General features: G+C 69.2%; 51 protein-coding genes, 2 tRNA genes and 2 riboswitches (2 of these 55 cut by a window edge). Of the genes, 28 read left to right on the top strand and 25 right to left on the bottom strand.

The window, feature by feature from the left end; genetic code table 11:
* On the bottom strand, window positions 1-877 hold the 5' end (the start) of the coding sequence (locus ASF43_RS11065; RefSeq protein ID WP_082497781.1) for a tannase/feruloyl esterase family alpha/beta hydrolase. The gene continues 905 nt to the left of window position 1, outside the view; 877 of the gene's 1,782 nt are visible here — the first part of the coding sequence; its start codon is at window positions 875-877; the stop codon falls past the left edge of the window.
* 92 nt (window positions 878-969) lie between these two features.
* Entirely contained in the window at window positions 970-2,148 is a 1,179-nt protein-coding gene (gene pobA, locus ASF43_RS11060; RefSeq protein ID WP_056180424.1) for a 4-hydroxybenzoate 3-monooxygenase, read from the bottom strand.
* 153 nt (window positions 2,149-2,301) lie between these two features.
* On the opposite strand from pobA, the gene ASF43_RS11055 reads away from it, so the two are divergent.
* The 3 genes from ASF43_RS11055 to dinG all read left to right on the top strand — a co-directional run bounded on the left by ASF43_RS11055 (window position 2,302) and on the right by dinG (window position 6,971).
* Window positions 2,302-3,060, top strand: a complete 759-nt coding sequence (locus ASF43_RS11055) for an IclR family transcriptional regulator C-terminal domain-containing protein (RefSeq protein WP_056180421.1) — start codon at window positions 2,302-2,304, stop codon at window positions 3,058-3,060.
* A gap of 47 nt (window positions 3,061-3,107) precedes the next feature.
* Window positions 3,108-4,679, top strand: a complete 1,572-nt coding sequence (locus ASF43_RS11050; protein WP_056180417.1) for a phospholipase D family protein — start codon at window positions 3,108-3,110, stop codon at window positions 4,677-4,679.
* 96 nt (window positions 4,680-4,775) lie between these two features.
* Complete coding sequence (dinG, locus tag ASF43_RS11045) at window positions 4,776-6,971, top strand: ATP-dependent DNA helicase DinG (protein ID WP_369803256.1); 2,196 nt, start codon at window positions 4,776-4,778, stop codon at window positions 6,969-6,971.
* 3 nt (window positions 6,972-6,974) lie between these two features.
* On the opposite strand, the gene ASF43_RS11040 is transcribed toward dinG, so the two are convergent.
* From ASF43_RS11040 to ASF43_RS11000, 9 genes are all read right to left on the bottom strand, one after another.
* A complete protein-coding gene (locus ASF43_RS11040) occupies window positions 6,975-7,718 on the bottom strand; it encodes an ABC transporter ATP-binding protein (RefSeq protein ID WP_056180411.1) in 744 nt (247 codons plus the stop codon).
* Complete coding sequence (locus tag ASF43_RS11035; protein ID WP_056180408.1) at window positions 7,708-8,478, bottom strand: ABC transporter ATP-binding protein; 771 nt, start codon at window positions 8,476-8,478, stop codon at window positions 7,708-7,710. The genes ASF43_RS11040 and ASF43_RS11035 overlap by 11 nt, the downstream gene beginning before the upstream one ends.
* On the bottom strand, window positions 8,475-9,485 hold the full coding sequence (locus tag ASF43_RS11030; protein WP_056180405.1) for a branched-chain amino acid ABC transporter permease: 1,011 nt from the start codon (window positions 9,483-9,485) through the stop codon (window positions 8,475-8,477). Before ASF43_RS11030 ends, ASF43_RS11035 begins: the two co-directional genes overlap by 4 nt.
* Window positions 9,482-10,345, bottom strand: coding sequence for a branched-chain amino acid ABC transporter permease (locus ASF43_RS11025; RefSeq protein WP_056180403.1), 864 nt, complete (start codon window positions 10,343-10,345; stop codon window positions 9,482-9,484). Before ASF43_RS11025 ends, ASF43_RS11030 begins: the two co-directional genes overlap by 4 nt.
* 10 nt (window positions 10,346-10,355) lie before the next feature.
* Complete coding sequence (locus tag ASF43_RS11020) at window positions 10,356-10,982, bottom strand: LysE family translocator (protein ID WP_056180400.1); 627 nt, start codon at window positions 10,980-10,982, stop codon at window positions 10,356-10,358.
* Between the two features lie 3 nt (window positions 10,983-10,985).
* Window positions 10,986-12,179, bottom strand: coding sequence for an ABC transporter substrate-binding protein (locus ASF43_RS11015; RefSeq protein WP_056180397.1), 1,194 nt, complete (start codon window positions 12,177-12,179; stop codon window positions 10,986-10,988).
* An 83-nt stretch (window positions 12,180-12,262) separates the two neighbouring features.
* Complete coding sequence (locus tag ASF43_RS11010; RefSeq protein WP_056180394.1) at window positions 12,263-12,730, bottom strand: flavodoxin domain-containing protein; 468 nt, start codon at window positions 12,728-12,730, stop codon at window positions 12,263-12,265.
* 120 nt (window positions 12,731-12,850) lie between these two features.
* Window positions 12,851-13,993 (bottom strand): HPP family protein, encoded by a 1,143-nt coding sequence (locus ASF43_RS11005; protein WP_056180391.1) that lies wholly within the window; start codon window positions 13,991-13,993, stop codon window positions 12,851-12,853.
* A 34-nt stretch (window positions 13,994-14,027) separates the two neighbouring features.
* A complete protein-coding gene (locus ASF43_RS11000) occupies window positions 14,028-14,423 on the bottom strand; it encodes a DUF488 domain-containing protein (RefSeq protein WP_056180389.1) in 396 nt (131 codons plus the stop codon).
* A gap of 63 nt (window positions 14,424-14,486) precedes the next feature.
* Here ASF43_RS11000 and ASF43_RS10995 point away from each other — a divergent pair.
* From ASF43_RS10995 to ASF43_RS10980, 4 genes are all read left to right on the top strand, one after another.
* A tRNA-Pro gene (locus ASF43_RS10995) sits at window positions 14,487-14,563 on the top strand.
* Window positions 14,564-14,768: 205 nt separating this feature from the next.
* Complete coding sequence (locus tag ASF43_RS10990; RefSeq protein ID WP_056180384.1) at window positions 14,769-15,341, top strand: spore coat U domain-containing protein; 573 nt, start codon at window positions 14,769-14,771, stop codon at window positions 15,339-15,341.
* Window positions 15,342-15,516: 175 nt separating this feature from the next.
* Window positions 15,517-15,741: a hypothetical protein gene (locus tag ASF43_RS10985; RefSeq protein WP_056180381.1), complete on the top strand. Its 225-nt coding sequence runs from the start codon at window positions 15,517-15,519 to the stop codon at window positions 15,739-15,741.
* A gap of 8 nt (window positions 15,742-15,749) precedes the next feature.
* Entirely contained in the window at window positions 15,750-16,112 is a 363-nt protein-coding gene (locus ASF43_RS10980) for a hypothetical protein (protein ID WP_056180477.1), read from the top strand.
* 114 nt (window positions 16,113-16,226) lie between these two features.
* On the opposite strand, the gene ASF43_RS30695 is transcribed toward ASF43_RS10980, so the two are convergent.
* Both ASF43_RS30695 and ASF43_RS30690 read right to left on the bottom strand, forming a co-directional pair.
* Entirely contained in the window at window positions 16,227-16,946 is a 720-nt protein-coding gene (locus ASF43_RS30695) for an IclR family transcriptional regulator (protein WP_156373278.1), read from the bottom strand.
* A 9-nt stretch (window positions 16,947-16,955) separates the two neighbouring features.
* On the bottom strand, window positions 16,956-17,954 hold the full coding sequence (locus ASF43_RS30690) for a tripartite tricarboxylate transporter substrate binding protein (protein WP_156373277.1): 999 nt from the start codon (window positions 17,952-17,954) through the stop codon (window positions 16,956-16,958).
* A gap of 171 nt (window positions 17,955-18,125) precedes the next feature.
* Between ASF43_RS30690 and ASF43_RS10970 the strand changes: the two genes are divergently transcribed.
* The 8 genes from ASF43_RS10970 to ASF43_RS31670 all read left to right on the top strand — a co-directional run bounded on the left by ASF43_RS10970 (window position 18,126) and on the right by ASF43_RS31670 (window position 25,101).
* Window positions 18,126-18,605: a rhodanese-like domain-containing protein gene (locus ASF43_RS10970; protein WP_056180380.1), complete on the top strand. Its 480-nt coding sequence runs from the start codon at window positions 18,126-18,128 to the stop codon at window positions 18,603-18,605.
* 67 nt (window positions 18,606-18,672) lie between these two features.
* Entirely contained in the window at window positions 18,673-19,590 is a 918-nt protein-coding gene (gene epsC / locus ASF43_RS10965; RefSeq protein WP_056180377.1) for a serine O-acetyltransferase EpsC, read from the top strand.
* A gap of 3 nt (window positions 19,591-19,593) precedes the next feature.
* On the top strand, window positions 19,594-19,866 hold the full coding sequence (locus tag ASF43_RS10960) for a helix-turn-helix transcriptional regulator (RefSeq protein ID WP_056180374.1): 273 nt from the start codon (window positions 19,594-19,596) through the stop codon (window positions 19,864-19,866).
* A 60-nt stretch (window positions 19,867-19,926) separates the two neighbouring features.
* Window positions 19,927-20,865: a family 2A encapsulin nanocompartment shell protein gene (locus tag ASF43_RS10955; RefSeq protein WP_056180372.1), complete on the top strand. Its 939-nt coding sequence runs from the start codon at window positions 19,927-19,929 to the stop codon at window positions 20,863-20,865.
* A gap of 12 nt (window positions 20,866-20,877) precedes the next feature.
* A complete protein-coding gene (locus tag ASF43_RS10950; RefSeq protein ID WP_082497780.1) occupies window positions 20,878-22,872 on the top strand; it encodes a family 2A encapsulin nanocompartment cargo protein cysteine desulfurase in 1,995 nt (664 codons plus the stop codon).
* A 132-nt stretch (window positions 22,873-23,004) separates the two neighbouring features.
* Window positions 23,005-23,526 carry an OmpA family protein gene (locus ASF43_RS10945; protein WP_056180369.1) on the top strand — a complete coding sequence of 174 codons (522 nt, stop codon included), beginning with the start codon at window positions 23,005-23,007 and terminating at the stop codon, window positions 23,524-23,526.
* 141 nt (window positions 23,527-23,667) lie between these two features.
* A tRNA-Arg gene (locus ASF43_RS10940) sits at window positions 23,668-23,744 on the top strand.
* A gap of 487 nt (window positions 23,745-24,231) precedes the next feature.
* Window positions 24,232-25,101 carry a PEP-CTERM sorting domain-containing protein gene (locus ASF43_RS31670; RefSeq protein ID WP_235578215.1) on the top strand — a complete coding sequence of 290 codons (870 nt, stop codon included), beginning with the start codon at window positions 24,232-24,234 and terminating at the stop codon, window positions 25,099-25,101.
* Window positions 25,102-25,954: 853 nt separating this feature from the next.
* Here the strand turns inward: ASF43_RS31670 and ASF43_RS30680 are convergent.
* Complete coding sequence (locus tag ASF43_RS30680) at window positions 25,955-26,158, bottom strand: hypothetical protein (protein ID WP_156373276.1); 204 nt, start codon at window positions 26,156-26,158, stop codon at window positions 25,955-25,957.
* A 184-nt stretch (window positions 26,159-26,342) separates the two neighbouring features.
* Here ASF43_RS30680 and ASF43_RS10925 point away from each other — a divergent pair, with 184 nt between their 5' ends.
* Complete coding sequence (locus ASF43_RS10925) at window positions 26,343-28,334, top strand: acyltransferase family protein (protein ID WP_056180360.1); 1,992 nt, start codon at window positions 26,343-26,345, stop codon at window positions 28,332-28,334.
* Between the two features lie 127 nt (window positions 28,335-28,461).
* Here the strand turns inward: ASF43_RS10925 and ASF43_RS10920 are convergent, their stop codons facing one another.
* Entirely contained in the window at window positions 28,462-28,962 is a 501-nt protein-coding gene (locus tag ASF43_RS10920) for a hypothetical protein (RefSeq protein ID WP_156373274.1), read from the bottom strand.
* Between the two features lie 151 nt (window positions 28,963-29,113).
* Window positions 29,114-29,219, top strand: a riboswitch (TPP riboswitch).
* 73 nt (window positions 29,220-29,292) lie between these two features.
* On the opposite strand from ASF43_RS10920, the gene thiC reads away from it, so the two are divergent.
* From thiC to thiD, 5 genes are read left to right on the top strand one after another with little or no spacing between them, the layout of a single operon-like run.
* A complete protein-coding gene (gene thiC, locus ASF43_RS10915) occupies window positions 29,293-31,179 on the top strand; it encodes a phosphomethylpyrimidine synthase ThiC (RefSeq protein WP_056180354.1) in 1,887 nt (628 codons plus the stop codon).
* Between the two features lie 4 nt (window positions 31,180-31,183).
* The gene (locus tag ASF43_RS10910) at window positions 31,184-32,224 is read left to right on the top strand and encodes an FAD-dependent oxidoreductase (protein ID WP_056180350.1); all 1,041 of its coding nucleotides are present in this window, start codon (window positions 31,184-31,186) and stop codon (window positions 32,222-32,224) included.
* Window positions 32,221-32,433: a sulfur carrier protein ThiS gene (gene thiS, locus ASF43_RS10905; RefSeq protein WP_056180347.1), complete on the top strand. Its 213-nt coding sequence runs from the start codon at window positions 32,221-32,223 to the stop codon at window positions 32,431-32,433. The genes ASF43_RS10910 and thiS overlap by 4 nt, the downstream gene beginning before the upstream one ends.
* A gap of 4 nt (window positions 32,434-32,437) precedes the next feature.
* Window positions 32,438-33,259, top strand: coding sequence for a thiazole synthase (locus ASF43_RS10900; protein WP_056180345.1), 822 nt, complete (start codon window positions 32,438-32,440; stop codon window positions 33,257-33,259).
* On the top strand, window positions 33,256-34,917 hold the full coding sequence (gene thiD, locus ASF43_RS10895; RefSeq protein WP_056180342.1) for a bifunctional hydroxymethylpyrimidine kinase/phosphomethylpyrimidine kinase: 1,662 nt from the start codon (window positions 33,256-33,258) through the stop codon (window positions 34,915-34,917). The genes ASF43_RS10900 and thiD overlap by 4 nt, the downstream gene beginning before the upstream one ends.
* Here thiD and ASF43_RS10890 read toward each other — a convergent pair.
* The gene (locus ASF43_RS10890) at window positions 34,817-36,748 is read right to left on the bottom strand and encodes a bifunctional diguanylate cyclase/phosphodiesterase (protein WP_200932505.1); all 1,932 of its coding nucleotides are present in this window, start codon (window positions 36,746-36,748) and stop codon (window positions 34,817-34,819) included. The genes thiD and ASF43_RS10890 overlap by 101 nt on opposite strands.
* 235 nt (window positions 36,749-36,983) lie before the next feature.
* Window positions 36,984-37,078: riboswitch (cyclic di-GMP riboswitch) on the top strand.
* A 145-nt stretch (window positions 37,079-37,223) separates the two neighbouring features.
* Between ASF43_RS10890 and ASF43_RS10885 the strand changes: the two genes are divergently transcribed.
* Window positions 37,224-38,810, top strand: a complete 1,587-nt coding sequence (locus tag ASF43_RS10885) for a methyl-accepting chemotaxis protein (protein WP_056180336.1) — start codon at window positions 37,224-37,226, stop codon at window positions 38,808-38,810.
* Between the two features lie 2 nt (window positions 38,811-38,812).
* On the opposite strand, the gene ASF43_RS10880 is transcribed toward ASF43_RS10885, so the two are convergent.
* Both ASF43_RS10880 and ASF43_RS10875 read right to left on the bottom strand, forming a co-directional pair.
* Window positions 38,813-39,967 carry a mandelate racemase/muconate lactonizing enzyme family protein gene (locus tag ASF43_RS10880; RefSeq protein ID WP_056180334.1) on the bottom strand — a complete coding sequence of 385 codons (1,155 nt, stop codon included), beginning with the start codon at window positions 39,965-39,967 and terminating at the stop codon, window positions 38,813-38,815.
* Window positions 39,964-40,692, bottom strand: coding sequence for a GntR family transcriptional regulator (locus ASF43_RS10875; protein WP_056180331.1), 729 nt, complete (start codon window positions 40,690-40,692; stop codon window positions 39,964-39,966). Before ASF43_RS10875 ends, ASF43_RS10880 begins: the two co-directional genes overlap by 4 nt.
* A 109-nt stretch (window positions 40,693-40,801) precedes the next feature.
* On the opposite strand from ASF43_RS10875, the gene ASF43_RS10870 reads away from it, so the two are divergent.
* The 4 genes from ASF43_RS10870 to ASF43_RS10855 are packed head-to-tail and all read left to right on the top strand — an operon-like array spanning window position 40,802 to window position 45,022.
* Window positions 40,802-41,569: an ABC transporter permease gene (locus ASF43_RS10870; RefSeq protein ID WP_056180329.1), complete on the top strand. Its 768-nt coding sequence runs from the start codon at window positions 40,802-40,804 to the stop codon at window positions 41,567-41,569.
* The gene (locus tag ASF43_RS10865) at window positions 41,566-42,387 is read left to right on the top strand and encodes an ABC transporter ATP-binding protein (RefSeq protein ID WP_056180326.1); all 822 of its coding nucleotides are present in this window, start codon (window positions 41,566-41,568) and stop codon (window positions 42,385-42,387) included. Before ASF43_RS10870 ends, ASF43_RS10865 begins: the two co-directional genes overlap by 4 nt.
* Before the next feature lie 17 nt (window positions 42,388-42,404).
* The gene (locus ASF43_RS10860; protein ID WP_056180325.1) at window positions 42,405-43,409 is read left to right on the top strand and encodes an ABC transporter substrate-binding protein; all 1,005 of its coding nucleotides are present in this window, start codon (window positions 42,405-42,407) and stop codon (window positions 43,407-43,409) included.
* Window positions 43,406-45,022, top strand: a complete 1,617-nt coding sequence (locus ASF43_RS10855; RefSeq protein WP_056180322.1) for a GMC family oxidoreductase — start codon at window positions 43,406-43,408, stop codon at window positions 45,020-45,022. The genes ASF43_RS10860 and ASF43_RS10855 overlap by 4 nt, the downstream gene beginning before the upstream one ends.
* Window positions 45,023-45,026: 4 nt before the next feature.
* Here the strand turns inward: ASF43_RS10855 and rocF are convergent, their stop codons facing one another.
* Together rocF and ASF43_RS10845 are read right to left on the bottom strand one after the other, a co-directional pair.
* A complete protein-coding gene (gene rocF, locus ASF43_RS10850) occupies window positions 45,027-45,944 on the bottom strand; it encodes an arginase (RefSeq protein ID WP_056180317.1) in 918 nt (305 codons plus the stop codon).
* A gap of 23 nt (window positions 45,945-45,967) precedes the next feature.
* Complete coding sequence (locus tag ASF43_RS10845) at window positions 45,968-46,660, bottom strand: glutathione S-transferase family protein (RefSeq protein ID WP_056180314.1); 693 nt, start codon at window positions 46,658-46,660, stop codon at window positions 45,968-45,970.
* A 60-nt stretch (window positions 46,661-46,720) separates the two neighbouring features.
* Between ASF43_RS10845 and ASF43_RS10840 the strand changes: the two genes are divergently transcribed.
* Entirely contained in the window at window positions 46,721-47,425 is a 705-nt protein-coding gene (locus tag ASF43_RS10840) for a hypothetical protein (protein WP_056180311.1), read from the top strand.
* On the opposite strand, the gene ASF43_RS10835 is transcribed toward ASF43_RS10840, so the two are convergent.
* The 5 genes from ASF43_RS10835 to ASF43_RS10815 form a co-directional block, all read right to left on the bottom strand.
* A complete protein-coding gene (locus ASF43_RS10835) occupies window positions 47,412-48,683 on the bottom strand; it encodes an acyl-CoA dehydrogenase family protein (RefSeq protein ID WP_056180308.1) in 1,272 nt (423 codons plus the stop codon). The two genes, ASF43_RS10840 and ASF43_RS10835, sit on opposite strands and share 14 nt — an antisense overlap.
* A 25-nt stretch (window positions 48,684-48,708) precedes the next feature.
* On the bottom strand, window positions 48,709-49,794 hold the full coding sequence (locus tag ASF43_RS10830; protein WP_056180305.1) for a phosphotransferase: 1,086 nt from the start codon (window positions 49,792-49,794) through the stop codon (window positions 48,709-48,711).
* A 91-nt stretch (window positions 49,795-49,885) separates the two neighbouring features.
* Window positions 49,886-50,605 carry a Crp/Fnr family transcriptional regulator gene (locus ASF43_RS10825; RefSeq protein WP_056180302.1) on the bottom strand — a complete coding sequence of 240 codons (720 nt, stop codon included), beginning with the start codon at window positions 50,603-50,605 and terminating at the stop codon, window positions 49,886-49,888.
* A gap of 77 nt (window positions 50,606-50,682) precedes the next feature.
* Window positions 50,683-51,462, bottom strand: a complete 780-nt coding sequence (locus tag ASF43_RS10820; RefSeq protein WP_056180299.1) for an oxepin-CoA hydrolase, alternative type — start codon at window positions 51,460-51,462, stop codon at window positions 50,683-50,685.
* A gap of 15 nt (window positions 51,463-51,477) precedes the next feature.
* Entirely contained in the window at window positions 51,478-52,998 is a 1,521-nt protein-coding gene (locus tag ASF43_RS10815; RefSeq protein WP_056180296.1) for a 3-hydroxyacyl-CoA dehydrogenase, read from the bottom strand.
* A gap of 158 nt (window positions 52,999-53,156) precedes the next feature.
* Here ASF43_RS10815 and ASF43_RS10810 point away from each other — a divergent pair, with 158 nt between their 5' ends.
* Window positions 53,157-55,285: the 5' portion of a FimV family protein gene (locus ASF43_RS10810; RefSeq protein ID WP_156373273.1), read on the top strand. The gene runs 76 nt beyond the window's last position; 2,129 of the gene's 2,205 nt are visible here — the first part of the coding sequence; its start codon is at window positions 53,157-53,159; its stop codon lies beyond the right edge, outside the window.

Here is a 55,285-nt window from a genome sequence, read left to right as displayed (position 1 = left end):
CGTGCACCAGCTGCGTCTTGCCGACCAGCGCGGCGCCCGGTGCAGCCTGGCGGATGCCGCCGATCCAGTTGCCGAAGGTCTGCAGGCCGGTCCAGTTCATGACCGGATCAATGGAGACGATGCCGTCGTAGTCGTCGGGGTAGCGCTGGGCCATCATCATGGCTTCGCGCCCGCCCTCGGAGCCGCCCATGTAGTAGCTCTTCATGGGGCGCTTGTCGTAGTAGCGCCGGCCCAGCTCGATGGCCACGTCGTGCGTTTTCTTGTAGGAGGCGTAGGCGAAATTGACCAGGGCCTCCTGGTTCAGCGCGAAGGCATAGGCTTCCACGCCCGTCTGGTTCTGGTGGCCCGAGTCCGTGCCCGTGGTCATGTAGCCGCGCGTGATGGGGCGCGGCACGTCGGGCGGCGCATTGCGGCTGGCGTCCAGGCCCGTCACGAGCGCGCCGTTGTAGCCCGAGCCGCCGAACTGCAGCTTCTTGCCGTTCCAGCTGGTGGGCAGGTTCAGCTGCGTGTTGATCAGCGGCGCCGCGGGGTCGACCGGCTTGATCTCGACCAGCACCTCGCAGTACTCGGGCGTGCCCAGCACGGTGGCGGTGCCGGCTGCGTTGGGCGCGTCGGCGACGGCCGGCTTCAGCGTGGCGGACTTGACGGTCGCGCCCGTCGTCGGCTCGCCGATCTTGCCGGCCTCGACGCTCTGGCCGGCCAGCGCCGCGCAGGCCCCCGCCGGATTGGCCACGACCAGAGGTGTGGCGAAGCTGTCGTCACCGTCGCTGCCACCGCAGCCGGCGAGCAGGGCGGCCATGGCCGCGGCGATGAGGGTCTTGTTCGAAACCAAGCCTGTTGCGTGCACGCGGTGCGCGTGCGATGTCAGTGTCTGCATCTTGTCTCCTGTAAAGGTGGTATTCGGAATGGGCGGTCGCAAGGGTCAGGTCGTTGGCGGTCCTTTCTGCAGATGGAAACGAAGCCGAGGCCTCACCACTCGACGGGCAGGCCCACGTAGTTCTCGGCCAGCGACGTCGATGCGGCCTGTGACCGGACGAGGTAGTCGAGCTCGGCCTCCTGGATCTTCTGGCCGAAAGGCCCGTTGTCGGGGAAGCGGTGCATCAGCGAGGTGAACCACCACGAGAAGCGCTCAGCCTTCCAGACGCGGCGCAGGCAGGTGTCCGAGTAACGGTCGATGCCCACGCTGGACTTCTCGCCGTAGTACTCGGCCAGGCCGCGCCACAGGTAGCCCACGTCGGAGGCGGCCAGGTTCAGGCCCTTGGCGCCCGTGGGCGGCACGATGTGGGCCGCGTCGCCGGCCAGGAACAGCCTGCCGAAGCGCATGGGCTCGGCCACGAAGCTGCGCAGCGGCGCGATGCTTTTCTCCAGCGACGGGCCGGTGATCAGGCGCTCGGCGGCCTGCGGGTCCAGCCGCGCGCGCAGCTCGTTCCAGAAGGCCTCGTCGCTCCAGTTCTCGACCTGCTCGTCCATGGAGCACTGCACGTAGTAGCGGCTGCGGCTCTCGCTGCGCATGCTGCACAGGGCGAAGCCGCGCTCGGTGTTGGCGTAGATGAGTTCGTGCGAGACCGGCGGCACGTCGGCCAGCACGCCGAGCCAGCCGAAGGGGTAGACCTTCTCGTAGGTGCGCAAGGCAGCGGCCGGCACGCTCTGGCGGCTGATGCCGTGGTAGCCGTCGCAGCCGGCGATGAAGTCGCACTGCAGGGCGTGGCGCTGGCCGCCTTGCGTGTAGCTCACGGTGGGGTTGCTGCCGTCGAAGTCGTGCAGCTGCACGTCGGCGGCCTGGTAGACGGTGGTGAGGCCGGCGGCGGCGCGCGCTTCCATGAGGTCGCGCGTGACCTCGGTCTGGCCGTAGACCGTCACGCGTTTGCCGCCTGAGAGGCCATGCAGGTCGATGCGGTGGCGCTGGCCAGCGAACAGCAGCTCGATGCCGTCATGCGGCAGGCCCTCGGCCAGTGCGCGCTCGGCCACGCCGGCCTGGGCCAGCAGGTCCATGGTCACCTGCTCCAGCACGCCGGCGCGGATGCGGCCGAGCACGTAGTCGCCGCTCTGGCGCTCGATGACGATGTTGGCGATGCCGGCCTTGTGCAGCAGCTGGCCGAGCAGCAGGCCCGAGGGGCCGGCGCCGATGATGGCGACTTGGGTACGCATGGGGTGTCTCCTGGGCCTGCCGGCCGATCGGTTCTGGGGATGGCGCAAGCGTAGGGCCGCATCGCGCCGGTGGGGTCGCGGCCGTGGCGACGTTGTGCGATCATCGAGCCCGCTGCGCGATGATCGCGCAACCTTCACCGACCGGGCCAACCCATGACGATTGCCAAGGCGGACCTCATCGAAGGCATGGCCAAGGGCATGGCCGTGCTGGAGAGCTTCGACACCGAGCGCCAGCGTCTGAACGCCACGCTGGCGGCCCAGCGCGCCGGCATCACGCGCGCGGCCGCGCGGCGTCATCTGTTGACCCTGGCCCATCTGGGCTACCTGGAGACGGACGGCGGCTACTTCTGGCTGGCGCCCAAGGTGCTGCGCTTCTCGGGCAGCTATCTGGCGTCGGCGCGGTTGCCGCGCGCGATCCAGCCGACGCTGAACCGGCTCGCGGCGCAGACCGGCGAATCCTTCTCGGCCGTGGTGCGCGACGGCGACGAGGTGGTGATCGTGGCGCGCAGCGGCACGCTGCGCATGCTGGCCTACGGCCTGCACCTGGGTGCGCGGCTGCCGGTGCATGCCACCTCCACGGGCCGCGTGTTGCTGGCCGCCGAGCCGCGCACGGTGTTCACGGCCTGGATGAAGGGCCGGCAACTGCCGCGGCTGACGGCCTACACGGTGACCGATGCACGCGGCTTTCGTGCACTGGTGGACGACGTGCGCCGCGCCGACTACGCCATCGCCATCGAGGAGCACGAGCTCGGCGTGCACGCACTGGCCGTGCCGCTGCGCAACATGCAGGGCGCCACCGTGGCAGCGCTGAACGTGGTGGCCTCGCCCGGCCGGCTGGGCCGCGAGGCCATGGAGCGCGAGCTGCTGCCGCTGCTGCTGGAGGCGGCGCGCGAGCTGCGGGCCTTGTTGTAAAAGCGGCGGCGCGCGCGCACAGTCGGCGCATCCGCAGGGGAGACGAGATGGGGCGTACGAGATCGCTGCTGGTGGCCTATGCCGCCGTGTTCATGGCGGGCCTGCTCGCCGGCTGCGCAAGCCTGGCGCCGCGCGAGCCGCCCGCGTCCACGCATGCGCTGGCGGACGTGGCCGGCACCGCGCTGGCTCGCGTGGCCGCGTCCAGCACGCCGGCCGATGTGGGCGGGAAGTCCGGCTTTCGCATGCTGCCCGAGGGGCCGTTCTCGCTGGACGCGCGCATCGCGCTGGCGCGCCGCGCCGAGAAGTCGCTGGACGTGCAGTACTACCAGCTCCAGAGCGACAGCGTGGGCTTTCGCCTGCTGCGCGAGCTGCGGGATGCGGCCCGGCGCGGCGTGCGCGTGCGGCTGATCGTCGACGACTTCTACACGGCCGGGCAGGACGAGCTGTTCAGCACGCTGGCCGCGTTCTCCAACGTAGAGGTGCGGCTGTTCAACCCGCTGCCGGCGCGCGAGGGCTCTCTCGTCGGCCGCTTCCTGGCGTCGCTGCACGAGTTCTCGCGCATCAACCACCGCATGCACAACAAGCTGTTCGTGGCGGACAACAGCTTCTCGGTCTCGGGCGGGCGCAACATCGGCGACGAGTACTTCATGCAGGGCGGAGCGGCCAATTTCATCGACGCCGACGTGATGGCCGCCGGCCCCGTGGTGCGCGAGCAGTCGGCCGCATTCGACCTGTACTGGAACAGCGAGCATGTGTGGCCGGTCGCGCAGGTGGCCCGCCCCGCCCTGGCGCCGGAGCAGGCGCGCCGGCGTTTCGATGAGATCGTCGGCGCGCCATTGCCCGATATCGACGTGCGGGAGCGAGACGTGCTGGGCCATACGCCCGTGCGCGAGCAGCTGGCCCGCGGCCGGCTGGACCTGATGTTCGCCCACGCCCGCGTGCTGGTGGACGACCCGTCCAAGATCACGCGCAGCGACCGCGACGCGCGGCTGCAGGGCAGCGTCAGCCTGCGCGTGCTGGACCTCATGGATTCGGCGCGGTCCAAGGTGCTGATCATTTCGCCGTACTTCATCCCCGGCAAGCTGGGCATGGCGCGGCTGGCGCGCTCGGCGGCCAACGGCGTGAAGCTCACGGTCTACACCAACTCGCTGAGCTCCACCGACGAGCCTCTGGTCTACCTGGGCTACGCGCGCTACCGCGACGACCTGCTGCGCCTGGGCTTCGACCTCTACGAAGTGGCGCCGCAGCTGGGCAACCGCACGCAGCTGGGCGTGTTCGGCAGCTCGATCTCGCGGCTGCACGCCAAGATCTCGGTCATCGACGAGGACCGCATCTTCGTCGGCTCGATGAACCTGGACAGCCGCTCGGCGCGCATCAATACCGAGATCGGCCTGGTGGTGGAAAGCCCCGAGATCGTGCGCGAGTTCATGCGCATGATTCCGGCCGATGGCTTCAAGTCGGCCTACCGGCTGCGGCTGTCGGACGCCGGCCGCGTCGAGTGGCTGGAGCGCACGGACGACGGCGGTGTCATCGTGCACAAGACCAACCCCGGCACGACCTGGATGGCCGAGATCCGCAACTGGCTCAGCTCGCTGTTCGTGGGGGAAGACCAGCTGTAGCCGGCCAGCGCCAGCCCGGGCGATACACTTCCTGCCCCCCCGCGCAGCCTGCCCATCGGCGCTGCCCGGCGTTTCCCGTTCGTCAAGGCCGTCGCCATTTCTCCCTCGGATTGCCCACCGGCCTCGCCGGCCGCCATCGCCGCTGCGGCGCTGCACGCCTTCGACCAGGTGCTGGCCGCCAGCCCGGGCCTGCGCGTACGGGCCGGCCAGCGCCAGATGGCCGAGCGCGTGGCTGCCACCTTTGCCGGCGCCACGCTGGGCCAGGTGGAGGAGGGCGACGAGCCGGACCGTGCGATTGCCGTGATCGAGGCCGGCACCGGCGTCGGCAAGTCGCTGGCCTACGCGGCCACGGCCGTGTCCATCGCGCTGGCGCGCAAGACGCGCGTGTTGATCTCCACGGCCACCGTCGCGCTGCAGGAGCAGCTGGTCCACAAGGACCTGCCCGCGCTGGCCGCCGTGATGGACCAGCCTTTTCGCTTCGCGCTGGCCAAGGGCCGGGGCCGCTACGTCTGCAAGCTCAAGCTGGCGCGCCTGGCCGGCGAGGAGGGCGCCGAGGAAGACGATCTGTTCGCCGACGCCAGCGAGGACCACATGCAGGCGCCGGGCTCGGCCGCCGAGCGCCTGGCCCGCGTGCAGTTCTACGGCGCTCTGGCCAAGAGCCTGGGCAAGGACTGGGACGGCGACCGGGACAACCTGCCGCAACAGCCCGCGATGGAAGCCTGGTGGCCCGTCGCGGCCGAGGCCAGCTCCTGCACCGGCAAGCACTGCCCGGTGTTCAACGGCTGCACTTACTTCGACAAGCGCCGCGAGTTGGTGGGCGCCCAGGTCATCGTGGTCAACCACGACCTGCTGCTGGCCTCGCTGGGCGGGCGCAACCTGCCGTCGCTGGACAACGCGCTGCTGATCCTGGACGAAGCCCACCACCTGCCATCCGTCGCGCTGGAGCGCTTCGCCTGCGCGATGGACCTGGGCGCGACCGGCTGGATCGACACCCTGGCCCAGCGCTGCCGGCGCATCGGCGGCCTGATGCTGGTGACCGAGGCCGCCGACACGCCACGCCAGGCCGCGCAGTTGCAGCAGAGCCTGGCCGACCTGCAACGCCTGGTGCTCGACGTCTATGCCGCCGAGTTCGCCGCCGCGCCGCAGGGCGTGGAGGGCGCCCGCGTGCGCGTGCCGGGCGGGCTGCTGCCCGAGACGTTGAACGAGCCGCTGCAGATGGTGCAGGCCATGGCCGAGACCTTTCTGGACATCCTGTCCAGCGTGGCCAAGGCCTTGCGGGCGCAGATCCGCGACCTGCCCGACGAGGCACGCCGCCTGTCGGTGCTGTACGCCCAGCTGGGCATGCTGACACCACGGCTGGAGCAGGTGCATGCCGCGGCCCAGCTGCTGCTGACGGAGACCGCGCCCGAGTCGCCGCCCGTGGCCAAGTGGTTCAGCCTGCACGCCGGCAGCGCCAAGGGCCCGCGCGTGCGCGCCCATGCCAGCCCCGTGCTGCCCGGCAGCAGCCTGCGTGGTCAGCTGTGGAGCGGCGTGCGCGCCGCGGTCATGACCTCGGCCACGCTGCGCGCCGGCGACGCGTTCGATTTCTTCCTGCGTGAGACCGGCCTGGCCAACGACGAAGCCGTCGCCACGCTGGCCGTGGCCAGCCCCTTCGCCTATCCGGAACAGGGCCGCTTCATCGTGGTGGAGACGCGCGCCGACCCCAAGGACGCTGCACGCTTCACGCCCGAGCTCGTGCAACTGCTGCTGGCCGATCTGGCAGACGTGCGGCGCGGTGCGCTGGTGCTGTTCACCTCGCGCGAGCAGATGCGCCAGACGGTCGCCGCGCTGCCGCCCGGCCTGCGCGCGCTGGTGCTGGCGCAGGGCGAGATGCCGCGCACCACGCTGCTGGCGCGCCACCGCGATGCCGTGGCAGCCGGTGGGCCGTCCATCGTGTTCGGCCTGCAGTCCTTCGGCGAGGGCATGGACCTGCCGGGCGCGCTGTGCGAGCAGCTCTTCATCACCAAGCTGCCGTTCGCGTCGCCCGACGACCCGGTGGGCGAGGCGCGCGCGGCCTGGCTGCGCAACATCGGGCGCGATGCATTCAGCGAGCTGGTGTTGCCGGCCACCGCGATGCGGCTGGCGCAATGGGCCGGCCGCGCGATCCGCAGCGAGACGGACCAGTGCAGCATCCTGTGCTATGACCGCCGGCTGATCGCTACCGCCTTCGGCCGCCGGCTGCTGCAGGCGCTGCCGCCGTTCGCGCGCTGGCGGCGCGACGTGCAGGGCCGGCTGCACGCGATCGACGTTTGAACCTCAGACGCCCAGGTGCACCTGCAGCAGGCCGGGCTGGCCGAGCAGCGCTGCGCTGCTGCCTTCGAACACGACGCGGCCCTTCACCAGGATCACATTGCGGTCGGTGATGCGCGTGACGTGGCGCCAGTTCTTGTCCACGATCACGCTGCTGATCCCCGAGCCACGGATGAGCTCGCAGATGCGCCAGATCTCGCGCGCGATCAGCGGCGCAAGTCCCTCGGTGGCCTCGTCCAGGATCAGCACGTCGGGGTTGGTCATCAGCGCGCGGCCGATGGTGAGCATCTGCTGCTCGCCGCCTGACAACTGCTGGCCGCCGTGGCCCAGCCGTTCCTTGAGACGCGGGAAGGTGTCGAGCACGCGTTCGTAGTGCCAGTGCTCGCCTGCGGTGGCGCGGGCCCTGGCCGCGTCGCTGCGGCCGGCGCGCGCGGCCATGCGCAGGTTTTCCTCCACGCTCAGGTTGCCGAAGATGCCGCGGCCCTCGGGCACGTAGGCGATGCCCAGTTGCGCGACCTCGTAGGTCGGCCGGCCCGTCATGGTGCGGCCCTGCACGGCCACGCTGCCGGCCTTGGGCACGACGATGCCCATCAGCGTCTTGAGCAAGGTGGTCTTGCCCATGCCGTTGCGGCCCATGAGGCCGATGGTCTCGCCGGCCGCGACGCGGAAATCCACGCCGTGCAGGATGTGGCTGGCGCCGTAGTAGGTGTCGAGGCCGCGGGCCTCGATCAGCAGGGTGTCAGTGGCCATGGTCGTGCTCGGCTTCCTCGCCCAGGTAGGCCGCCTGCACGGCCGCATCGGCGCGCACGGCGGCCGGGCTGTCGCTGGCGATGACCTGGCCGTTGACCATCACCGTCAGGTGGTCGGCCAGCGCGAACACGGCGTCCATGTCGTGCTCCACGAGCAGCATGGCGTGGTCGGGCTTGATGCGCAGCAGCAGTGCCACCATGCGCTCGGCCTCGGCCTGGCCCATGCCGGCCAGCGGCTCGTCCAGCAGCAGCACGCGCGGTGCGGTCGCCAGGCTCATGGCGATCTCGAGCTGGCGTTGCTCGCCGTGGCTGATGGTGCCGGCGATGGCGTCGCGGCGCGCCGTGAGGCCGGCCAGCTCCAGCGCGCGTTCGCAGCGTTCGCGCGTGGCGGCGAAGTCCTGCGCACGGCGCAGCCAGCGGGCCGGGTGCTGCGCGCGTGATTGGGCGGCCAGGTGCACGTTGTCCCAGACGGAGAAGGGCGCAAAGATGTTGGTCTTCTGGTAGCTGCGGCCCAGGCCCTGGCGCGAGATCCTCTCCGGCGACCAGCCGGTCACGTCCTGGCTCGCCAGGGTCACCTTGCCTTCGGTTGGCGGCAGGTCGCCCGACAGCAGGTGCGACAGCGTGGACTTGCCGGCGCCGTTGGGGCCGATCACGGCGTGGATGCGGCCGCGCCACAGGTCCAGCGAAACGGCGTTGACCGCGGCCAGGCCGCCGAAGCGCTTGGTCAACTGCCGCGCGGAGAGCAATACGTCGGCCGTCATGCCTTGTCCTTGCCACGGCCCAGCATCCGGTCCGCCAGGCCCATCAGGCCACGCGGCGCGAGCCATACGACGGCCACGATGAAGATGCCCATCCACAGCTGCCAGTGCTTGCCGAAGCGCACGGCGCCCACCGTGGGCAGGTCCTTGAAGACCGACAGGAGCGTCTCGAACGCGAACGCCCCGACGATGGCGCCGGCGAAGTTGCCCATGCCGCCCAGGATCACCATCATGATGGCGTGCGCGCTCATGTGAAAACCCATGAGCTCGGGGTTCACGAAACCGGTCTGCACGCCCCACAGAAAGCCCGCCAACCCGGCCAGCGCGCCGGCCAGCGTGAAGGCGGCGAGCTTGTAGCCGAAGCTGCCATAGCCCATGGCGCGCATGCGGTGCTCGTTCACGCGGATGCCGGCCAGCGTGCGGCCGAAGGGGCTCCACAGCAGGCGGCGCAGGAAGGCGTAGACGGCCAGCATGCAGAACGCGGTGAAGTAGTACAGCGTGCGCTTGTCGTCCAGGTCGAATGGGGTCCAGCCAAAGGCTTCAGCGCTGGGGCGGAAGTTGATGTACAGCCCGTCCGATCCGCCCAATGCCTTGTTGTCGAAGAACAGGTAATAGACCATCTGCGCGAAGGCCATGGTCACCATGATGAAGTAGATGCCATGCGTGCGCACGACGAAGAAGCCGATCACGAGCGCGGCCAGCGCCGAGGCCAGCACGGCCAGCGGCAGCGTCCACCACAGGCTGACCGGTTCGCCCGCAGGCGTCATGAACGCGAGCGCGTAGCCGGCCACGCCGAAGAACGCCGCATGCCCCAGCGACACCAGGCCGGTCACGCCCTGGATCAAATCCAGGCTCATCGCGAAGATCGCCATGACCATCATGCGCGTGACGACCTGCGTGTAGAAATCGCTGCCGACGAAGGGGAAGGCGAGCAGGGCGACCAGGCCCAGCGCCAGCGCTACCTGAACGCCGCGCGGCAGGATTTCCAGATTCGACCGTGCAGCGCTCATTGCTTGAACAACCCTTCGGGCTTGTACAGCAGCACCGCCGCCATCAACATGTAGACCAGCATGCCCGCTACCTGCGGCAGCAGCACCTTGCCGAAGGTGTCGACCAGCCCGACCAGCAGCGCTGAGATCAGCGCGCCGCGCACCGAGCCGATGCCGCCGATCACCACGACCACGAAGCACATGATCAGCACCTGCGAGCCCATATTCGGGTAGACGCTGGCGATCGGCGCGGCGATCATGCCGGCCACCGTGGCCAGGCCGATGCCCAGCGCGAACACGACGGCATGGATCAGCCGGATGTTGATGCCCAGCGATTCCGTCATCTCGCGGTTGAACGCGCCGGCGCGGATCTTCATGCCCAGCCGCGTGCGCGCGATCAGCCAGTACAGCCCGATCGCCAGCACGATGCAGATGCCGGACATGAAGAGGCGGTAGACCGGGTAGGACAGCGTGTCGGTCAGCGGGATCGAGGCCGACAGCGCGGCGGGGATCGCCACGCCATGCACGTCGTCGCCCCACAGGATGGAGCGCAGTTCCTCGAAGATGTAGATCAGGCCGAAGGTGAGCAGCACCTGGTCCAGGTGGTCGCGGTGGTAGAAGTGGCGGAACAGCAGCCGCTCCAGCAGCAGGCCGAAGGCCACGGCCAGTAGCGCGCCCGCGAGGATGGCCAGCGTCAGGCTGCCGAATCGGGCGGTCAGCGAGTATGCGAGGTAGGCGCCCAGCATGTAGAAGCTGCCGTGCGCGAGGTTGACCACGCCCATGATGCCGAAGATCAGCGTGAGGCCGGCTGCCAGCATGAACAGCAGCAGGCCGTACTGCACGCTGTTGAGCAACTGGATCAGGAAGCTGGCGAAGTCCATGCGGCTCGGGTCAGGCGCTGCGTCGCGTGAGCAGCAAGAGGCCGCCCATCAGCGTGAAGAGGCCGCCGCAGACGCGGTTGATCCAGCGCGCCGGCCCGCTGCGGCGCAGCAGCGGTGCCAGGCGCGACACGCCCAGCGCGCAGGCCGTCAGCACGCCGAACTCGAAGGCCATGAAGGTCAGCGCGAGGATGGCGAACTGCGGCGCCATGGGCGCGGCAGGGTCCAGGAACTGCGGGAAGAACGCCGCGAAGAACAGCACGGCCTTGGGGTTGCTCGCGCCGACCAGGAAGCCTTGCAGGTAGAACGAGCGGCCCGGCTTTGCGTGCGGCGCAGCGGCCACGTCCAGGGCCGGCGCTGCGCTGCGCAGGGTCTTGATGCCGAGCCAGATCAGGTAGGCGGCGCCCAGCGTCTTGGCCACGGTGAAGGCGGTCTCGGACGTGGCGAGCAGGGCGCCCAGGCCCATGGCCGACAGCAGCATCACGCACAGCACGGCGCTGACCGAGCCGGCCACCGAGGTCATGGCCGGGCGCGCGCCGTGGTTCAGCGCGTTGGTCATGCACATCAGCATGGTGGGGCCCGGCGTCACGATCAGCAGCGCGACCGCTGCGACGTAGAGCAGGTAGGTGGAGAGGCTCACCAGTCAGCCCATCTTGCAGCCGGCACCGGAATCTGACAGCGCCTTGGCGGCGATGCCGATGACCTTGTTCTCCTTGTTCTCGACCCGGCGCAGGTAGATGTCCTGCACCGGGTTGTGCGCCTTGCTCATGGTCCATTTGCCGCGCGGGCTGTCGATGGTGGCCGACTCCAGCGCCTTGTACAGCGCGGGCTTGTTGCCCGTGAGGTCGCCATTGACGGCCTTGGCGCCCTGGGCCAGCAGCAGGCCGGTGTCGTAGCCCTGCACGGCGTAGACGTCGGGCTGGCTGCGGAACATCTTCACGTAGTCGAGCCGGAACTGCTTGTTGCGCGGCGTGTCCAGCGAGTCGCTGTAGTGCATGGTCGTGATGATGCCGTCGGCGGCGGGGCCGGCGGCGTCCAGCACGCCCTCGGTCAGGAAGCCCGAGCCGTACAGCGGAATCTTGTCCTTCAGGCCCGCGGCCGCGTAGTCGCGGATGAACTTGGCCGCGCCGCCACCGGCGAAGAAGCAGGCCACGGCGTCAGGCTTGAGCGAGGCGATCTCGGTCAGCAGTGCCTGGAACTCCACGTTGGGGAAGGGCAGGCCCAGTTCCTTCACGATGGTGCCGCCGGCCTTGGTGTAGCTGTCCTTGAAGCCCTCGTAGGCCTCGTCGCCGGCCGCGTACTTCCAGGTGATCCACACAGCGCGCTTGTGGCCCTTGGCGACCATGGCCTGGCCCAGCGCCAGGGTAGGCTGCGAGTTGGTGAAGCTGGCCCGGAACACGTTGGGCGCGCACAGCGCGCGCGTGGCGGCATGCACGCCGGCGTTCGGGATCAGCGTCAGCACGCCGCTGTCGCGCGCAACCTTCTGGATGCCCATCTGCACGCCGGAATGCACGGTGCCGATCAGCACGTCGACCTTGTCGCGCTGCACCAGCTTGTTGGCGTTCTCGATGCCCTTGGCCGGCTCGGACTCGTCATCGACCTTGAACCACTCGATCTCACGCCCGCCCAGCTTGCCGCCTTGCTCGGCGATCGCCATGCGCACGCCGTTCTCGATCGCCACGCCGAGCTGCGCGAAGGTGCCGGTGTACGGCAGCATGAAGCCCACGCGCACCTTGGCGCCCTGGGCACGTGCCAACTGCGGCAGCAGCAGGCCGGACGAGGCGGCGCCGACCAGGGCGGCGCTGCGGGACAGGACGAGTCGGCGTGTGGGGCTCATGAAGGTCTCTCCGTGGTCAATCGTTTAGGTCTAAAGAATCTATCGCATCGCCGGTGGCCCGGCGCCTATGACTTTCCCGAGGCTCACGCGGGCATCTGCGCCAGCGCGGTCGGCAGCCAGGCGCGGCACCAGGCGGTCGCGACCTCTTCGGCCACGCTGCCGTCGCTGGCGTCGTGCGTGAAGATGTCGCCGATGCGCCTGGCGCCCAGGCATTCGAGGCGTTCGTCGAACTTGCGGCCACCGAACGCGAAGGTGGCGCCGTGCGAACCCGCGTCGCCCAGCGCGATCACGCCGTAGCGCACATGGCCGAGATAGCGCGGTGCGTCGTCCAGCGAGGCGTACAAGGCCTGCGCGTTGTCGGGCACGTCGCCCGCGCCATAGGTCGACGTGCACAGGAGATAAAGTGCATCTTCCGCAAACGCATCGATGGACAGCCCGTCCATCATCACGACCTCGATTTCGTCGACCAGATCGGCGCAGTCCATCTCGATGGCCTGGGCAACGTACTCAGCGGTGTTGGTCACGGTGCCGACCAGAATCTTCAGTTTCATGCATGCTCCGTTGATGCATTAAATTGCGTGTTTGCGCAGTGACAGGCAGTATATTGCGGCATCGACGCCGCGCAAGACGGCTCGACCCTCGCGCAAACCCTTGGGTGGCACGCCGCTGGCTCAGCCGGGCTTGACGGTACGGTAGAGCGCGCGGATCAGGTCCGACTGCGTGATGATGCCGACCACGCGGCGCTCTTCGTCCAGCACCGGGATGTGGTGGTGGCCAGCCTCGGAGATCAGCGGCAGCAGTTCGGCGATGAAGCGGTCGGCGGTGGCGACGCGCACCTCGCGCGTCATGATCTGGCCGACCACCTCGGGCTTGTCGCCGGTCGTAAGGCCGCTGGCGCGGATGAAGTCCTTCAGACGGGCACCCAGGCCGTCGATGGGCTCGATGTCGGCATGTTTCATGAAGTCGGCCACGGTCACGATGCCGACGATGCGCCTGGCCTTGTCGGTCACGGGCAGGGCCTTGACGTGCCGCGTGCGCATCTGCTGCCAGGCCTCGCTCAGCGCGGTGCCGAACTGCACCGTCAGCGGCTCGGGCGACATGACGTCGCGGCAACGCAGGTCGCCGAGCGTGCGCTCGTAAGCGGCCGACTCGGCGTAGTGCAGCAACTGCTCCAGGTCGTCGCGGCTGATGTCCAGCACCTGGTCGTAATGGGCCAGTGCGGCATCCAGGTCATCGCTGCTGAAGCGAGCCGACCGGCCCGGCGGCGCAGGCTTGGGCGGCTGCAACGCATGCGGGTAGCGGCGGCCGCTCAGCCGGTGGTAGGCCACGCCTGCCAGCACGATGACCAGCGTGTCGATGAACACGGGATGCAACGCGAAGCCGGGCTCGGAATGGCTCAGCACCGCGAGCAATGCCGAGGCGCCGCCGGGTGGGTGCAGGCAGCGCAACAAGAACATCGTGGCGATCGCCAGGCCGACGGCCAACGGCGCGGCCAGGGCGGTGTCGCCGAACAGGCGCGCGCAGGCCACGCCCACCAGGGCGGACACGGTGTTGCCCATGATGGCCGGCCAGGGCTGGGCGAGCGGGCTGGAGGGCACGGCAAACACCAGCACGGCAGTGGCCCCCAGCGGCGCGATCAATGCCGTGCCGGGCAGGTCAGGTGCCAACCACCGTCCGACCAGTGCCGCCACGAGGATGCCGATGGCGCTGCCGGCAGCGGCGCGCAGCACTTCGGTGCGGCTGACCCGACCCCCTGCGACCAGCCCGCCCGCGGCGGCGGCGCGCATCCAGGCGGGCAGGTCGGGCAGATTCATGCGCGCCGGATCATATCAATCTATGAGGTATCGATCAGGCCAGATTGGCACCGCGCTGGGCCAGCAGCTCGCGCAGCAGGGAGCGGTGGCAGCGCGACGCATCCTCGCAATAGCAGCCCACCGACAGGTTGGCGCCGTGCGACAGCGCGGCGAGCAGGTCCAGGCTGCGGCTGGGATCGGGCAGGCTCATCTCGGCCAGGTACTTCCTGCGGAAGCGGCCCCAGTCCTTCTCGGTGCCGGACGCCTGGGCGGCCTGGCCCAGTGCCATGGCTTCGGCGCTGGGCGCGAGATTGGGGTACCAGCAGTCGTACCAGTCCTGCTCCGCAAAGGCGGTCTTGGGCACGCCGCGTGGCGGGCGCCGAACCGTGCCGATGCGCAGGCCTTCGTCCACCGCGCGCGGCGTTCCGAGACGTACGACTCGCAATGCCATGGTGCTCTCCTTTTTGTTCTGAATTGGGGGCGCTTCATTTCCCCGGGTTAGAATGGCGGGCTTCGGAGCGTAGCGCAGTCTGGTAGCGCATCTGGTTTGGGACCAGAGGGTCGTAGGTTCGAATCCTATCGCTCCGACCACGAATCGAACCGAGCCGGCAGGACCTGTACCTGCCGGCTTTTTTCATGGGCCGGCGCCATCGATGCGCTCCTCAAAGCGTGAAATCGTGGGCGACTGGGAGTGTGTTCGCACCCCCCGGACTGCGCCGGGCGTCGGATAATCGTGGGCTTCACCAAACGCCCATGGGAGCGCCACCCGTACCACGGCGCGGCAGCCCCATCCGACATGCGCAAGATTCACAAGATCGCTCTCGCTCTTTCCTTCGTTTCGCTGATCGCCACTCACGGTGCTGCGTCCGGCAACACGTCCGGCCAACTCCTTGCACAGATGACGCTCCAGGGTGGCTGCATGGTGTCCGGCGCCTCAGGCACGGGCGGCTCGGGCGCTAGTTTCGGCACGCTCGATTTCGGCGCGCAACCGTCGACGTTCACCGGCGTGCTCGTGGCCACCGCGAGCGGCGGTGGCGGTGCGGGCCCGACCCAGATCGTCTGCTCGCCCGACGTGGCGTCGATGTCGGTCAGCGTGAATGCAGGCAACAACCCGGGGCAGGGCACCGCGGTGGGCACTGGCAGCCGCGCCATGAAGCTCAGCAACGGCGCCTACCTGCCTTACGAGGTCTACAGCGATCCGGGCTTGACCGCGCCCTATGCAGCCAACGCCAGCATGGTCGGCGTGGCGCTGCCTGGGACCGGCGTTGCACTCGCGCTGCCGATCTTCGGCCGCATCAACAAGACCAGCGCCGCCGCCATGCCTGCCGGCACCTACACCGACGTCCTCCAGGTCACTCTGAGCTGGTGAGACCCCGGCTGGACGCCATGCCTCCAGCGCCACGGGAAGGCACGGGGCAAGTCGATGCGCCTGGCGGCATAAGGTTCTGACGAATCGTTCGTTCGCGTTTGCGCGCGCGGCCAACACAATGGCGCCGACCGACTGGCAGCACCCGCTGCGGTCTGAACCTTCCGCCGGAGCTTCCATGGCAGATGCCGCCACCCCGAACCTCGATTCCCCCCAGGCGTTCCAAACGCAGGTCGCGCAGATCTTGGCCATTACCGCGCGCGCCTGGCGTCTGACGCCGCGCTCGGCCCAGGCCCTGGCGCGTCGCGCCGCCTACGGCTACGTGCCGCGGCGGACCCGGCTGCGCACCGCTGCGGCCCTGGCCTTGCGGCCGGCCGGCCCCAGCTTTGCGTATTCGTGGTGAGCACGGCCATGGACGTCTACGCCATCAACCGCGTGCAGCTGAGCTACCCGCCCGCGCTGCAGCGCGAAGTGCAGCATTTCTATGGCGAGCTGCTGGGGCTCACGCTGATGCCACAACCCACCGAGCCCGTGTTGCGCTTCGCCGCGCGCGGCCAGCGGGTCGACCTGGTGGCCACGGACCCGCCACCCGAGCGGCCGGCCGGTCTCACGCAGCTGTCGTTCGAGGTGCAGGGCCTGCCCGGCTTGCGCCGCCGCCTGCTCGACGCGTCGCTGAAGCTGGAGGAACACCTGCCGCTGCCGGGCTACCTGCGCTTTTACGTGCACGACCCGGCCGGCAACCGGCTTGAATTCCTCGAACCCGACACGGTGTGAACCACGCGCTGCGCCCTGGAGGGCGGGGCGCGCTTCCTCGATCCGCTGCATCCGTTCACGCGCCACGACAACGTTGACGGCCTCAGGCCGGCCTTGACGGGCCCTGGCCGCCGTCTAGGCGCCCAGGAGGCGTCGCCGGATGGCGTCGCGCATGGCCAGCAGGCGCGGGCCGTGTTGCGTGCGCATGGCCTTGGCTGGCAGCAGGTAGGCAGGGCCGCCCAGGTTGAACGCGTGCACGCGCGCGCCGCCGGGCTCCACCAGCGGCACGGCCACGCCATGGATGTCGGCCTGCCAGTCGCCGAGGGAGCAGCAAAAGCCCAGCTCGGCGATCTCGCGTGCCGCCTGGTCGATGCCGCGGCGCAGCTGCGGCCAGTCGCGGCCGTGCTGGGCGGCCAGTTCGGCCAGCAAGGTCTCGCGCGCGGGCTCGGCCAGGCCGGCCAGGTAGGGCCGGCCCATGGCGCTGGTGGCGATCGGGATGCGCGTGCCCGGAAACAGCCGCAGCCCCACCGGTCCGGGGCCTTCACAGGTCTCGGCGTACAGCATGCTCAGGCGCTCCTGCATGCCCAGGCCCACGTTGGCGTTGGACTGCTGGGCCAGCTGCTGCATGGGTTCGATCGCGACTCGGCGCAGGTCCAACCGGGCCAGCGCCAGATGGCCCAGTGCCAGAGTGCTGCCGCCCAGGTCGTATGTTTCGTGCCGCGCGTCGTAGCGCAGGTAGCCCAGCTGCACCAGCGTGTGGGCCAGGCGTGAGACGGTGGCGGCCGGCATGCCGGTGCGCTCGGCGAGCTCGCGGTTGCCCAGCGCGCCGTCCTTGGGCTTGAAGGCTGTGAGCAACTCCAGGCCTCATTCCAGCGTGATGTTGCCGGCCTTGATCAGCGCGGCCCATTGCGCCTCCTCGCGCGCCAGGAAGGCGTCGATCTCCTCGCGCGTTTGCGGCTTGCGCACGATGTTCCCCTGGGCTTGCATGGCCTGGCGCAGGGCCGGGTCCAGCAGCGCCTGTTCGACCGCGGCCTTCAGCCGCGCGGCGGCAGCCGGCGGCGTGTCCTCGCGCACGATCACGCCGAACCACAGCGCAGCGTCGTAGCCGGGCAGTGTCTCGGCCACGGTGGGCACGTCGGGCAGCAGCGGCATGCGCTCGCGTGTGGTCACAGCCAGCGCCTTGAGCTTGCCGGCCTTGATCTGCGGCAGGCTGGTGGCCGGCGCGTCGAACATGAGCTGCACCTGGCCGCCGATCAGGTCGGTCACGTCCGGCACGCTGCCCTTGTAAGCCACGTGCGTCATCTGCACGCCGGCGTTCTGCGCGAACAGCTCGCCGGCCAGGTGCAGCGATCCGCCGACCCCGACCGAGGCGTAGTTCACCGCGTTCGGGTGCGCCAGCGCATGGCGGCGGAATTCGTCCACGGTGTTCGGCGCCAGTGCGCTGGGCACGACCATGATCACGGGCGTGTCGACCACCACCGACAGCATGCGCAGGTCGCGCCGGGGCTGGTAGGAGAGCTTCTTGATCAGCAGCGGGTTCAGCACCATGGTGGAGCCCGCACCCATCAGCAGGGTGTTGCCATCGGCCGGCTCGCGCATCAGCGCATCGACCGCGATGATGGTGTTGGCGCCGGGCTTGTTCTCCACCACCACGGGCTGGCCGAGCTGGCGGGCCATGCTGCCGGCCACCAAGCGGGCCAGCTGATCCGTCACGCCGCCCGGGGCATAGTGCACGATGAGTTTCAGCGCGCGGTCGCTGCCCGGCTGCTGGGCTAGCGCAGGCGATGCCAACACTGCGCAAGCCGCGGCGGCCGACAGCGCCTGGCACGGCGTGCGGCGCGTGCGGCTCAAGAAGTTCTGCATGTTGTCTCCAATCCTTTTGTTGCCGCGGGCATCGCGTCCACGCTCACGTGCGCCCCGCAACCCCCTTAGTCCGATCGGTTGTTAGGAAACGATTTTTTAATCGTTTGGTATTTGGATGGGCCGCCCTAAAGTGCCACCCATTCCCCATCCAGAAGAACCTCAGGAGCCCGCATGTCTTCCGATCTCGCCGAAATTGTCCTGCCCAAAGCGCTGGAGCACGCCCGTGCACAGGCTGCGGAGCAGGGCCTGTCCTATGCCGGTGGCGTGCCGCCGCGGCAGGCCTGGCAGCTGGTGCAGACCGGTGAGGCCCAGCTCGTCGATGTCCGTTCGGCAGAGGAGCTGAAATTCGTGGGCCAGGTGCCCGGTAGCCAGCATGTGGCCTGGGCCACCGGCACGGCGCTGACGCGCAACCCGCGCTTCGTGCGTGAGCTGGAGGCCAAGCTGGCCAAGGTGGGCGGCAAGGACGCCACCGTGCTGCTGCTGTGCCGCAGCGGCAAGCGCTCGGTGCTGGCCGCCGAGGCAGCAGCCAAGGCCGGCTTCACGAACGTTTACAACGTGCTCGAAGGTTTCGAAGGCGAGATCGACGCCAGCGGCCAGCGCGGCCATGCCGATGGCTGGCGCTTCCACGGCCTGCCCTGGACGCAGGACTGACCCACGACGCCCCGGCCGGCGGCCAGGCGCCAGGGCATTGCAGTCCGCCACCACAACAAGGAAAAGAATGGCCCAGTTCGAAGTCGCAGAGATCGCGCGCGCGCTCCACGATGTGCGCGATGAATGGCGTGCTGCGCAGAGGCGCTCGCGCGAGCCCGGCGGGCGCGAGTTCCCGTCGCGCGATGCCCTTGCCGCGGTGGTCGAAGACCTCAAGGGGGCACTATTCCCCATGCGCCTGGGGCCGCCCGAGTTGCGGGTGGAGAGCGAGGACTACTACGTCGCCCACACGCTGGACACCGCCTTGCACGCCTTGCTGGCGCAAGCCCGGCTGGAGCTGCACTACAGCCACCGCCACGAGCCGCTGGCCGAAGCCGAGATCACGCAGCGCGCTACGCAGGCCGTGCAGTCCTTCGCCGCCAGCCTGCCGGTCACGCGCCGCCTGCTGGACAGCGATGTGCTGGCCGCCTTCCATGGCGACCCGGCGGCCGGCAGCGTGGACGAGGTGCTGCTGTGCTACCCCGGCGTGCTGTCCATGATCCACCACCGGCTGGCCCACAGCCTGTACCGCCTGGGCCTGCCACTGCTGGCGCGCATCGTGGCCGAGCTGGCGCATGGGCAGACCGGCATCGACCTGCACCCCGGCGCGCAGATCGGCGCGGGCGTCTTCATCGACCACGGCACGGGTGTCGTGATCGGCGAGACAGCCGTGATCGGCCAGCGCGTGCGCATCTACCAGGCCGTGACGCTGGGCGCCAAGCGCTTCCCGACGGATGCCGAAGGCTTCCTGCAAAAGGGGCTGCCGCGCCACCCCATCGTCGAGGATGACGTGGTGATCTATGCCGGCGCGACCATCCTGGGCCGCGTGACCATCGGCGCGGGTGCGGTGATCGGCGGCAATGTCTGGATTACCGACAGCGTACCGGCTGGCGCCAATGTCACGCAGGCCAGCCTGCAGAACACGCCGCATCCGGCGTTGGTGCGGTGAGCCATGCCGACGGCACTGGTCGAGCATTTCGGCATCTCGGTACGTCAGCTGCGTGAGCAACGCGGCTGGTCGCAGGAGCAACTGGCCGCCTTGTCGGGCCTGAACCGCTCCTACGTCGGCGAGATCGAGCGCGGGCAGGTCATCGTGTCCATCGTCACCGTGCAGAAGCTGGCGTCGGCGCTCGAACTGGACGCCGCCGGCCTGCTGGCGCGCAGCGCGCAGATTGGCAAACAGCGCCAGGCCCGCGGCCTGCAGTTGGCGGCTATAGCCGGTTGAAACATCACCATCGGCGCCAGACACTGGCCGCCAGTTTTTCTCAGACCCTTTGGAGTTCGAATGACAGCAACCGTAGGCGGCACCACCGCCCTGGGCGACAGCGCAGCACGTCAGTTGGCCAATGCCACCAAGACCGTTCCCCAGCTGGAAACGATTACGCCGCGCTGGCTCACGCATCTGCTGCAGTGGGTGCCGGTAGAGGCGGGCATCTACCGCTTGAACAAGGTGAAGAACCCGGGCGACATCAAGGTCGTGTGCACCGCCAAGGAAAGCGAAAACCAGCTGCCGCGCACCTGGGTCGACTACGAAGAGCATCCGCGCGAATACTTCCTGAACGCCGTCAGCACCGTGCTGGACGTGCACACCCGCATCTCAGACCTCTACAGCAGCCCGCACGACCAGATCAAGGAGCAGCTGCGCCTGACGATCGAGACAATCAAGGAAAACCAGGAAAGCGAGCTCATCAACAACCCCGACTACGGCCTGCTGGCCCAGGTCACGGACGAGCAGCGCATCTTCCCGCTGTCAGGCCCGCCCACGCCCGACGACTTGGACGAGCTGCTGACCAAGGTCTGGAAGGAGCCGGCCTTCTTCCTGGCCCACCCGCTCGCGATTGCCGCCTTCGGCCGCGAAGCCACGCGCCGCGGCACGCCGCCGCCCACCGTGAGCCTGTTCGGCTCGCAGTTCATCACCTGGCGCGGCATCCCTTTGATTCCGTCGAACAAGGTGCCGGTGGCCGACGGCAAGAGCAAGTTCATCCTGCTGCGTGTGGGCGACAAGCGCCAGGGCGTGGTCGGCCTTTTCCAGCCTGGCCTGACGGGTGAGCAGGGCCCTGGCCTGTCGGTGCGCTTCATGGGCATCAACAACCACGCCATCGCCTCGTACCTGATCTCGCAGTACTGCTCGCTGGCCGTGCTGACCAGCGACGCACTGGCCGTGCTGGACGACGTGGAGATCAACCGCTACCACGACTATTCGGTGCTGGACACCTACAAGTAAGCAGCGCGTCACATGACCCAAGCTTCTCTGCCCACAGGGCCGGAGGCGCCGATCGATCCCGCGGTGCTTGCGCGCATGGCCAACGCCATGTTCGCGGCCCTGCCGGGCTCGCCTGCGTCCACCGTGCCCATCCCGGGCCAGTTCGGCGCGCCGATCGGCGTGCAGGCGCCCGTGAACATCGCGCCCGGCGGCTCGCCGCTGGCCAGCCCGGCTGGCTTCGGCCCGTCGGTGCCCGGCACGCCGCTGCCGCAAGGTGTCGTGCCTGGCGGCAATCTGCTGCCCGCATCGCCGACGCCGCTGGCCTCGCTGGTGCACCGCGCACCCGCGCTGCTGCCGCACGCGCAGGCCGGCTATGGCGTGCCCGAAACCGTGGTCACCGCGCTGCCGGCCTATGAGCCGCGCTTCGGTGGCGCCGTAGTGGGCGTGCCGGAGGCCAGCGGTGCCGGCGCGCACCAGGCCGCGACGCACCCGGTCGCCGGCGCTGCGCCGTTCTACTTCCTGAGCCCAGGCCATGGCGTGCCGTCCCCCGGCGGCGCTGGCACAGACGCACGGCCCGCACCGGTAGCCGACTCGCTCGACAGCCTGGCCCACCTGCCGTTTGCGCAGCCCGCCGTGCCGCGCGTCGCCAGCCCGAACACGGCGGCCGGTGTGTCACAGACCACACTATCGACCGAACCGAAGTTCTACTTTGTCGACGCCGTGGTGCTGCCCAGCGGCTATGTGACGCCTGCCAAGCCCGCGCCCAACGGCGCAGCGCCGCAGGCCGACCAGGGCCGCCATCCGGCTTTCGACGTGAATGCGGTCCGCCGCGACTTCCCCATCCTGCAGGAGCGTGTCAACGGCCGGCAGCTGGTGTGGTTCGACAACGCGGCCACCACGCACAAGCCGCAATCGGTGATCGACCGGATTTCATACTTCTACGAGCACGAGAACTCGAACATCCACCGTGCGGCGCATGAGCTGGCAGCGCGTGCCACCGATGCGTACGAAGGCGCGCGCCAGCGCGTGAAAGCCTTCATCAATGCGCCGGACGTGAACGAGGTCATCTTCGTGCGCGGCACCACCGAAGCCATCAACCTGGTCGCCAAGAGCTGGGGCGGCCAGCATGTGGGCGAGGGCGACGAGATCGTCGTCTCCAACCTGGAGCACCACGCCAACATCGTGCCGTGGCAGCAGCTGGCGTCTGCCAAGGGTGCCAGGCTGCGCGTGATCCCGGTCGACGATTCGGGCCAGGTGCTGCTGGACGAGTACAGGAAGCTGCTGAACGACCGCACCAAGATCGTGGCTGTGACCCAGGTCTCCAACGCGCTCGGCACCGTGGTGCCGGTCAAGGAGATCGTGGAGCTTGCCCACCGCGCCGGCGCCAAGGCGCTGGTCGACGGTGCGCAGTCGGTCTCGCACATGCGCGTGGACGTGCAGGACATCGGTGCCGACTTCTTCGTGTTCTCGGGCCACAAGGTGTTCGGCCCCACCGGCATCGGTGTGGTCTGGGGCAAGCGCGAGGTGCTCGAAGACATGCCACCCTGGCAGGGCGGCGGCAACATGATTGCCGACGTCACGTTCGAGAAGACCGTGTTCCAGCCGATCCCGAACAAGTTCGAGGCCGGCACCGGCAACATCGCCGACGCGGTGGGACTGGGCGCGGCGATCGACTACGTGAACAAGGTCGGCATCGAGAACATCGCGCGCTACGAGCACGAGCTGCTGGTGTACGGCGTGGCGCAGCTACGGCAGATCCCGGGCCTGCGGCTGATCGGCACTGCTGATGACAAGGCCAGCGTGATGTCGTTCGTGCTGAATGGCTACACGACCGAAGAGGTCGGCCACGCCCTGAACGACGAAGGTATCGCGGTGCGCACAGGCCACCACTGCGCCCAGCCCATCCTGCGCCGCTTCGGCGTGGAGACCACCGTGCGGCCCTCGCTGGCGTTCTACAACACCTTCGAGGAAATCGACCGTCTGGTGGCCGTAGTGCGCAGGCTGGCAAGCCAGCGGCGCGCAGGCTGAAGCGGCGAGCATCCAGCACTGCCGGTGGGCGGCAGCGGCTGTCGACCGGCCTTTGGCTTGGGTGCTGCTGGCTAGAATCGCCGGCTGCGCGCTGCTGCGCCAGCCAACACCATTGCAACAAGGATTTCGAGCATGTACCAGGAAGACAACGACGACACCACACGCGTGGGCCTTTGGATCACCTTCGGTGTCGTCACGCTGTTGATCATCAGCGTGTTGAGCGGCGTTGTCGTGCGCCAGTTGCGCGGTGTGGCGGCCGATGCTGCTACGCCGCCCACCGCCGTCGTGACGACCACCGTCGTCGAAGAGATCGTACTGATCGAAGGCCCTCTGGCGGGCGACCTGGCGGGCACGTTGTATTTCGAGACCGCGCAATCCGCATTGCCGGCTGGCGCCGCCGCCGAGATCGACAAGGCCGTGCAGGCGCTGGCCGCTGCGCCGGCGCGCAAGATTGTGTTGTCGGGCTTCCATGACTCGACGGGCGACGCCGCGATCAACGCCGAGCTGGCCAAGCAGCGTGCCATGTCGACCCGTACCGCCCTGCTGGCTGCCGGGATCGCAGGCTCGCGTGTGGCGCTGCGCAAGCCGGAAGTCACGACGGGCTCCGGCACCGAACAGGAAGCCCGCCGCGTGGAGCTGCGCGTCGTCGACTGACCGGGCCGAACACCGCGCCGTACTCGAGGCTGGGCAATCCCCAGCCTTTTTGCTGCCTGGACGCCGCCATTGCGCGCGAGGTGGCGCCGATACAATGCCCCGGCCGCCACGCGGCAGCAGGGGGCACCAGGCCCTCTTTTTCTGCCCGTAGCTCAGTTGGATAGAGCAACAGCCTTCTAAGCTGTGGGTCGGGGGTTCGATCCCCTCCGGGCAGGCCATCCCAGATTGCACGACGCTTGACGGCGGCACGCCACCAGCCAGCCGCGCATGGCTGCCTGCCTGCCATGCGCGTCGGCAACGCCCGCGAACCTAACCTGACGCAGACGCCACAGTGCCCCCGGGCGCTTGCGGACACGCACGCGCACCACACGCCCTCGGCTCTCTAGTTGACCCACGCTCGGGCGCTCGAATCACGTCAGGCGGGCCTGTACCTTGCGTTGTCGCACGCCCACCGCGCGTAGGACGATCGTTACAAAAGTTGTCAGAAAAGGTTACATAACCCTGTCAGAAATCACACCAATTAGTCCCTAACCTATTGATTTAAAACAAGTACACATGTTGGTACAAGTGTTGCTAGATGTTCGTTGCGGCAGAGCGTGTCTGCCGCTGAACCTAACCAGGACGAATATCGTGAAAAGCACTTTGTTGAGTATTTTTGCCAGCGCCACTCTCGGCCTGAGCATGACGGCCTCTTGGGCCGCACCCATGACCCTGGACACTGGGATGGTCCGCATGGGCGTCAAGGACGACGGCTCCCTGGGCGCCGATGGTGTCGGCTTCGTCGGCCCAACCGGCGACGCGATCACGCCTGGCTGCCTGTGCGAAGGTTGGGGTGCCGCCGCGAACGGCGTCGGCAACTACACCTACGGTGCGACGGGCACGTCCGGCATCATGACCGCTGCATTGACGACCTTGCAGTCCAGCGGATTGGGCCTGTCGGCACAGTCGATCGTGACGCTGAGCAACGGGCTGCAAGTGACCCAGACGTACAGCGCCGCTGCGGGTGGCACGCTGTTCAAGGTGAACGTCGAATTGAAGAACAGCACCACCGGTCTGCTGACGGATGTGCGCTATGCCCGCACCCTGGATTGGGATGTGACGCCAGGCTTCTACGAAAGCAACTACACCACTGTCTACGGCGGTACGCCCACGGGCCCCGGCGGCAAGGTGCTGCACACGTCGACGGACCCGTTCGCTGAGCCAAACCCCATGGTCTTGCGCAGCAGGGACGCCGACACGAACGTGGTGAACCAGCGGGGCGATCTCGGCGGGTACTTCGTGTTTGGTTTCGGCGACTTGGCCGCTGGCGCCAGTGCCAACTTCGATACATACATTGGCGCAAGCGAAACCAGCGGCGGCCTGCTGTCGGCGCTGGGCTCCGTCGGCGTGGAAGCTTATTCGTTCACCACGGGCGACAGTGCACTCGCCGGTGGCGGCTTCGGTCCCGCCTACGGCTATGGCTTCGTGGGCCTCGGCCTGCCGCCGATTGTCGAGGTGCCTGAGCCGGCCTCCTTGGCCCTGATCGGCCTGGGCCTGGCTGGCCTCGCAGCATCACGCCGCCGCAAGAAAGCCTGATTCGTCTTGACGGTCGATACAAACCCGGCTCCGGCCGGGTTTTTCGTCGTCGATCGGGTATTGGATGGAGGGCGGTCAATCCGGCCCTAAGCCGGCTTCCTAGCTGTGCCCGTGCTCTTTGTGGCAAGGCCAGCAACACACCTCACAGCCGTTCACCTGCAGGAAGAATTCGGCTGCCGCCTTGACGGCGGTGCTGCAGTACACGTGCCAGCCCAGGCCCTGGGCGTTCAGCTCGTTCGGGTAGTGGGCGCAACCTCGTGCGTGTACCAAGTGCTCGCCATCTGCCTCCGCCTTTCGGCTCACGCTGTAGTAGGGCATGGGGCGTCTGGACTGCAGCAAGGCAGGTGAGGGCCGCGATCGTTGCGACCCGGTCGCGTGGCGACCGTGGCGGCTCAGCTTGATGCCGCCGCCGCAGGCCGCGCGTGCCGCCTCACCTCAGGTGGGCTGCCCTTTGGTCGGGTGCCGTTTATGGCCGTCGGCACCGGCGCGCAGCGGCACGGCCTTGCTGGGAACGTAGGGCGCGGTGGCCGAGCTGTTGACAAGAGTCCTGGGGGCAGCCGTACGAGATTCCGTTTGAGAAGTAGATGGCTGGTGTTGCGGAAGCCGGTCGTTCATACGCACTCTCAAGAAAAGCATAGGACGCCAGCACTGTTGCAAGACTCGAGCCAACTGCTCAAGTCCTTGATCCAAAAGAAATATTGCCAACGCCCCTGTCTGAATTGACAGGAAGACCGACACCGTAGTCACCCTAGATGCACAACGCCCGCGCGGGGCGAGGTCCACGCGGGCTCTCGGAGATCAGGGTCACCGAGCGAACGAGACCACGGCCGGGCCGCCGCGATGCCTGCCGTGGTCAGGCTGTTTCAGACTTGAATGCCGGAGCGTTGTCGCGCACTTCGATCCAGTGCGAGCCTTCGCCATGGACTTCCAAAGCGTCGGAAAGCCTGGCCCTGAGGAACCATCGGTTCATCGACGACGCCTCCATCCATTCACTGACGAAACGCCTGGCGTCGGCGAAGGTACGGCCTTCCTTGCGTGCGATTCTGACCTGTTGCATGCAGTGAGATTAGGGCCGTCTACACCATCATCTGTGTGACTAGCATCACGTATGGAACAGGAATTTGGCATGTTTAGTGCCCGGTCCCTGATCGGGCATTGACGCACGCGGAGTCGTGTCCGCTGGATTGCGGTCCATGATTCGACGGCAAAATCGCGCGTTTTTGGCTGCAAGGGTCGTTCGCATGATGGAGTACAGGAGGGAGGTCGATGGGCTGCGGGCGCTGGCCGTGGTCCCTGTGATCCTGTTCCACGCGGGTTTCCAGACGTTCAGCGGTGGCTTCGTCGGCGTCGATGTGTTCTTCGTGATCAGCGGCTACCTGATCACTTCCATCATCCTGGACAGCCAGCGCGCCGGCACCTTCAGCGTCGTCGAGTTCTATGAGCGCAGGGCGCGTCGCATTCTTCCGGCGCTGTTCTTCGTGGTGCTGGCCTGCCTGCCGTTCGCCTGGCTGTGGCTGCTGCCGCAAGACTTGCAACTGTTCTCCCATAGCCTGATCGCGGTGTCGTTCTACGCGTCCAACATCCTGTTTTGGCTGACGAGTGGCTACTTCGACACCGCGGCCGAACTCAAGCCGCTGCTGCACACCTGGAGCCTGGCGGTCGAGGAGCAGTACTACCTGCTGTTCCCCGTGTTCCTGCTGGTCATGTGGCGCTTCGGGCGGGGTCGCATCGTGGCCTGCCTGGTGGCCGTGGCGCTGGTCAGCCTGGGCGCGGCGCACTGGGCCGCGACCCACAGGCCCGATGCCGCGTTCTACCTGCTGCCTACACGTTGCTGGGAGCTGCTGATCGGCTCCTTCATCGCGTTCCATTTCTTCCGCGACAAGCGGTGGACGCCGAGCCCCCCAATTGCCGAGGCCGGCGGCGCAGTGGGCGTGCTGCTGCTGGCCTATGCCGTGCTCGCATTCGATCCACGCACGCCGTTCCCCAGCCTCTACACCCTGGTCCCCACGGTCGGCACGGCGCTCGTCATCCTGTTTGCGACCCGCGAGACGCTGGCCGGCAAGCTGCTGGGCAGCCGGCTGCTGGTTGGCATCGGTCTGGTCAGCTACAGCGCCTACCTGTGGCACCAGCCACTGCTGGCGTTTGCGCGCCATCGGATGCCGGGGCATCCGGCGCCAGGCGTGTTCGTCGCATTGATCGCGCTGACAGGGGTGCTCGCCTATCTGAGCTGGCGCTTCGTCGAGCAGCCGTTCCGCAGCCGCGCTCGCTTCGGTCGCCGGCAGATCTTTGCATTCAGCGCCGTGGGCAGCGTGGCCATGGTGGCGATCGGCGTGGCCGGCGTGCTGGGCCAGGGCTTCCCTGGGCGGCTCAACGACAGCGCGCGCATGATCGCCCAGACATCCGCCGACGCGAGCCGAATCCAGAGCGACGCCGCGCAGCCGCCCGTGGTCGGCGACCGGACCAACGTGCGCGGTGTGCTGATCGGCGATTCGCATGCCGAGTCGCTCGCCGCCACACTGGGCGAGAGCCTGGCCAGGCGTGGGCAGGGCCTGCGGCTGCTGACCAAGGTCGGCTGCCCGCCTGCGACGGGCCTGTACCGCGTGGACATCGCCAGCTACGCCGATGCCTGCGACGCACACTACCGGGCTGCGTTCGACGCGATCCTGCGCGACAGCACGGTCAAGGACGTCGTGGTCGCCGCGCGCTTCACGCTGTACCTGGAGTCCAGCCGCTTCGACAACCGCGAGGGCGGCATCGAAGCCGGGCCCAGCCAGGCAGTGGTCTACGACGGCATCGCCTTCAAGGGGCGTGCACGCAGCCACGCCGAGCGGCAGGCCTTCATCGCGCAGCGCATCACCGATTCCATCCAGGAGCTGCTGTCTGCGGGCAAGCGGGTGCTGCTGGTCTACCCGATCCCCGAGGTCGGCTGGAATGTGCCCATCACCGCGTCCAAGCTTGCGCTGGACACGGCGGGCCAGGTGAATCTGTCCACATCGGCCGCGCACTACGTGGTGCGCAATGCGAAGGCCTGGTCGGTGCTCGATGCGCTGGGCGATTCGCCCCAGCTGGTGCGCATCTTCCCCAGCGCGATGCTGTGCAACACCTCCATCCGGGACCGCTGCGCCGCCGTCGTGAACTCCCGGTCGCTCTACACCGACTCAAACCATCTTTCGAACGCAGGCGCGCGCCCGGTGTCAGAAGAGATCGCGCAGAAGATCGCCGGCGAGCGCTAGCCGGACGCTGCCTGTTTCGCGGGCACCGTGGCGCAGCCCAGGCCCAGCAACGATTCCCGCAGATGCGCAGGGGGTTGTCCCCAGGCTTGTCCCCACGCGGCAGGGAAAACTCTTTTGCCTCCCCGCGTCACTGCAGATCGGGCCGTCCTGCCGCGGCATTGTTGCTGCCGCAGGCGGCGCGCATCACGCGGTCGCGCGGGTTCGGCTCGAACTCGCGGAAGGCCATCGGCCGCACGTCGGTCGGCGGGTATTGCACGAGGCGGCCCGGGCTGCGCCACAGCGGCTGGTCGTAGAACTGGCTGGTCACGAACCTGGCTTGCAACACGTCGCAACGAAATTCGACGGTGCCGCTGAACGAACGAAAGCGGATGCCGTCGCCGCTGACGCGCTCGATGTTGCGGCTGACACGGATCGCCATCGTGCGCACCGGGCCTTCGACCGACAGCGGGGCGGGATCGATCTGGATCGTGTTCACTTCCTCGCGATCAGGGTCGCCCGTGATGGTGAACCACAGGCCGCTGCCGGACCAGCACAAGGAGGGCAGCAGCACGAGGGCGGCGAGCAGGCGCCTGGGCAGTGCCGCGTTGGGGCGGCGGGGATGACGCTGGTCGGTTGGTTGGTTGAGCACGGTAGCGGCACGGCCCTTCGTGAGATCCGGCGGGCCAGGGATGCCGGCCGGGGCGCCGAGTCTAGACGACTTGTTGCGCGCGGTAACTAACCTGGATCAAGTCATGGCCAGCCAAGATGTCTGGCCATCCCACGTGGTGTGCGCTAGACTCGCGCCCGCTCCGGGGTGCACGCTGCGATACGTGCTGAGATGGCTCAAGCCAAACCCGCGAACTTGAACCGGTTAGTACCGGCGTAAGAAGAGCTGCATCATCTCGGCACCAGTCCGGCCAGTTCGGCCGCATCGTGCCCAGGGGCGCACGGGGCATCTTTCACCACCTGTGGAGCCCCGATGAACGCACCCGAAGACAAGCTCAGCCAACTTCTCGCCCTCACGCGCGAACCCTTTCCCGCGTCGCGCAAGATCTACCTCGAAGGTTCGCGCGTCGACCTGCGCGTGCCGCTGCGCGAGGTGGCGCTGACCAATGGCGAGCTCGTGCACCTGTACGACACCTCCGGCCCCTACACCGAGCCCGATGCCGCCATCGACGTGCGGCGCGGCCTGGGCCAGCCGCGGGCACCCTGGATCGCCGAGCGGGGCGACACCGAGCTGTACGACGGCCGCATGCGCCAGGTGCTGGACGATGGCGTGAAGCATGAGGCGCAATCGGCCGACCGCATCGCGCAGCTGCGCGCCGACGCTGCCGCGCTGCAGCGCCAGCCGCGCCGGGCCAAGGCCGGTGCCAACGTCACGCAGATGCACTACGCGCGCCGCGGCATCGTCACGCCCGAGATGGAATACGTGGCGCTGCGCGAGAACGGCCGGCGCGAGTGGATGGCGCAGTACCTGGCCGACACGGCGCGCGAGCAGCGCCTGGCCGGCAACCCGCTGGGCGCGAGGCTGCCGCGCGGCCTGGTCACGCCCGAGTTCGTGCGCGACGAGGTGGCGCGCGGCCGCGCCATCATCCCGGCCAACATCAACCACCCCGAAGTGGAGCCGATGGCGATTGGCCGCAACTTCCTCGTGAAGATCAACGCCAACATCGGCAACTCGGCCGTCACATCCAGCATCGAGGAAGAGGTCGAAAAACTCGTGTGGGCGATCCGCTGGGGCGCCGACAACGTGATGGACCTGAGCACCGGCCGCAACATCCACACCACGCGCGACTGGATCGTGCGCAACAGCCCGGTGCCCATCGGCACGGTGCCGATCTACCAGGCGCTGGAGAAGGTGGGCGGCGTCGCCGAAGACCTGACTTGGGAGATTTACCGCGACACGCTGATCGAGCAGGCCGAGCAGGGCGTGGACTACTTCACCATCCACGCCGGTGTGCGCCTGGCCTTCATCCACCTCACGGCGAACCGGCGGACGGGCATCGTGTCGCGCGGCGGATCGATCATGGCCAAGTGGTGCATCTCGCACCACCGCGAGAGCTTCCTCTACACGCACTTCGACGAGATCTGCGAGATCATGAAAGCCTACGACGTGAGCTTCTCGCTGGGCGACGGCCTGCGGCCCGGCAGCGGTGCCGACGCGAACGACGAAGCGCAGTTCGCCGAGCTGCGTACGCTGGGTGAGCTCACGCAGACCGCGTGGAAGCACGACGTGCAGACCATGATCGAAGGCCCGGGCCATGTGCCGATGCACATGATCCAGGCCAACATGGACGAGCAACTCAAGCACTGCGCCGAGGCGCCGTTCTATACGCTGGGGCCGCTGACCATCGACATCGCGCCGGGCTACGACCACATCGCCAGCGCCATCGGCGCGGCCATGATCGGCTGGATGGGCACGGCCATGCTGTGCTACGTGACACCCAAGGAACACCTGGGCCTGCCCGACCGCGACGACGTGAAGCAGGGGATCATCGCGTACAAGATCGCCGCGCATGCGGCCGATGTGGCCAAGGGAAACCCGGGCGCGCGGGCGCGTGACGATGCGCTCAGCAAGGCGCGCTTCGAGTTCCGCTGGACCGACCAGTTCAACCTGAGCCTGGACCCGGACACGGCGCGCGACTTCCATGACGAGACGCTGCCCAAGGATTCCAGCAAGGAGGCGCATTTCTGCTCGATGTGCGGCCCCAAGTTCTGCTCCATGAAGATCACGCAGGAGGTGCGCGCGTTCGCCGCGGCCAAGGGCGTGGCCGAGCAGGAAGCGCTGGCGCAGGGCATGGCCGAGAAGTCGGCCGAGTTCAAGGCGGCAGGCAGCGAGATCTACATCCCGATCGCCAAGGCCTGAAGCCATGCCCACCTTCGGCATCGCAGGTGCAGGCCTGCTGGGCCGGCTGCTGGCCTGGCAGCTCGCGCGCGCGGGGCACCGTGTGGCCGTGTACGACGCAGCACCCGGCCGCGAGCCTCTGTTCGACGCGCAGGGGCCGGCGGCCTTCAGCGCGGCCGGCATGCTGAGCCCGCTGGCCGAGCGCGACCATGCGGCACCGGCCGTGGCGGCGCTGGGCTGGCGCTCGATTGCGCTGTGGCAGGGCATCGTCGCCGCGCTCGGATCGCCGGGGCCGTTCTTCGCGCAGCGCGGCAGCCTGCTGCTGGCGCACCGCGCAGACGGGGGCACGGCCCAGCGCGTGCTCGCGCGGCTGCACGACGCGATCGCGACCCCGCAGCCATTGGACGCGGCCGCGCTCCAAGCGCTGGAGCCCGCGCTGCCGGCCTTCGCCCATGCCTGGCTGCTGCCCGGCGAGGCGCAGATCGACCCGCTGGCCACGCTGGCGGCGTTGCACGCCCAGGCGCGTGGCGTGCAATGGCACTGGGGGCGGCCCGTCGCGCGCGTGGCGCCCGGCCGGCTGCAATTCGCCGACGGCAGCGCCGCCGACTTCGACACCGCCATCGACGTGCGTGGCCTCGGCGCGCGTGACGCGCTGCCCTTGCGCGGCGTGCGCGGCGAGACCGCGTGGCTGCATGCGCCAGGCCACGGCCTCGCGCGCCCCGTGCGCCTGCTGCATGCGCGCCACCGGGTGTACCTGGTGCCACGGCCAGGCGATTTGATGTTCGTCGGCGCGACCGAGATCGAGAGCGAGGACTGCTCCAACGTCTCGCTCAAGAGTGCGGTCGAACTCATGAGCGCCGCCCATAGCGTGCTGCCCATGCTGGCCGAGGCGCGCATCCTGCGGCTGGACCGGCACCTGCGGCCTGCCTTGCCCGACCACCTGCCGCGGCTCGAGCACGCGGATGGCCTGCTGCGCATCAACGGCCTGTTCCGCCACGGCTGGCTGATGGCGCCCGCACTGGTCGAGGACGCGATGGGCGTGCTGGCGCACAAGGTGGCCGCATGACCGAGGCCCTGCACATCCAGCTCGACGGCCAGCCGCACAACGTCCCGGCCCACAGCACCCTCGCCACGCTGATCGCGGCGCTGGGCCACGCCCCCGAGGCCGTGGGCACGGCCGTCAACGGCGCCTTCGTCGCACGCGCTGCGCGCGGCGACCACCTCTTGCACGACGGCGACGCCGTGCTGCTGTTCCAACCCATCGTCGGAGGCTGAGCCCATGCACGACCCCACTTTCGATCACGACACCTGGCAGGTTGCCGGCACGCCGCTCAGCAGTCGCTTCCTGCTCGGCACGGCTGGATACCCCTCGCCGCAGGTGCTGGGCGAGGCCATCGCCGCATCGGGCACGCAGGTCGTGACGGTCGGCCTCAAGCGCGCGCTGGCGGCCGGCGGCGACAACGGCTTCGTCGCCATCGTGCGCGAGGCCGTGCGCACGCAGGGCGCGCGCCTGCTGCCCAACACCGCCGGCTGCCGCGCCGCACGCGAGGCCATCGAGCTGGCCCACATGGCGCGCGAGCTGTACGACACGCCCTGGCTCAAGCTGGAGGTGATCGGTGACGAGCACACGCTGCAGCCCGACCCGTTCGAGCTGCTGCAGGCCGCCACGCAACTCGTGCGCGAAGGCTTCGTGGTCTGGCCCTATTGCACCGACGACCTGGTGCTGTGCCGCCGCCTGCTCGATGTGGGTTGCCCAGTGCTGATGCCCTGGGGCGCGCCCATCGGCTCGGGCCAGGGCCTGCTGAACCCCTTCGCGCTGCGCACGCTGCGCGAGCGCCTGCCCGGCGCCACGCTGATCGTCGACGCCGGCATCGGCGCGCCTTCGCACGCCGCGCAGGCCATGGAGCTGGGCTTCGACGCCGTGCTGCTGAACTCGGCCGTGGCCCAGGCGCGCGACCCTGTGCGCATGGCCCGGGCCTTCCGCGCGGCGGTGCAGGCCGGGCGCGATGCCTGGCAGGCCGGCGTGATGGCGCGGCAGGACTTCGCCGTGCCCAGCACACCCGTGGGCAGCGAGCCGCTGCTGATCGGGGGCACGCCATGAAGACCGTCTGGAGCATTGCCGGCACCGACAGCAGCGGCGGCGCGGGCCTGGCAGCCGACCAGCGCGCCATCGACGCGTTCGAGGGCACGCACTACTGCGGCGTGGTCGCGGCCGTCACGGCGCAGAACTCGGGCGCCGTGACGCAGGTGGCACCCATGCCCGTGGCGCTGGTCGAGGCGCAGCTGCGGGCCCTGCACGAGGACATGCCGCCCGACGCGCTGAAGACCGGCCTGCTGTGCGACGCCGCGCGGATGCGTTGCGTGGCCGACTGGACCGACCGCCTGCGCGCGCGCCGGCCCGGCCTGGCGCTGGTCGTGGACCCGGTGTTGGGCGCCAGCAGCGGCGCGACCTTTGCCGACGACGCCGCCGTGCAGGCGTACCGCACGCACCTGCTGCCGCGCGCCACGCTGGTCACGCCCAACCGGCGCGAGGCGGCGCGGCTGCTCGGCCGCGCGAACCTGGCGCGCGAGGACATTCCCGCCGCGGCCCAGGCGCTGCGTGCGCTCGGCGCCGAGGCGGTCTGCATCACCGGTGGCGACCCGCAGGACGCCGGCGCCGACGAGCAGGGCCTGGCGCTGGACTGGCTGGACAGCCCGCATGCGCGTGGCTGGCTGGCGCTGCCGCGGCTGGGCACGGGCAACACCCATGCCACGGGCTGCACCTTCGCCAGCAGCGCCGCGGCAGCGCTGGCCCACGGCTTCGTCGCGGCCGATGCGGTGGTGCTGGCCAAGATGGCAGCCACCCATGCGCTGCGCCATGGCCATGCGGCTGGCCGCGGGCCGGGCCAGGTGCTGGCGCGGCCGGGCTTCCATGCCGAGCCCACCTTGCTGCCGCGCCTGAGCTTGGGCACCGAGCCGTGCTTCGCGCCCGCCATGCCTGCCGATACGGCGCCGCTGGGCCTCTATGCCATCGTGGATTCCGTTGCACGCGTGCTGGCCGTGCTGCAGGCCGGCATCCGCACCGTGCAGCTGCGCATCAAGCAGCCGCCGCAGGCGGATGCGCGCTGGCGCAAGTGGCTGTATGACGAGGTGCTGCTGGCCGTGCAGGCCTGCCGCGCGGCCGGTGCGCGCCTGTTCGTCAACGACCACTGGCAGGCCGCCGCCGCGGCCGGTGCGCACGGCACGCACCTGGGCCAGGAAGACCTGCTCGCGCTGGGCGAGGGCGAGCGTGCCGCGCTGGCGGCCAGCGGGCTGGCGCTGGGCGTCAGCTCGCACAGCCTGTGGGAGCTGGCGCGCGCACGCAGCCTTGCTCCCGCCTACATCGCCTGCGGCCCGGTCTGGCCGACGCTGACCAAGGCCATGCCGTGGCGGCCGCAGGGCCTCACCAACCTGCGCTGGTGGTGTGCGATGGCCGGCGCGCCGGTGGTGGCCATCGGCGGCATCCTGGCGCCACAGCAAATCGCTCAGGCGGCCGAGGCCGGCGCCGATGGCGTGTGCGTGGTGCGTATGTTGGGCGATGCGCCGGCGGCCACGGTGCCGGCCATGCAGCAGGCGCTGGCGGATGCGGTGTGCGCGGCGGCGCCCACGCCCTGGCCCCAGCCCTCGCTGGCGCCACGACTCACAGCACCGCAGGCTCCGTCCTGGGCTGGGGCGCGCGCAGCGCCAGCAGCTCCGCCAGCGGCACCGCGTGCGAGAACAGGTGGCCTTGCCCGGTCGTGACGCCGAGCTCCAGCAGCGCCTGGCGCTGCCACTCGGTCTCCACGCCTTCGGTCACCAGGGCGGCTCCGTAGCGGCGGGCGGTCTCGCCGGCCAGCACGACCGCCTGGCGGATGCGGCCATGGGCGATGCCGGTGGTCATCCAGCGGTCGATCTTGACCTCGGAGAACGGGAAGCGCGCCAGCAGGGCGAGCGCGGCGTAGCCGGTGCCGAAGTCGTCCAGCGACAGCTTCACGCCGGCCTGGTGCAGCGCCTGCACGTTGTGCTGCACGATCTCGATGAGCGGCAGCTTGGCGGTCTCCGTCAGCTCGACGGTCAGCCGGCTCGGTGCCACGCCCGTGCTGCGCAGCAGCTGCAGCACACGCTGGGCGAAGCCGTCGGTCACGAACGACGCGGCTGAGATGTTCACCGCCAGACCCAGGCGCGGCATGGCACGGCCGACCTGTTCCAGATCGCGCACCACCGCCTGCAGCGTGGCCCATTCCAGGCCGACCAGCAGGCGGTGGCGCTCGGCGATCTCCAGCACATAGGGCGGCGGCAGCGGCTGCCCCTGCTCGTCGCTCACGCGCAGCAGGGCCTCGGCGCCGACCGTGCGCAGGTTGCGCAGCGCGAACTTGGGCTGGTAGTGCAGGGGCGGCGTGCCGTGCCGGATCCACTCCACCAGCATCCGGCGCAGGCGCTCGTCGCTCTTGGCCTTCTCCGCGAACGACTGCGGAAACACCTGCACAGGGTTCTCGCTGCCCTGCAGCGCCAGGCTGATGTTGCGCAGGCTGGACGCCACGCTGCGCGCCGGGTGGGCGTCCAGCGTGACGGCGCCGATGCGCAGCTGCGGGATCGGCTGCTCGTCGGAGGCGCGCTCCTGGAACAGCGCCGTGAGCCTGGCATGCAGCTGCGCCATCGTGCCGCTGGCCTCCAGCTCCTGGGCCGATGTCCGGTGCACGACCATGGCCAGCGTGGTGTCGGAGAACAGGAAGGTGCAGGGGCTGAAGCCGGCCAGCACGTCGCCCGACGGCCCGCTGCCCAGGTCGCGCGCCAGCTGCTGCCAGAAGCCGTCGGACCAGTCGTCGCCATGCACCGAGACCAGCGCCGCCATGTTCACCACTTCGAACAGCACGATGGTCCGCGTGCCGGCGGGCGCGCGCGGTGGCTCGGCCTCGATGTAGTCGCGCAGCGCGCGCCGGTTCGGCAGGCCGGTCAGCGTGTCGGTGACGGCCGCCTGTTCGCGCTTGCGGGCCTGCTCTCGCGTCTGTGCGTCGCTGCGCAACAGCATGAAGATCGCGCCCACCATGGGCACCGCGACCGAGATGCCGGCCAGCCGGCGCGCCATGTTGCTCCAGTACAGCAGTGCCCCCATCAGGCCGGCAGCGTAGACCAGTGACACGACGGTGAAAGAGACCACGGTCCGCACCGCGAAGCAGACCAGCAGCTCGTGCCAGCCCAGCTGCGTCAGCGGTCGCCGCATCAGCCAGCCGTGCAGCACCATGCCGCTGGCCGTGGCCGCCACCAGGTCGATCATCGCGGCGAAGAACAGCGCGTGGCTGCCAAGGTACAGGCGGGCCGCGGTCGCGAAGGCCAGGCTGATCAGGCCGCCGCGCCAGCCGCCCAGCAAGCCGGCCAGGAACAACATGTCCGTGCGCAAGTAAGGCTTGGACGGCATCTTGATGAACTCGGACACCAGCATTGCCAACACAAAGCCGGACACGCCGAACACAAGGCCGAAGCGGACCTTGTAGCGCACATCGTCCAATGGCACATCGCGCTTGACCAACAGCAGCACGGACACCATGCCGACGATGGCCGCCGCCTGCAGCAGCAGGAAGGGCAGTTCCGTCACTGCCTCGCCGAGATAGTGTGGAAATCCTGGCACGGTCGCCTTTCGCTAGCGCGCCATGCTCTCGGAAGGTGCGGGACCGGGCGGCGCGCGGTCACAGCATACCGGGTGGCGCGCTTGCAAGCGAATCACGGCCCTGGCGATACGCCAGCCCGCCGCGCCCGGGATCACGCCCAACTGTTTCGGCCTAATGACTATTAGATCGGCGGATTGGGTATGTAAATAGATCAAATGTTAGACTGGCCGCCGGCAAACGCAATGGAAGTTGCGCACGCAAAGCCACAGGCCCAAGCGCTGGAATGCGGGTTCCGCGCGGGCAGCTGGGTTGCATCTGGCGGGCCAGTCCCTGTTCTGGCGCTGGACCTTGTGCGTCGCCACGCGTTGCCGCTCTGGCCATGTATTCGGACGCAACCTACAGGGATCCCATGCACCACTTTTTCTTTTCCGCCCCATGCGCCCCGCGCCTGGAGCCCGCGCGATGAGCGGGCTTCGCAGCCTGCGCATCGGCGCCCGATTGAACCTGGCCTTCGGCGTCGTCCTGTTGATCCTGGCGGCCAGCGCGGCCGTGGGCGTGTGGCGCCTGAGCGCGCTGAGCGGGCTGACACACCAGCTCGGCACCATCGACAACGAGAAGATGCAGGTGGCCGTGCGCTGGCGCCAGACCATCGACCTGAACTGGGTGCGCACGCAGGCCGCTTTGCTGGACTCCGACGTGCGCCGCATCCCGCAGTGGCAGGCCGACATGGACAAGACCTCCGAGACCACGGCGGCATCGCGCAAGCGCCTGCACGAGTTGATCCAGACCGACATCGGCAAGGGCCTGCTGGCCGACATCGACGCGCGCCGCGAGGCCTACCGCGCACCACGCGCCGCCATCCTCAAGCGCCGCATGGGCGGCGAGGATGTGACGGCGGAGCTCGAGCGCACCCTGAAGCCGCTGGCCGCGGCCTACAGCGACAGCATCGTGAAGCTGGAGGAGCGCCAGCAAAGCCTGTACGCCCAATCCCTGCAAAGCGCCGAGGACGGCGCGGCGCAGGGTCAGACGGTGTTGATCGCCTGCGGCGTGGTCGCCGTGCTGCTGGGCGCCCTGTTCGCGTGGCTGATTTCGCGCTCCATCACGCGGCCGCTGGCGCAGGCCGGTGACGTGGCGCGCCGTATCGCCGACGGCGACCTCACGCAGGCCATGCAGGTCGAAGGGCGCGATGAGGCCGCCGACCTGATCGCCGCGCTGCGCGACATGCAGCAGCAGCTGGCCAGCGTGGTCGCCCGTGTGCGCCACAACGCCGACGGCGTGGCCACGGCCAGCAGCGAGATCGCCCAGGGCAACAACGACCTGTCGGGCCGCACGGAAGAGCAGGCCTCGGCGCTGGAGGAAACCGCCGCCTCGATGGAGCAGCTCAGCTCCACCGTGCAGCAGAACGCCGACAACGCCCGCCAGGCCAAGAACCTGGCCCTGAATGCGTCGAGCGTCGCAGTGCAGGGCGGCGAAGTCGTGGCCCGCGTGGTGGGCACGATGAAGGAGATCAACGAGAGCTCGGGCAAGATCGCCAGCATCATCGGCACCATCGATTCCATCGCGTTCCAGACCAACATCCTCGCGCTGAACGCAGCGGTGGAAGCCGCGCGCGCTGGCGATCAGGGCCGTGGGTTCGCCGTGGTCGCCACCGAGGTGCGCAGCCTGGCCCGCCGTTCGGCCGACGCAGCGCGCGAGATCAAGGCCTTGATCGGCGCCAGCGTGGAGCGCGTGCAGCAGGGCACGCATCTGGTCGGCGAAGCCGGCAGCACCATGGGCGAGGTGGTGCAGGCCATCCAGCGCGTGAGCGACCTGGTGGGTGAGATCAGCGCGGCCAGCAGCGAGCAGAGTGCCGGCGTGTCGCAGGTGGGCGAGGCCATCGCGCAGATGGACCAGGCCACGCAGCAGAACGCGGCCCTGGTCGAGGAGTCGGCCGCCGCGGCGGACAGCCTGCGCAGCCAGGCCGAGCAGCTGGTGCAGGCCATGGCGGTGTTCAAGCTGCAGGGCAGCGCCGGCCATGCGACCGGCGCACGCCTGATCTCCGCGCGCTGAGCTCAGGCGGCGCGGCGGATCGCCTCGGCGATCTGCGCCGCGTCGGGCACCACGCCGATGCCAGGCGCATCGCCCAGCGTGATGCAGCCTTCTCCGTCGATGTTGCGCAGCGCGGGGCTCAATTCCGTGCGCAACGGGTTGTCGTTGGCGTCCACCTCCAGCATGCCGCCGCCACCGGCCGCGGCCAGCAGGTGGCCCGAGGCCAGCAGGCCCACGCCCGCGCCCAGGTAGTGCGGGCAGTAGCGCAGGCCTGCGGCCTGCGCGCGCTGCACCACGGGCCAGCAGCCCGAGATGCCACCCCACTTGGCCGCATCGGGCTGCAGCACCGCCAGCACGCCGGCCTGCATTGCTGCATCGAAGGCTGCGTCGCCGGCCAGGTTCTCGCCGCCGGCCAGCGCGATGCCGGTGGCGGCCCGCAGCGCCTGCCACTCGTGCCAGGGCCGGTCGGCGCGCAGCGGCTCTTCCAGCCAGCCCAGGCGGTAGGGTTCTAAAAGCGGCGCCATGTGCAGCGCCTCGTCCAGCGACCAGGCCTGGTTGGCGTCCACCATCAAGGGCGTGTGGTCGCCCAGCGCGGCGCGCAAGGCATCGAGGTTGGCCAGGTCGCGCTGTGCGCCGAAGCCGACCTTGAGCTTGAATGCGCAATAGCCCTCGTCGCGTCGTCGCAGCGCCAGCTGCTCGGGCTGGTCGGGGTTCAAGCCGCTCGCGTAGACCGGGATGCGGCCGTGCGCGCCGCCCAGGTGCCACCACAGCGGCTGGCCCGCGCGGCGCGCGCTCAGGTCCCACAGTGCCAGGTCGATGCCGGCGATGGTCTGCGCGATCGGGCCGTGCTCGCCGGACTGGATGGCCAGCACGGCCGTGCGCGCCGTCAACGCGGCAAATGCCGCGGCCGGGCCGTCGAAAGCCTGCTGCAGCAGCAGCGGTGCCATCACCGTGTCGAGCAGGCGCGCGCGGTGCTCGGCGCCGCAGCTCGGGAAGTTGCACCAGATCTCGCCCCAGCCCACGGCGCCGTCCTGGTCTTCCACGCGCACGAACACGGCGGGCCGGTCGTGCATGACGCCGAACGAGGTGCGCACGGGCGTCTTGACCGGGTAGCGGAACACCAGCGCCTCGATGCGCGCGAGCGTGAAGGGGCTTGCGGGCAAATCTCGGAAGCTCATGGCATCAAGTTCATTTCGACATGGATGGCGTCGCCCCGGTAGGTGACTTCGCCCAGGTAGATCACGCGGTCGTTCGCGTCGCGGAAGATGCGGCGCACCTCGGCCGTCGGCGCGTTGACCGGCACGCCCAAGAGACGCGCCACCTCCATGTCGGCCGTGCCGATGGTCAGCACTTGATGCGCCTTGGCAATCACCACGCTCTTCATGGACGTGAGGATGGGGATCACGGTCTCGTCGCGAAAGCGCTTGGGGCTGCGCCGGAAGATGCGCTCGTCCAGGTGGATGTTGATCACGCAGTAGGGCTGGCCATCGCGTGCGTGCACGCGGCGCATGAACACGTAGCGCTCGGCCGGCTGGCCTTCGCCCGCGTGCAACGCGGGCGGCGCGGTGGACTCGTCGATGTTGACGATCTGCGGCTCGGTGTCGCGGTACATGCGCGAGAGCTCGTCCAGCGTCGTCACCACGCTGAGCCAGCGCTCGTTGCGCGGCTGGCCGGTTACGAAGGTGCCACGGCCCTGTTGCGGCGACACCAGCCCGTCGCGCGCCAGCAGCTCGATGGATTGGCGCATGGTCACGCGCGCCACGCCGAACTCGGCCGCCAGCTCGTCGAGCGAGGGCAGGCGATGCCCCGTGGGCCAGGCGCCGCGTGCGATGCGCTGGCGCAGCAGGTCGGCCAGCTGCAGGTAGCGCGGGATGGGGCTGGCGGAGAACGGAACGACGGCCATGGGGTGCAGAAGCTTATGCGGAAAATGGCTATGGTCGCCTAAAAGTCTGGTCTATAGTATGACTCGACCACTGCAGCAGCACAAACAGTTTCAGGAGACCTTCGTTGTGATGCCACCGAGTTCGGCGCCCAGGCGCGCCGCCCTGATTCTCGCGCCCTGGCTGCTGTTGCTGGTGCTCTGGTACGGCGTGCGGCTGAGCGGCCTGGTCAGCCCGGCGCTGGTGCCGTCGCCGCACGAGGTGGCGCGCAAGTTCGTCGAGCTGATGGGCGACCGCCTGCCGCTGGACATCTGGATGTCGACCCAGCGCGTGTTCATCGGCGTGCTGCTGGGCACGCTGCTGGCCGTGCCCGTGGGTTTCTGCCTGGGCTGGTACCAGGGCCTGCGCAGCTTCATCGACCCGGTGATCAACTTCTTTCGTGCGCTGCCGCCGATTGCGCTGATCCCGCTGGTGATCGTGTACTTCGGCATCGGCGAGGCGGCCAAGACGGCCATCCTGTTCTACGCCTCGTTCTTCGCGGGCGTGATCGTGATGTACGAGGGCATCGCGCAGATCAGCCCGATCTACGTGCGCGTGGCGCGCACGCTGGGCGCCAACGATTTCGAAATCTTCGCCAAGGTCATCGTGCCGCTCACGGTGCCGCACATCCTCACGGCCGTGCGCGTGGCGCTGGGCGTGGCCTGGGCCACGCTGGTCGCGTCCGAGCTCATCGCGGCGCAGCAGGGGCTGGGTTCGCTGATCCAGAACGCCTCGTCGTTCTTCCAGCTCGACATCATCTACGTGGGCATCATCTGCATCGGCTTCATCGCGCTCACGATGGATCTCGCGCTGCGCGCCGCCACGCGCCGGCTCGTGGCCTGGCAGGACCGCATCGCATGACGGCCGCGCAAGAGACGCCGTTGCGCGTGTCGTTCCAGGACGTGGTGGTGGAGTTCCCCACCGCGCAGGGCCCCATGCGCGTGCTCGACGGTGTGTCGCTGGACATCCGCCAGGGCGAGTTCGTGTCCGTGATCGGCCCCTCGGGCTGCGGCAAGACCACGCTCATGAACATCCTGGGCGGCTTCCTGCAGCCCACCAGCGGCCAGGTGCTGCTGGACGGCCAGCCCGTGCGCGGCCCCGGCCCGGACCGCGGCGTGATCTTCCAGGAATACGGCGTGTTCCCCTGGCTCACCGTGCGGCAGAACATCGCCTTCGGCCTACGCCTGGCGGGCAACCAGGTGCCCAAGGCCGAGCATGCCGCCATCGTCGAGCGTTACATGGGGCTCATGGGCCTTAAGGACTTCGCCGAGCACCATCCCAAGCACCTTTCGGGCGGCATGCGCCAGCGCCTGGCCCTGGCGCGCGCCTATGCGGTCAAGCCCGAGTTCCTGCTCATGGACGAGCCTTTCGGCGCGCTGGACGCGCAGACGCGCAGCGCCATGCAGGACCTGCTGCTGCAAGTGCTGCAGACCGAGGGCAAGACGGTGCTGCTGATCACGCACTCGGTGGAGGAGGCGATCTACCTCTCGTCGCGCATCGTGGTGGTGACGGCGCGGCCGGCGCGCATCCGCACCGTGATTGACGTGCCCTTCGGCTACCCGCGCGCCGAGAACGTGCACGAGGACCCGCGCTTCGGCGCGCTACGGGCGCAGATCCGCGAACTCGTGATGCAGGAGTACGCCGCCCAGGCGCGGCAGAGCGTTCGTCTTTCCGATTGATTTTTCAGGAGCAGCCCATGGCCATCGCCCGCAGAAGTTTCCTCCGCAACACCGTCGCCGCCTCCGCCGTGGCCGCCATGGGCTGGCCCGCGCTGGCGCAGTCGCGCACCAAGGTCAAGGTCGGCTACCTGCACACGCCGGCCGTGGACGGCCAGCTGTGGCTGGGCATCCAGGGCGGCCATTTCGCCAAACAGGGGCTTGAGCTGGAGCCCGTTCTGTTCACCACCGGGCTGGAGCTGTTCCAGGCCATGATCGGCGGCAGCCTGGACGTGCTGGCCACCGGCGCGGTGCTGTCGAACTTTCCCGCGCGCGGCCAGGGCAAGGTGTTTTTGATCAACAACATCGAGTACGCCACGGCCCAGCTCTGGGTGCGCGAGGACTCGGGCATCAAGAGCATTGCCGACCTCAAGGGCAAGCAGATCTCCACCACCACGGGCACCACGGCCCATGTGTTCCTGGACCGCGCGCTGCGCTCGGCCAACCTCGATCCGACCAAGGACGTGCGGCTCGTGAACCAGCGCATGTCCGAGGCCGTGACCTCGCTGATCTCGGGCGCGGTGCCGGCCGTGGCGCTGTGGGCGCCGTTCGATTCCGTGGTGCGGCAAAAGCTGCCCGGCGCGCGCAAGATCGTCGATGCCTCGGCCTTCTTCCCGCAGGCCGCCATCGTGGGCGGCTGGGCCGCGCGCAACGACTACTACGACAAGAACAAGGCCGTGCTCGGCAAGCTGATCGCGGGCTGGCTGCCGGCCAACGAGCAGATCGTGGCCAACCCCGATGCAGCGGCCGAAGAGCTGCACAAGACGCGCTACAAGGAAGTGCCGCTGGCCGAATTCAAGGAGCAGTTCAAGGCCTCCAAGTACCACTCCAGCGCGGAGTGGCGCGCCAAGTACGTGGACGGCACGGTCACGGGGTGGCTGCAGCAGGTGACGGACTTCTTCGTGCAAAGCGCCAACATTCCGAATGCGGTGAAGGCGCAGCAGTACTTCGATCCCGCGCTGTTCACGCATCTCGTGAAGGCATGAGCGAGAAGAGCGCCGGCTACGACTTCATCATCGTCGGCGCGGGTTCGGCGGGTTGCGTGCTGGCCAACCGGCTCAGCGCCGATGCGCGTCATCGGGTTCTGCTGTTGGAAGCCGGCGGCGCGAGCCGGCACTTCTGGTTGCGCTTGCCCGTGGGCTATTTCCGCTCCATCTACGACAAGCGCTTCTCCTGGCAGTTCGAGGTGGAGCCGCAACCCGAAACGGCCAACCGCAGCATCGTCTGGCCGCGCGGCCGCGTGCTGGGTGGCTCCAGCGCGATCAACGGGCTGATCTACATCCGCGGCCAGCGCGCCGATTTCGATGGCTGGGTGCAGGCCGGCGCGCCCGGCTGGGGCTACGACGCGCTGCTGCCGTTCTTCAAGAAGTCCGAGCGCTATGCGGGCGGCGAGACCGCGTACCACGGCGCCTCGGGCGAGCTCGGCGTCTCCGACCTGCGCAATGACCACCCGTACTGCGCGGCCTGGCTCGCGGCCGGGGCGCAGGCCGGCCACCCGCGCAGCAATGACTTCAATGGCGCGCAGGACGAAGGCCTGGGCGCCTACCAGCTCACACTGCGCGGGCACTGGCGCTGCGATGCGGCGACGGCATTCCTGGCGCCCGTGCGTGCGCGGCCCAACCTGACGGTGCTGACCGGCGTGCAGGTCACGCGCGTGCTGCTGGCGCAGGGCCGGGCCGCGGGCGTGGAATGGCTGCAGGACGGCCGGTTGCACAGCGCGCGAGCCGATGCCGAGGTGATCCTCGCGGCGGGCGCGCTGCAAAGCCCGCAGCTGCTGCAGCTCTCGGGCATCGGCCCGGCCGACGAACTGCGTGCACACGGGATCGACGTGCAGGTGGACGCGCCCGAGGTCGGCGCGAACCTGCAGGACCACTACCAGGCCCGCGTGATCGTGAAGCTGCGCGAGAAGATGTCGCTGAACGACCAGGTGCGCAGCCCCTGGGGCCTCGCACGCATGGGCACGCAATGGCTGCTCCAGCAGCGCGGGCCGCTCACGGTGGGCGCCGGCCAGGTGGGCGGCATGGTGCGCACGCCCGTGGCCAAGGACGCGCGCGCCGATGTGCTGTTCAACGTGATGCCGCTGTCGGTCGACAAGCCGGGCGATGCGCTGCACCGCTTCTCGGGCTTCTCGGCCTCGGCCGCGCAGTGCCGGCCCGAGTCGCGCGGCCAGGTGTCGCTGCGCTCGGCCGACCCGCTGGCGCCGCCGCGCATCGTGTCGAACTACCTGACCGCGCCGCACGACGTGCGCGTGCTGGTGGAGGGCCTGAAGATGCTGCGCGAGATCTACGCCCAGCCGGCGTTCCGCGAGCTGACCACGGGCGAGGAATACCTGCCCGGCAACGCGCTGCGCAGCGATGCGCAGCTGGAGCGTTTCGCGCGCGAGAAGGGCGGCACCGTGTTCCACCCGGTCGGCACCTGCCGCATGGGGAGTGATGCGGGGGCCGTGGTCGACCCGGATCTGCGCGTGCGCGGTGTGGACGGCTTGCGCGTGATCGATGCCTCGGTGATGCCGACCATGACCTCGGCCAACACCAATGCCGCGGCCATCGTGATCGGCGAGAAGGGCGCCAACCTGGTGCTGCGCCGCGCGACGGCCTGAGTGTTCAGCGCATCAGCGTGGACTTGCCGAACAGGCTGCCGACCAGGTCCACCACGAGTTCGGCCGTGCGGTTGCGCACGTCCAGCGCCGGGTTCAGCTCCACCACGTCCAGCGAGCCCAGCCGGCCGGTGTCGGCCAGCATCTCCATGCACAGCTGCATCTCGCGGTAGGTGGGGCCGCCGGGCACGCCCGTGCCCACGCCGGGCGCGTCCGCCGGGTCCAGGCAGTCGGCGTCGAAGCTCACATGCAGGTGGGTGTTCTCATCCATGTCCTGCAGTACCTCGGTCATGGTGTTGCGCATGCCGTGCTCGTCGATGTGGCGCATGTCAAACACTTGGAGGCCGAAGGCGCGCACGGCCTCCTTCTCGGCCGCGTCCACCGAGCGCACGCCGACGAAGTCGATCTGCTCGGCGGTCAGCGCCGCGGGCGTGCCGGCCCAGCCCACCAGCTCGGCCGGGCCGTGGCCCAGCAGGCAGGACACGGGCATGCCGTGCAGGTTGCCGCTGGGGCTGATGGACTCGCTGTTCACGTCGGAATGCGCGTCCAGCCAGACCACGCGCAGGTGCTTGCCCTGGGCTCGGCAGTGCTTGGCCACCGCGCTGATGGAGCCGATGGCCAGGCTGTGGTCGCCGCCGACCATGATGGGCACCTGGCCCGCGGCCAGCGCCGCATCCACGGCATTGAAGACGGCGCGGTTCCAGGCCACGACCTGCTGCAGATGCCGCACGCCGCCCTGGTGCGGCGCCCAGTCGGCCACGGGGCCGGCCAGGTTGCCCAGGTCGCGCAGCACCACGCGCTGGCCGGCCAGGGCTTCGGCGATGCCGGCCACGCGCAGCGCGTCCGGCCCCATGCCGGCGCCGCGCACGCTGGCGCCCGCGTCGCTGGGGGCGCCGATGTAGGCGGCCGTGGTGGTGTCGGGCATCGAGTGGCTTTGGAGAGGGCGGCTCATCGGCGCTGGTATTGCGTGGCGCCGAACAAGGCTTCGCGCGCCTTGTCGTCGGTGATGGGCTTGCGCCGGTCGGCCAGCACGGCCACGCCGCGCTGCACGGCCGGGCGCGCGGCGATGCGGTCGAACCATGTCTTGAGCTGCGGGAACTCGGCCCAGTCGATGCCCTGGTTCTGCCAGCTGCGCAGCCACGGGAAGATGGCGATGTCGGCGATGCTGTAGCTGCGCCCGGCGATGTACGCGTGGTCGGCCAGCTGCCGGTCCATCACGCCATACAGGCGCCGCGTTTCGTTGGTGTAGCGGTTGATGGCGTACTCGACCTTCTCGGGCGCGTACACGCGGAAGTGGTGCGTCTGGCCCAGCATGGGGCCGACGCCGCCCATCTGGAACATCAGCCACTGCAGCACCGCATAGCGCTGGCGGTCGGTCTTGGGCAGCAGCTTGCCGGTCTTGCCGGCCAGGTACAGCAAGATGGCGCCGGACTCGAACAGCGACACGGGCTTGCCGTCGGGGCCGTCCGTGTCGACGATGGCCGGGATCTTGTTGTTCGGGCTGATCTGAAGGAACTCGGGCGCGAACTGCTCGCCAGCGCCGATGTCGACGGGCACGACCTCATAGGGCAGGCCGCACTCCTCCAGCATGATGTGGACCTTGTGCCCATTGGGTGTGGGCCAGGAATAGACTGTGATCATGGGCGGTGCACGGGTGGCGGCTGCTGTGAAGTGGGCAACTTTAGGGGAAATCCAGAGCCGATGTTCGAACGTCTGAGAAAGGTCCTGACCGCGCGCGGAGAAGCGCCGCCGCTGGCTGTCGGGCCTGCCACGCCGCTGCAGCGCTGGGCCCGGGCGTCGGGTTTCGAGGTGGTGCACCAGGGTCGCACGCCGCATTTCTCGCTGACGGGCCAATTGGCCGGCAAGCCCTTCCGCATGGACCGCACGTTGCCCTCGCGCGCCTACATCGTGGGCAGCGAGCTGCGCGCGCGCGTGGAGCTGGACATCGCGCCCGAGGTCTCGGTGATGGTGATCAGCCGCAGCCTGCGCGACGCGCTGGAGCACGAGGCCTATGCCGACTACACGGGGCGCGTGCGCACCACGCTGGACGCCAACATGCCCGAGGAAGTGCGCTGGCTCGCCATGTTCGACGAGGTGGGCTGGGAGCGCGGCGCGGTGGCGGCGTTCTGGCCGCGCTATGCGATCGTGGCCGATGCGCGGGCGCATGCGCAGGCCTGGGTCAAGCCCGAACTGATGCAGGCCTTGCTTGGCTGGCCGGTGGCGGCAGACGACGTGCCGCCGTTGCTGCTACAGCTGCAGCGCGGCAAGCTGTACCTGCGCATGGCCTTCGTGCCGGACGATCTGCCGACCCTGCAGCACGTGCTGCAGGTGCTGGCCGTGGCCAGCGCCACGGCACTGGCAGGCTGCGCGCGGCCCACGGGCCCGGCGCCGCTCAGAAGCGCGTGACCGGCATGTCGTGCTGCTGCGGCCGGTCCGAGTACCGGCCGAGCTCGATCTTGGCGATGGCGTTGCGGTGCACCTCGTCCGGGCCGTCGGCAAAGCGCAGCGTGCGCGCGTGCGCATAGGCCATCGCCAGCGGGAAGTCGTCGCTCATGCCGCCGCCGCCATGCACCTGCATGGCCCAGTCGATGACCTGGCAGGCCATGCTGGGGGCCACCACCTTGATCATCGCGATCTCGTTCTTGGCGATCTTGTTGCCGGCCTTGTCCATGAGCCAGGCGGTCTTGAGCGTGAGCAGCCGCGCCATGTCGATCTTGCAGCGCGCCTCGGCGATGCGCTCCTGCGTGACGGTCTGCGCGGCCACGGTCTTGCCGAAAGCCACGCGCGAGGATGCGCGCCTGCACATGAGTTCCAGCGCGCGCTCGGCCAGGCCGATCAGGCGCATGCAGTGGTGGATGCGGCCCGGGCCGAGCCGGCCCTGGGCGATCTCGAAGCCGCGGCCCTGGCCCAGCAGCATGTTGTCGGCCGGCACGCGCACGTTCTCGAACACCATCTCCATGTGGCCGTGCGGCGCGTCGTCATAGCCCATCACGTTGAGCGGGCGCAGCACCTTCACGCCGGGCGTGTCGGCGGGCACGAGGATCATGCTCTGCTGCGAATGGCGCGGCGCGTCCGGGTCGCTCTTGCCCATGGTGATGTAGATGGCGCAGCGCGGGTCGCCCGCGCCGGAGATCCACCACTTGCGGCCGTTGATCACGTACTCGTCGCCATCGCGCTCGATGCGGGTCGCGACGTTGGTGGCGTCGCTGGACGCCACATCTGGCTCGGTCATGGCGAAGGCCGAGCGGATCTGGCCTTCGAGCAGGGGCTTCAACCAGCGCGCGCGGTTTTCGTCGCTGCCGTAGCGCGCGATGGTCTCCATGTTGCCGGTGTCGGGCGCCGAGCAGTTGAAGACCTCGGACGCCCATGGCACGCGGCCCATGATCTCGGCCAGCGGCGCGTATTCTTGGTTGGTGAGGCCCGCGCCCCTGTAGCCCGAGAGCTCGGCGCTGTCGACCGGCAGGAACAGGTTCCACAGGTCCTGTCGGCGCGCCTTGGCCTTCAGGTCCTCGATGACCTGCAGCGGCGTCCAGCGCTTGCCGGCGGCGGTGTTGGCGGCCAGCTCGGCGGCGTAGGTGGCTTCGGCCGGGTAGATGTGGTCGTCCATGAAGCGCTGCACGCGCGCCTGCAGTTCCTGGGTCTTGGCCGAGTAGTCGAAATCCATGGTTTGTCTCCGGTGGTGTTGCGGTTCAGGCCCGCTGCGCGTAGGCCCAGGCCATCTCGGCCAGCGGCCTGGCGCCGGCGCCCGAGCGCTTGGCCTGCTCGCTGGAGGCCGTGCCCGATTCGGCCCGCTTGGCGATTCCCTGCAGGATGGCGGCCAGGCGGAACATGTTGTAGGCCAGGTAGAAGTTCCAGTCGCGGGCCAGCGCCTCGGGCGTCGTGAAGCCGGTGCGCTCGCAGTAGCGCGCGATGTAGTCGGCCTCGGCGGGGATGCCGAGCGCCGGCAGGTCCAGCCCCGCGATGCCGCGGAACTGGCCGGGCGAGATGTGCCAGGACATGCAGTGGTAGCTGAAGTCGGCCAGCGGATGCCCCAGCGTGGACAGCTCCCAGTCCAGCACGGCGATGGCGCGCGGTTCGGTGGCGTGGAACATGATGTTGTCCAGCCGGTAGTCGCCGTGCACGATGCGCGTGAGCGATGCGTCGCGCGCACTGTCGGGAATGTTTTGCGGCAGCCAGGCGATGAGCGCGTCCATGGCCGGGATCGGCTGCGTGACGGAGGCGGCGTACTGCTTGCTCCAGCGGCCGATCTGGCGCTCGAAGTAGTTGCCGGGCTTGCCGTAGTTCGCCAGGCCGCGCTCGGCGTAGGGCACGCTGTGCAGCGCGGCGATCACGCGGTTCATCTCGTCGTAGATCGCAGCGCGCTCGGCGGGCGCCATGCCGGGCAGGGACTGGTCCCAGATCACGCGGCCCTGCTTGAACTCCATGACGTAGAAGGCGCGGCCGATGACGGACTCGTCGTCGCACAGGCAGTGCATCGCCGGCACGGGCACGTCGGTGCCGGCCAGCCCGCCCATGACGGCGAACTCGCGCTCGATCGCATGGGCGGACGGCAGCAGCTTGGCGACCGGGCCGGGCTTGGACCGCATCACGTAGCTCTGGCCCGGCGTCACGAGCTTGTAGGTGGGGTTGGACTGCCCGCCCTTGAACATCTCCACCGTCAACGGGCCGGCGAAGCCGGGCAGGTGGCGGCCCAGCCAATCTGCGAGCCTGGCCGTGTCGAACGCGTGCTGGCCGCTGACTTCCTTGGTGCCGACGAAATGCTCGTACTCGCTCATGTGCTTGTCTCCTTGGGATGTCTTCGGGGTGCTGTGGGATCAGGCGCGGCCTGCGCTGTCGAGCATGGCGCAGCCGCGCCGGGTGGTCAGGTCATCGGTCCGCCTCGACGATGCGCATGAGTGCATCACGGTCGCGTACGGTGAGCCCGGCGGGCGTGATGCGGATGGCCTGGTCGCGCTCCATGGCCTTGAGTTCCTGGTTCACGCGCTGGCGCGAGGCGCCGAGCAGCTGGGCCAGTTCCTCCTGCGCCAGCTGCAGGCTGATGCGCACTTCGTCGGGGTCGTCCAGGCTGGGCACGCCATAGCTGCGCACCAGGTGCAGCAGCTGCTTGGCCAGCCGCGCGCGCAGGGGCAGGGTGTTCAGGTCTTCCACCAGGCCGAACAGCAGCCGGATGCGGCGCGCCTGCAGCCAGAGCAAGGCTTCGTACAGCTCGGCATGCGTGGCCAGGATCTTGCGGAAATCGGCACGTGCCACGCACAGGATGGTGGTCTCGCCATGCGCGTAGGTGTCGTGCGTGCGCCGGTCGCCGTCGAAGATGGCCACGTCGCCGAACCAGATGCCCGGCTCCACATAGGTCAGCGTGATCTGCTTGCCCGACAGCGAGGTGGAGCTGACGCGGGCCGCGCCCTTGGCGCAGGCGATCCATTCTTCCGGCGGGTCGCCGCGCGCGGCGATCAGTTCGCCGTCCTTGTACCGCTTGACGTAGGCGCATCGAAGAATGTCGTGCCGCAGGGAGGGCGAGAGGGTTGAGAACCAGCGCCCGGCGTTGATGGCCTCGCGCTCCGCAATGGTAAGAATGGGTTCGTCCATGGGCTGTCGTTTGGGTGACTGCGCGCAAGGGTGCGCGACGGGCGCATTGTCGTGCGCGGCGGGGAGCGGATCCGCGCCTAGCTGTAGCGCGGCGTGGTCTTGTCCAGGAACGCGGCCATGCCGATGCCGGCGTTGGCCTGGTGCAGGTTGGCGACGAAATGGTCGCGCTCGTGGTTGAGTTGGGCCGGCAGCGTCGCGGCGCCGGCCTCGCCCAACAGCTCCTTGATGCTGGCCAGCGCGTTGGGCGCGCGCGCGTTCAGGCGGTCGGCCAGTGCCAACGCTTCGGCCAATGCCGCGCCCGGTGCGGCGATGCGGTTCACCAGGCCCAGCACATGCAGGCGCTCGGCGGCGATGCGCTCGCCCAGCATCAGCAGCTCCGCGGCCAGCTGGCGTGGCAGCGCGTGCGCCAGGCTCCAGCTGGCCCCGCCGTCGGGCGACAGGCCGACCGTGCTGTGCGCCATGACGAACACGGCGTTGCTGGCCGCGACCACAAGGTCGCAGGCCAGGACCAGCGAGAAGGCCGAGCCCGCCGCTGCACCCTCGACGGCGGCGATCACGGGCTTGGGAAAGGTGTGGATGGACTCGATCCAGCTGTGCAGGCCCTCGGTGTCTTGCACCTGGTGCGCGGCCGGCTCGCGCCGGCTGGCCTGCAGGCGCTGCAGGTCGGCGCCCACGCTGAACAGCGCGCCCGCGCCCGTGATGACCACGCTGCGCACCTCCGGGCTGGATTCGGCGACGTTCAGCGCCTCGATGCCGGCGGCGTAGATGTCCGGCCCCAGCGCATTGCGCTGCTCGGGGTTGGACAGCGTGAGCACCAGGGTCTGGCCATGGCTGGTGCTGAGGAGGGCGGCGGACATGGCGGGGTCAGCTTCTCAAAGCTCTTCGTGCGACAGCGACAGTCCGATGGCGCCGCGCCGGCGCAGCCAGGGGCTGGGGCGGTAGCGCGGGTCGCCGTAGACGGTCTGCATGTTGAACAGCACCTCCAGCACATTGGCCGGGCCGTAGCGGTCGCCCATGGCCAGCGGGCCGAGCGGGTAGCCCAGGCCCAGCGTCACGGCCAGCTCCAGGTCGCGTGGCGTGCAGATGCGCTGCTGGCAGATGTCGGAGGCGATGTTGACGATGGCCGCCACCACGCGCTGCGTGACGAAGCCGCCGCTGTCGCGCACCACGCTGACCGCCTTGCCGTCGCGCGCGAAGAGGGCGTGCGCCGCCTCGCGCATGTCGATGCGGGTGGCCGGGTTGGTGGCCAGCACCCGGCGCCTGGTGCTGGCGTCGTCGACCAGCATGTCGATGCCGATGGTGCGGGCCGGGTCCAGCCGCTCGACGACGGCCACTGTCGTCACGTCGAAGCCCAGGGGCGAGACCACGGTCAGCGCCTGGGGGGAGGGCGAGACGCCGGTCTCGATTCGCGCGCCCAGGTCCTTGAGCAACTGCAACAGCTCGGCCCGCCGCGCCGCACGCGGCGACACCCACACCGGCGGGATGTCGGCAACCTGCGGCGCCACGGGCTCGCCCGGCACCTGGGCCACGCCGTCGTGGTAACGGTAGAACCCTTCGCCGACCTTCTTGCCGACCACACCGCCGGCCAGCCGCTGGGCCGTGATCACGCTGGGCCGGTAGCGCGGCTCGTCGTAGTACTGGCGGTAGACCGATTCCATGACCGGGTGCGACACGTCCAGTGCCGTCAGGTCCATGAGCTCGAACGGGCCGAGCTTGAAGCCGACTTGGTCCTTCAGGATGCGGTCGACGGTGGCGAAGTCGGCCACGCCCTCGCCGACGATGCGCAGCGCCTCAGTGCCGTAGGCGCGGCCGGCATGGTTGACGATGAAGCCGGGCGTGTCCTGCGCGAGCACCGGCGTGTGTCCCATGTCGCGCGCGTAGCGTTGCAGCCCGTCGCAGACCGCCGGGTCGGTCTTCAAACCGCCGATGACTTCGACCACCTTCATGAGCGGCACAGGGTTGAAGAAGTGGTAGCCGGCGAAGCGCTGCGGGCGCTGCAGCCGCGCTGCGATCGCGGTGATGGAGAGCGAGGACGTGTTGCTGGCCAAAACCGTGTCTGGCCGCACGATTGTTTCAAGTTCTGCAAAAAGCGCTTGCTTCACATCCAGCTTCTCAACGACCGCCTCGATCACCAGATCGCAGTCCGCCAGTGCGGACAAGGCCCCGGCTTCGGCGAGCAACGCGCGCCGGCTGGCAAGCTCTGCCGCGTCGAGACGCCCTTTCTCGTGCAGTTTGTCCCACTGCAACAACACTGCGGCGCGTGCCGTGGCAGCCGCCCCCGCTTGCACGTCGAAGAGTTTGACGGTGCTACCCGCTTGTGCTGCAATTTGCGCGATTCCGCGGCCCATGGCGCCGGCGCCCACGACGCCGACGACCGCATATGTCTTGTTCATGAATCGATTATCGCCCGTCATTTCTAATGGTATGGTGTGCTAATAGTTTGTAAAAAAGTACAGTGAAACTACGAAACAAGCTGGTTGGCGTCACGTTGCTCGGTGCGGCCTTCGGTAGTTCAGCGCTGAGCCTGGGTCGGGCGCGCGGCGCTGTGGTTTTGGGCCAGCCTCTGAGTCTGGCGGTCGAAGTCCGTGTCGACAGCCCCGACGATGCCGTCGCGCAGTGTTTCCGCGCCGACGTGTTCCATGGCGATGCCGCCGTCGAGGCCAGCCGGGTCCGCATCATCGTTCAGGCACCGGGCGCCGGGTCGCAGGACGCAGTGATCCGCATCCGCTCCAGCGCCGTGGTCGACGAGCCCGTGATCGGCGTCGTCCTGCATGCCCTGTGCGGCCAGCGCGGTGAGCGCCGCTACGATTTCCTGCCCGAATACCCGGCCGAACTGGTCGCCGCCCAGGTGCCGGTGGCCCGGCCCACCGAGGCGCCCGCGTCTGTGCCGTTCGCCGCGCCCGATTCCGCTGCGACGGCGCCGGTCGCACCGACACCGTTGCCCGTGCCGGCCCCCGCACCGGCGCCGCGGCCTGCCGCGGCCGCGCCACCGGCGGTTGTGCGCGCTCCCGCTGCGGCCCCGAGGCCGGCGCAGGCACGGCCACCTGCCCAGCGGCCTGCACCGCGCGCCGTGGCCGCAGCGCCCCGGCCTGCAGCACCCAAGGCCGAGGCACCTGCCAAGGCGGCGGAGCCGGCCGTGGCCGCTGCACCGACCGAGGGCCGACCGCGCCTCACGCTGGACGCGCCGCTGCGCAGCATCACCGCCCTGGCCGGACCGCCGGCCGAAAACCCGCCGGAACGTGCGCAAGCCGTCAACGCCTGGCGCGCGCTCAACGCGCAGCCCGGCGACATGCAGGTCATCGACCGCATGCTGGCCATGGAAGCGCAGGCCAAGGCCGCGCAGGATGCGCGCGACAAGTCCGAACGCGACCTGCGCGCCCGCCTGGAACGCGCGGAACGCCGGCTGGACGAGGCCGACAACAACCGCGTCGACATCGCATTGGTCTACGGCCTGCTGGCGTTGCTGCTGCTGACCATCGCCGCGGCCGCGTACTTCTGGCACCGCGCACGCAGGAACGCACTGGCGGCTGCGAACTGGGTGCAGGAGCCTGCGTCTGTCGTCGTCCGGCCCTCGCGCAGCGCCGACTTCTCCCCGTCTTCGATTCCCCCCGAGCCCGTCGAGGTGCAACAGGAGCGGCCTCCGACGCCCGCCGGTGCAGGCCTGGACAAATGGGCCACGGCCGCTGGCCTGGGTGCGCCCGTCACCGCTGCCCAGGCGGCGCGGCCGGTGCCTGTGGAGGCTGGCGCTTCAGAGGGCGCGGTGCCTGCGCCGGCGCCCCCGTCGCGCAGCATCAACCCCGAAGAATTCTTCGACGTGCAGCAGCATGCCGATTTCTTCGTGTCGCTGGGCCAGTACGACCAGGCGATCGAGGTGCTCAAGAAGCACATCGAAGAGCAGGCCGAGATGAGCCCGCTGGCCTTCCTCGAGCTGTTCAAGATCTACCACACGCTGGGCCGGCAGGGCGAATACAACGCGCTGCGCGAAGAGTTCCAACGCACGTTCAACGGCCGCGTTCCGAACTTCGCCGCCTTCGCGGACGAGGGCCTGGGCCTGGAGGATTACCCGGTGCCGCTGATGAGCATCGAGACCGCCTGGGGCGAAACCCGCGTGCTGGACACCATCGAGGCGAACATCTTCCGCCACCCGGAAGACACGGGGCGCCCGCTGGACCTGGCCGCCTTCCGCGACCTGCTGCTGCTCTATGCAATCGCCAAGACCGTGCTGCGCACCGGCGAGGACGGCGTGGCGCCGGACTCCACCGGCAACCCCACCTGGCGTACCGGCCTGGCGCAAGACTCGGCCTTCCAGCCCCGGCGGCTGACGCGACCGGACTTCACGGCCTCCCTGACGCCGGCCGGCGCCGGGCTGGCTGCCGCTTCGGTGGCGCCGGCGGCGCTGGAGCTGGATTCCGGGCCCGCGCCACTGTCCTCGCCGAACTACGACCACGGCCTGGTGCTGGACCTCGACCTGTCGACGACCAACCTGGCACCCATGGACGCCACGCCCGCGCCGCGCGAGGTGCCCCTGCCAGAACTGGACATCGATCTGGGCCTGGACATCGATCTGCAACTGCTTGACATGGAAAGCGGCCCCGCCACGCTGCCGCCACCCGATGCGCAAACGCCGGCACTGGCACCCATGCCGGCGCCTCCTGATGCGGGAAGCAACAAGCCGGTGGT

Source organism: Pseudorhodoferax sp. Leaf267 (genome assembly GCF_001422405.1).
Classification (GTDB): Bacteria; Pseudomonadota; Gammaproteobacteria; order Burkholderiales; family Burkholderiaceae_C; genus Pseudorhodoferax.
Note: the sequence above shows the minus strand (reverse complement) of the source record. Positions and strands in the feature narration are given on the sequence as shown.

Excerpts from the sequence above, each read along its gene's own strand:
- ASF43_RS10925 (WP_056180360.1), top strand. The coding sequence starts at position 26,343 with ATGATGGAGTACAGGAGGGAGGTCGATGGGCTGCGGGCGCTGGCCGTG.
- ASF43_RS10820 (WP_056180299.1), bottom strand. The coding sequence starts at position 51,462 with ATGTCCGCCGCCCTCCTCAGCACCAGCCATGGCCAGACCCTGGTGCTC.
- ASF43_RS10815 (WP_056180296.1), bottom strand. The coding sequence starts at position 52,998 with ATGAACAAGACATATGCGGTCGTCGGCGTCGTGGGCGCCGGCGCCATG.
- ASF43_RS10960 (WP_056180374.1), top strand. The coding sequence starts at position 19,594 with ATGCCGACGGCACTGGTCGAGCATTTCGGCATCTCGGTACGTCAGCTG.
- ASF43_RS11040 (WP_056180411.1), bottom strand. The coding sequence starts at position 7,718 with ATGGCCACTGACACCCTGCTGATCGAGGCCCGCGGCCTCGACACCTAC.
- ASF43_RS10990 (WP_056180384.1), top strand. The coding sequence starts at position 14,769 with ATGCGCAAGATTCACAAGATCGCTCTCGCTCTTTCCTTCGTTTCGCTG.
- ASF43_RS10825 (WP_056180302.1), bottom strand. The coding sequence starts at position 50,605 with ATGGACGAACCCATTCTTACCATTGCGGAGCGCGAGGCCATCAACGCC.
- pobA (WP_056180424.1), bottom strand. The coding sequence starts at position 2,148 with ATGCGTACCCAAGTCGCCATCATCGGCGCCGGCCCCTCGGGCCTGCTG.
- rocF (WP_056180317.1), bottom strand. The coding sequence starts at position 45,944 with ATGCCCGACACCACCACGGCCGCCTACATCGGCGCCCCCAGCGACGCG.
- ASF43_RS10885 (WP_056180336.1), top strand. The coding sequence starts at position 37,224 with ATGAGCGGGCTTCGCAGCCTGCGCATCGGCGCCCGATTGAACCTGGCC.
- thiS (WP_056180347.1), top strand. The coding sequence starts at position 32,221 with ATGACCGAGGCCCTGCACATCCAGCTCGACGGCCAGCCGCACAACGTC.
- ASF43_RS10840 (WP_056180311.1), top strand. The coding sequence starts at position 46,721 with ATGTTCGAACGTCTGAGAAAGGTCCTGACCGCGCGCGGAGAAGCGCCG.
- ASF43_RS10865 (WP_056180326.1), top strand. The coding sequence starts at position 41,566 with ATGACGGCCGCGCAAGAGACGCCGTTGCGCGTGTCGTTCCAGGACGTG.
- ASF43_RS10860 (WP_056180325.1), top strand. The coding sequence starts at position 42,405 with ATGGCCATCGCCCGCAGAAGTTTCCTCCGCAACACCGTCGCCGCCTCC.
- ASF43_RS11005 (WP_056180391.1), bottom strand. The coding sequence starts at position 13,993 with ATGAATCTGCCCGACCTGCCCGCCTGGATGCGCGCCGCCGCCGCGGGC.
- epsC (WP_056180377.1), top strand. The coding sequence starts at position 18,673 with ATGGCCCAGTTCGAAGTCGCAGAGATCGCGCGCGCGCTCCACGATGTG.
- ASF43_RS10880 (WP_056180334.1), bottom strand. The coding sequence starts at position 39,967 with ATGAGCTTCCGAGATTTGCCCGCAAGCCCCTTCACGCTCGCGCGCATC.
- ASF43_RS10875 (WP_056180331.1), bottom strand. The coding sequence starts at position 40,692 with ATGGCCGTCGTTCCGTTCTCCGCCAGCCCCATCCCGCGCTACCTGCAG.
- ASF43_RS10955 (WP_056180372.1), top strand. The coding sequence starts at position 19,927 with ATGACAGCAACCGTAGGCGGCACCACCGCCCTGGGCGACAGCGCAGCA.
- ASF43_RS10950 (WP_082497780.1), top strand. The coding sequence starts at position 20,878 with ATGACCCAAGCTTCTCTGCCCACAGGGCCGGAGGCGCCGATCGATCCC.
- ASF43_RS11035 (WP_056180408.1), bottom strand. The coding sequence starts at position 8,478 with ATGACGGCCGACGTATTGCTCTCCGCGCGGCAGTTGACCAAGCGCTTC.
- ASF43_RS10845 (WP_056180314.1), bottom strand. The coding sequence starts at position 46,660 with ATGATCACAGTCTATTCCTGGCCCACACCCAATGGGCACAAGGTCCAC.
- ASF43_RS31670 (WP_235578215.1), top strand. The coding sequence starts at position 24,232 with ATGACCCTGGACACTGGGATGGTCCGCATGGGCGTCAAGGACGACGGC.
- ASF43_RS10980 (WP_056180477.1), top strand. The coding sequence starts at position 15,750 with ATGGACGTCTACGCCATCAACCGCGTGCAGCTGAGCTACCCGCCCGCG.
- ASF43_RS10970 (WP_056180380.1), top strand. The coding sequence starts at position 18,126 with ATGTCTTCCGATCTCGCCGAAATTGTCCTGCCCAAAGCGCTGGAGCAC.
- ASF43_RS30690 (WP_156373277.1), bottom strand. The coding sequence starts at position 17,954 with ATGCAGAACTTCTTGAGCCGCACGCGCCGCACGCCGTGCCAGGCGCTG.
- ASF43_RS10855 (WP_056180322.1), top strand. The coding sequence starts at position 43,406 with ATGAGCGAGAAGAGCGCCGGCTACGACTTCATCATCGTCGGCGCGGGT.
- ASF43_RS10870 (WP_056180329.1), top strand. The coding sequence starts at position 40,802 with ATGCCACCGAGTTCGGCGCCCAGGCGCGCCGCCCTGATTCTCGCGCCC.
- thiD (WP_056180342.1), top strand. The coding sequence starts at position 33,256 with ATGAAGACCGTCTGGAGCATTGCCGGCACCGACAGCAGCGGCGGCGCG.
- ASF43_RS11050 (WP_056180417.1), top strand. The coding sequence starts at position 3,108 with ATGGGGCGTACGAGATCGCTGCTGGTGGCCTATGCCGCCGTGTTCATG.
- ASF43_RS11025 (WP_056180403.1), bottom strand. The coding sequence starts at position 10,345 with ATGGACTTCGCCAGCTTCCTGATCCAGTTGCTCAACAGCGTGCAGTAC.
- ASF43_RS10830 (WP_056180305.1), bottom strand. The coding sequence starts at position 49,794 with ATGAGCGAGTACGAGCATTTCGTCGGCACCAAGGAAGTCAGCGGCCAG.
- ASF43_RS10835 (WP_056180308.1), bottom strand. The coding sequence starts at position 48,683 with ATGGATTTCGACTACTCGGCCAAGACCCAGGAACTGCAGGCGCGCGTG.
- ASF43_RS10900 (WP_056180345.1), top strand. The coding sequence starts at position 32,438 with ATGCACGACCCCACTTTCGATCACGACACCTGGCAGGTTGCCGGCACG.
- ASF43_RS30680 (WP_156373276.1), bottom strand. The coding sequence starts at position 26,158 with ATGCAACAGGTCAGAATCGCACGCAAGGAAGGCCGTACCTTCGCCGAC.
- ASF43_RS11000 (WP_056180389.1), bottom strand. The coding sequence starts at position 14,423 with ATGGCATTGCGAGTCGTACGTCTCGGAACGCCGCGCGCGGTGGACGAA.
- ASF43_RS10985 (WP_056180381.1), top strand. The coding sequence starts at position 15,517 with ATGGCAGATGCCGCCACCCCGAACCTCGATTCCCCCCAGGCGTTCCAA.
- ASF43_RS10945 (WP_056180369.1), top strand. The coding sequence starts at position 23,005 with ATGTACCAGGAAGACAACGACGACACCACACGCGTGGGCCTTTGGATC.
- ASF43_RS10910 (WP_056180350.1), top strand. The coding sequence starts at position 31,184 with ATGCCCACCTTCGGCATCGCAGGTGCAGGCCTGCTGGGCCGGCTGCTG.
- ASF43_RS11055 (WP_056180421.1), top strand. The coding sequence starts at position 2,302 with ATGACGATTGCCAAGGCGGACCTCATCGAAGGCATGGCCAAGGGCATG.
- ASF43_RS11015 (WP_056180397.1), bottom strand. The coding sequence starts at position 12,179 with ATGAGCCCCACACGCCGACTCGTCCTGTCCCGCAGCGCCGCCCTGGTC.
- ASF43_RS11030 (WP_056180405.1), bottom strand. The coding sequence starts at position 9,485 with ATGAGCGCTGCACGGTCGAATCTGGAAATCCTGCCGCGCGGCGTTCAG.
- thiC (WP_056180354.1), top strand. The coding sequence starts at position 29,293 with ATGAACGCACCCGAAGACAAGCTCAGCCAACTTCTCGCCCTCACGCGC.
- ASF43_RS11010 (WP_056180394.1), bottom strand. The coding sequence starts at position 12,730 with ATGAAACTGAAGATTCTGGTCGGCACCGTGACCAACACCGCTGAGTAC.